Below are 57,671 nucleotides of genomic sequence, written 5' to 3' on the forward strand. Positions count from 1 at the left end.
CGTTTTATTTTTGTATTCACTGATGATCATCCTGGACAGCAAAGCCCCCGCAAAAACGATATACACTGCCCTCGAAAACGTATCAATTAGGATGAAGGAAACAGCATGCGTTGAAAACGCGTAGTCTTCTGCTCCCCAATCCACAATTCCAATCATGATTAAAAAAGCGAGAATGATCGAATTCGCAATGGCTGCGTACATAAAGTTCCGGGAGAACCGATGTTTGCGCCATTCCAGTGAAATCAATTTAAGCAACGTCATCATCCCCCTTTACCAAGTTGATGAAGTGCTCCTCCAAAGAGTGTGCCCGTTTGAAGACCGATTCAATCGCCACGTCATGCCGGACTAACCCGGTTGTCAGGTCTGCCGGGGACAGGCCCGGATCGTACACGCGCAAAGTGCGCTCATTCAACAGCTTGTAATTGTTCAGCTTCAACTCGTGTTCCATCACGTAAGCCGCCCTGCTGGCATCGACGACCTGCAATTCAATGTACTCCCCATGCGTGGTGCGAATTTCCTCCATCGACACTTCCTCGATCAGCCGCCCGCGTCGAATGACGCCGACCGTGTCTGCCATCTGTTCGATCTCGCCGAGGATGTGGCTGGAGATGATCAGCGTAATCCGGTATTCCGAACGAAGCATCTTGAACAACTCGCGCAGTTCCTTGATGCCGATCGGATCAAGACCGTTGATCGGTTCGTCCAGAATAAGGAGTTCAGGTGTGGTGATCAGCGCTCTCGCTATGCCTAGCCGTTGTTTCATGCCCAGCGAGAAATCCCGGACCGGCTTATTACCCGTATCTTTCAGGCCCACCGTCTCCATCATGCTGCCAATAACCTGTTTGTTGTGAAATCCCATGTATTCGCAATGCAGCTCCAGGTTTTCCCTTGCGGAAAGCTTGTCGTAGAAAACAGGATATTCGATGATGCTGCCCATACGTTTGAGAACTTCATACGAAGATGGGGTCAACTTTTCCCCGAACAGTTCGATTTCGCCGCCCGTCGGTTTCACGAGATTGGTCAACATTTTCATCAGTGTTGTTTTGCCTGCCCCGTTCGGACCCAGCAGCCCGTAAATTTCGCCCTGTTTGATATTTAGGCTGACATTGGATACGGCCTCTGATCCTTCATAAGCTTTGGTCACGCTAATCGTGCGCGCAATATATGTCATCGTTCTCGCATTCTCCTTTGGTACAGTCCCCGGCGGGTCGTTATATCTGTATTATAAAGAGAGAAACCGTCATTTCTATTACTCGAAACTTACAAAAATCTTAAGCTCGGCATCATATCTCCCTAACAAAAACCCCGCGGGGCATCTAACCGCCCTGCAAGCAAACGGAAAATACGGTTTCCTCATACGGAACGCTGTGCAAACCGATGCTTCCGCCCATGCGCTCCACAAGCCGTTTGGTGATGGTCAAGCCGAGACCGCTTCCCTGATAGAGCCGGTTTCGGGAATCTTCCAGCGTGTACATTCGCTCAAATACGTGATCGTGCTCCCGTTCGGGAATGCCCCTTCCCTGATCGCGGACGCTGATAACGACCGTTCCGTTTTCCTGCTTATCGACCGACAGACCAAGCACTTTGCCGTCTGCCCCGTATTTCATGGCATTGGTCACGAGATTATCGAGCACACGTTCAAGGGCCTCTTCGTTGGCTCTGACGAACACGTCCTCATCGGGAATGGACAGCTCGACCTGTATTTCCAAGTTTGTCAACAACTCGTAAAACGAAAGCACCTTCAATCGGCACAGCTCGCTGGCATTGACCCGGTCCATAATCAACTCCACATCCCCCGACTCCAGCTTGGCCAGGTTAAAAAAGGAAAGAATCAGGCGCAGCACCTCTTGCGTTTTGTCATGCAGCTTGGCGGTCATCGCCGCCCGTTCGGCTTCGGTAAGCTCCGTACGGTGAAGCAGCGTTTCGCTGTAACCGAGCACAACGGTAAGAGGCGTTTTCAAATCATGCGAAATGTTGGAGAGCATATGGCGTATTTCCTTTTCCTGATTGGCATAACGCGCGCCTGTCCGGTGTGCGTGGTCCAGAAGCAAGTTGACGTCGGTCAGAATTTGCCTGATCTGAGGGTCGCTGCTGAACAGCAGCACCCTCTCGTAACTGCCTTCGTTAAGAATGGATGCCACTTTGTCGTGGATGTAGGTTAACTGCCGAGATCGTTGATGAAGTTTGGTCGCCAAGATCGCAACGACCAGAACCAGAACGGCGCTGAAGCCGCATACCACCCAGATCACCCCTGCCCCACCTCCAGTTTGTATCCGATGCCCCACAGCGTTTTAATATATTGGGGCTCAGACGGGTCGGCCTCTACCTTCTCCCGCAAACGGCGCATGTGCACATTGATGATATTTTCATCGCCATAGTACATGTCCTCCCACACCGAAGCGTAGATTTGCGCCTTTGTATACACTTTGCCCGGATGGGCAGCGAGCAGTTTCAAAATGCCGAATTCCTTGGATGTCAGCTTTACAGGTATGCCGTCGCGTTCTACTTCATACGTTTCCAGATCAATGACAAGCCCGCCGATGGAAATGCGTTCCGATTTTGATTTTTCGGTTGCGGCCGGCGCCTGTGCTCCGGCATAGTTGGCCCGGCGAATCGCCGCTTTGATCCGGGCAGTCAATTCGATAAGCGAAAACGGCTTCGCCACATAATCGTCAGCGCCGAATCCCAAACCAAGCGCCTTGTCCACGTCTCCATCCTTGGCAGATAAAATCAACACGGGTACCAAACTAACGGCGCGGATGGCCTGAAGAACATCCATCCCGTTTTGATGCGGCAGCATGAGGTCAAGAATGACCAGATCGAAATCCTTCTGCCGATCCATAAACAACTTCTCCGCCTCCAGTCCGTCATATGCATAGTGCACCTCATAGCCCTCATTTTCCAAATAAGGTCCCACCATCTCGCTAATCGAGCGATCATCCTCTACTAGCAGCAATCGATAAGCCGGCACAAAATCCCCCCAACAAACGTTTTCTCTAATTACCGCACAGTTTGCGAAAATTGGCAATGAACGGCTGCATCACAACATCAGCATATCGATTCTGCTCTCCAGAATAAAGACGCAAAAACCCGGGGCACGCTTGTCGGGAAGCGATTCACCGGGTTTAAATCGGATACTTCATATCGTTAATCTTTATGCACTAAGCCTTTTCGCTGCGAATCCAGCACATGCCGATGGTTCCCGCACCTGCGTGGATGCCTACAACGGAGATGAACGGCATGATCTCGGTTTTCAGTTTGGGCAGAAGGGACGCGATCTGCTGTTTGATGGACAGTGCTTCCTCGTGATTATCGGCATGCATGATGCAAACATGCTTTATTTTCTCCATATCCAGTTTGAGCACGTCCAGAATGCGCTGCTTGGCGCGTTTGAATGTACGGATTTTATCGTTGACCACCACTTTGCCTTCCTCAAAGCGCAGCAGCAGATGAATCTTGAGCAGCTGGCTGAGGAGCAATTGCGTTCCGGATACCCTTCCGCTTCGATGAAGCTGTTGCAGGCTGGCCGGAATGATATAAAAAGACATTTGTTCGATCATGCCTTCGATGTGCGATTTGATCTCGGAGGCGGTGCAGCCTTTTTTCTGCAATTCCAGTCCGGCCAAAATCATTTCCCGAAGAGGGTACGCCCCTGCCATGGAGTCAATTGCAGTCACCTCCACTTCCGCAATTTCCGCCGCTTGCATCGATGTGTTCAGCGTTCCGCTAAGGCCGGTTGAGCAATGTATGGCGATGATTTCGTCATACTCCCCCTTTAACGATTCATATAAGGCAACGAATTCGCCTATGGGCGGCTGTGACGTGCTAGCCCGGGAAGCTCCGGCGAGCTTTTCGTAAAACTGCTCCGGCGATAGTTCCTCCGTCTCGCGGAAACATTCTTCTCCAAATACGATGCGCAGCGGCACAATATACACGTGGTTTTGCCGTGCGAAAGCGGGTTCGAGCGTGCTTGTGCTGTCGGTGACCCATGCAATTTTCTTCATGACATCCTTCTCTCTTGCCGGATTGGTGATCCTGCATTTTTTCTCCAATGACATGCCCGGCTTGTTATTTTTTGGGGTTAATCATTCATGGTGTAAACGATTACGACCATACCCTTCCAGTATATAAGAACAGACCTGCCGCTGTCTTGCCGGCCATCGCGGAAGCGCTTCATAAATACCGTATTTTTCTAAAAAAATGTCTTGCTCGTGAAGGAATAAATTGGTATGATATTGTCCTTCTCTCTTTTTCGCCTTGACTGAAGTGAACGGAAACGCCGTTCAATACACTTATCGGAGGTGTCACATGCTTTATCTTACGTTGGCTTCCAAAGCCTACGCCCGAAATTTGCAATACCGCGGGGCCCACATGGTTCACAACCTGGCAAGCGCCATGTTTGGGTACATGTATGCCTGCCTCTGGATCGGGATCGGGGCCGATCATTCACTCGGGGAATACGGGACACAGGGGATGGTCAGTTACATTGCGTTTACGCAAGCTTCCCTCTGGATTTCGGGTTTCATGACTCAAGGCCTCGGCATACCGGCTGCGGTCAGGACAGGGCAGATTGCGCTCGACCTGATGCGACCGGTTCACCTGTTCACCCAATTGGTGGCTCGGGAATGGGGCCAAATCGCCTACCAGTTTTTGTACAAAAGCATCCCCATCTACTTGCTCTTCACCATTGTTTTTTCCCTGTCATGGCCTTCACAGGCCGAAACCCTGTTTACTGCAGCAATGGCTCTCGCCGGTGCGTCCTACCTGTCGATCTGCATGAATTACCTGATCGGGGCCACCGCGTTGTGGACGACCGAATCATCGTGGCTGCAATGGGGCAACCATGCCATGATCAATCTGCTGGCCGGATTTTTCATCCCGCTGGAATGGCTGCCGGACTGGCTGGAACGTGTTGCATGGCTGTCGCCTTATCCTTATTTGTTATATGTACCCACCCGAATCTATCTGGGCTATGAAACCGGCTCCCTGCTCTGGGGAACCTTGTTTTGGTGCGTACTTATGACCGGGTCCTGTCTGCTTGCCACCCATTTGCTGCGGCGCAAGGTGGAGGTGCAAGGCGGATGAAAAAAACATCCTGGTTTTCGTTATATACCATGCTCATTCGGGCAAGCATCCGCAGCCGGATGCAGTACAAATTCAACTTCATCCTCGCTTCTGTCCTGGCCGCGCTGATTCAAATCTGCGAATTTCTCATGGTCGCCCTTGTCCTGCACAAATTCGGTGCCATTCGCGGCTGGTCGCTGCATGAAATCGGATATCTGTTCGCCATGATGACGCTGTCCAAAACGCTCTACCGCTCCTTCGCAAACGAAGTGCATCACCTGGAAAAATACCTGGTCGGCGGCGAATTGGACCAGCTGTTAACCCGGCCCATGCCCGTTCTCCTGGCGCTGCTTCCGCAAAACTTTCGCATTATGGCCGGCGAGGTGCTGCAGGGCGGTTTCATTCTGTGCTGGTCGCTCGCCGGCATGATGCAAAACGGACAGATTGGATGGACGGCCATCCCGCTATCTTTGCTTATGATCGTTACCGGGGCCGTGATCCTGTTTTCCATCGGTCTGGCGACCGCCACCCTTGGATTCTGGACGACACGCATCGAGGAATTGCAAACGATTACCGAGGATGCCGCACGTACGGCGGCGCAATACCCGCTGACGTTGTATCCCAAGTGGATGTCAGGCTTCCTGCTGACGGTCATTCCCGTCGGTTTCGTCAATTACATTCCTTCGCTCTATCTGTTGCGGGGACAAGGAGGAGCGTGGGTATTGGCCGCTGTCGCTGCCGTTGCCGCAATCTGTCTGGCTGCCAGCCTCCGCTTCTGGAAATTCGGCATGACCAAATACCAAAGCACGGGAAGTTAAAGGAGGACATCTGCCATGAACATGATTACGGCAAACCAGTTGCAAAAGGAGTTTCGAACGCCAGTCGTGAGCGAAGGCCGCTTCTCCGGCTTGCGCACCCTGTTTTCAAGACAGTATCGCACCAAAGAGGCTGTCCGGGATATCAGCTTTGAGATCGCCCAAGGCGAATTTGTAGGGTATATCGGGCCCAACGGTGCAGGCAAATCCACCACAATCAAAATGCTGACAGGCATTCTTCACCCCACATCGGGGGAAGTTTTGCTGGCAGGCATGAACCCTCATCGCGAGCGCCGCAAAAGCGTGCGTCGCCTCGGCGTTGTATTCGGTCAGCGCAGCCAGCTCTGGTGGGACCTGCCGGTGAAGGATTCATACGACATTTTGGCTGAAATGTACGGGGTTCGTGCTTCCGACAAAAAACGGCGGCTGGACCAGTTCGCGGATCTGCTGGATCTGGAATCTTTCTGGGCTACGCCGGTCCGCAAGCTATCACTCGGACAACGCATGCGGGCCGATCTGGCCGCCTCCATGCTGCATGATCCGGAGCTGCTGTTTCTCGATGAACCCACCATTGGGCTCGACGTCAACGCCAAACGAAATATCCGTCAGTTTCTGAAAACATTGAATGAAGAATTCGGCAAAACAATACTGCTCACCACCCACGATATGGATGATATTGAGCAGCTGTGCAGCCGTGTCATGGTCATCAACCACGGCCAGCTTACGTATGACGGCAGCATTCCGGCACTGCGTGACGCGATTGGCCTGCCTACGCTGATTCAAGTCACCTATCGCAATGGGTTCCGCAGGCCGCATACGTTACCTGCTTCGATTCACATCGCCAATGTGGAGGAACGGGTTGTCACGGTGGAAGTCAATCGGAAGGAATGGCGCACGATGGATATTCTGAAACAGCTGGAGCAATGGGGAGAGATTGAGGATGTCGAGATGAAGGAACCCGACTTCGAAGACATTATCCACCGCGTGTACTGAGCTATATCACAAGCGTTGTTCGGCGGAAGCCCGATCTGGTCAAATTAGGCTCCTGCCTGTTCATTTGCCGTTTCGAACATGGGGGACATGACGTACTGTAGTAGTGGAGGTGAAGCGTCATGTTGGTCACAAAACATAGACTTGCGGCATCTACCCCCTATGCCACTCCCTACTATATGGTTAGAGCAGCCAGGCCGGGGCCGGTCATGATGATTACTGCAGGCATTCATGGAAATGAAACGGCGAGCATGACGGCCGCGCAGAAACTGGTAAACGATTGTGATACGGAAAGCGATTACATTCGGCGCGGGTTGTTGATTGTCGTTCCACGGGTGAACCAACAGGCATACAGTCGCAAAATCCGCGGCAAACCGGACCTGAATCGCACCTTTCCGCGAAAAAAATCAGGCAAAGCGACTCATCCACTCGCTTCAGCGCTATTCAAGCTTGCTTTGAAACATCACCCGGACTGGTGGCTTGACCTGCATGAAGCGAATGGATTATCCCAATTAAGCCGAAACGTGCTTGGACAGACACTCATCACCAATCCAGGAAGCAGCGCAATTCCTGCCTGCAGAAGGGCGATTCAGCGAATAAACCGGACCATTCCCAGACGTGATCTGCATTTCAACTTAAAGCAGCACGAATTGCCGGGGTCTGCCCGTACCGCAGCAAACCTGGTCCTTCAGGCACGTTCCGTGACCGTTGAAACGTGCTGGAGTCTGAAACGTTCGGATCGTATCCAATATCAGTCGGAAATGCTGCATCACTTCCTTAAGGAAGCTCGCATGATTTAAATCTAAGCATGGCGAAACCGCTGCGCTTTAGCGTAAGTTTGTTCAACGATAAAACCACCGTCTCCATAACTATGGAAAGCGGTGGTTTTTTGAATACATGCGATACCTATTTAGATATTGAACTCCAGATTCCATTTGCAAAGCTCTATTTGCATGCAGGGTCCGACCGAGAAAGCCGAGATGCCTGTGGCATCCGGACCAGGATAGATGCGCGCCGTCATCACCTGCTCTCCCCCCTGAATAAATACTTCAACCGAAGAGACGTCCACAAAAATTCGCAATTCCAATCGCCCCTGCTGCAACTCAACCTGCGTTGCCCGTTCTCCACCTGGGCCGCTTCCAGCTCGATCCCGATTAAGGGAAAGCCTCTGCCGTTCCACATCATACGAAATAACCGTTTCCTGTCCGTGGCCTGTGCGCAGCTTTAATCCAAACTGCTCGGCTTGCCCGGCTTCAAACACAGCATGCAGTTCGTAACAATTCCCATGCATGCCTGGATCACATGTCCCATCCAGCGAGGCACGGTACTGCTCCATGCCTTCTGAACGATAACGCGTAAGCTCCGCGACGGGCAAAAAATGCAATCGATCGCCCTTCAAGACAAGCTCGCGCGGCAAGGTCATTGCTCCAGCCCATCCGTGCCCTTGCTGCGTGGGTATATCCGTCTCCCAAGTCTCCATCCAAGCCATCATAATCCGGCGTCCTTGCTCATCCACCATCGTTTGGGGGGCGTAGAAATCAAACCCGCAATCCAGCGGATGGTATTGTTCATAGTCCAGCACGCCTCGTTCCACATCGAGGGAACCAACCATATATACTGTGGAATGCAAATTCCGATAGTTGTCCATCTGGGCCGGCATCCGCTGAGGAGACATGATTAGGACGTCCTTGCCACCAAGGGAAAACAGGTCGGGACATTCCCAATTGTCCCCAAGCGTTCCATCACTTTGCGCCAAAACGTTCACATAGCTCCATGTCTCGAGATCGTCAGAACGGTACAGCAGAATGACTCCCTGCCCTGCCCCATCATTCGAGCCCAATACGCAATAATAGCTGGCATCGCGCATAAACACCTTCGGGTCCCGGAAATCCTTGGAGCTGGTATGCTGCGGAATTTGATCCACACGGATGACCGGGTTCAGCGGGCTTTTGACGAAATCAATGCCATTGTCCGATACAGCCAGATTTTGCGTTTGAATATAATCGTTCTCTTTGTCGGGTCCAGTTACGACATGTCCGGTATACAGGAGCACCAAATTCCCATCCTTCACAATGGCGCTTCCAGAGAAGCACCCTCCGCTGTCGTATGTCTGATCCGGAGCGAGCGCAATCGGCAGATAGGACCACTTCACCAGATCCTTACTTACAGCATGTCCCCAATGCATCGGCCCCCATACTGGCGAATATGGATAATGCTGATAGAAAACATGATAGAACCCGTTGTAAAAGATCATCCCGTTAGGATCGTTCATCCACCCTGCTTCGGGCATCAAATGATAGTTGAGCCGGTATGTTGGGTCGATATGGCTGCGCTGGTCCGCAATATATCCATCGGCTTTCTCCCGCGTGTAACTCGGTTGTTCGTTCGCCTGCAATGGGCCAGCCCACGCTTTCTTTTCAGATGATTCCTGATTCATTAGCCTTCCACTCCTGTCTCTCTATGTGTATCAACAGATCACCGTTATTTGATGGAGCCTTGCATTACTCCTTGAATGATATACTTTTGGGCAAACATATACACGAGCAGCACGGGCAGCAGCGTCAGCACCAAACCAGCCATCAGTGGCCCGTAATCGACCGTGTAGGTGCCATAGAAGTAAAACGTAGACAACGGCAGCGTCCGCTGCTCGGATGAAGTCAGCACCAGGGACGGAAGCAAAAAGTCATTCCATATCCATAACACATTCAGCACCGTAATCGTCACGCTCGTTGGTAAAAGCACCGGCAGTACGATTTTGAAAAACGTTTGAATCCTGCCGCAGCCATCCATTAACGCCGCCTCTTCCAATTCGAGAGGGATGCTTTTGATGAAACCGTGATAGATGAAAACCGCCAGCGGGCTGCCAAAACCGATATACATGTAAATGAGGGACCATTTGTTATCCAGCAGGTTAAGCGAACCGTAAATTTTCACCAAGGGGATCATGATCGCCTGGAAAGGGATAATCATCGCAGAAACCATCAGAAAAAAAAGGTACTGGTTAAGCCGGCTTTTATGCCGAACGAAGAAATGCGCCGTCATTGCCGCGAGCAGGGCAATCAGCACAACTGCAGTTATCGTGATCAGCAGCGAGTTCCCGAATGCGGATACATAACCCATTTTAGTGAAAGCACTTACATAGTTATCCCATCGAAAGGCGGACGGCAATCCCAGCGGATTGGACGTAATGACCTGGTTTTCCTTGAACGAATTGATGATCAGCAGCAAAAAAGGAAACACAAACAGAACAACGGCGATCACTAGTAAAAAGGATTTGCTCCAGGAGATGATGCGTGATTGTCCTGCCATTATGCCTCAACCTCCAGTTTTTTGCTAAAGTAGACCTGAAGCAGCGTAACGGTGGCAACAAGTATAAACAGTACAAATGCCTCCGCCTGGCCCAACCCGTAATCACGCGCCAGAAAAGCCTGTTCATAAACGTGCATCGAAACCATTTCCGTGCTTTTGAAGGGGCCTCCGCTCGTCAGTGAAACGTTAAGGTCGTACACCATGAAACCTCGTTGAAGGGAAAGAAACACACATACGATAAAAGAGGGAACCATCAACGGCAATACGATGCGCATTAACATTCTGCGGCTGCCAGCGCCGTCAATGCTCGCTGCTTCCATCACGTCCTTGGGCACATTCATGAGTCCCGCAATATAGATCACCATCATGTACCCTGCATACTGCCACACCGTAACAATCACGAGTGCCCAAAAGGCTGTGTCAGGGTCCGCGAGCCAGGAAGCGCCAAACAGCGCGATGTTCAGCTTTTGTCCGGCGAACACCAGCACCTGATTGAAGATAAATTGCCATATGAATCCCAACACAATGCCGCCGACCAGATTTGGAAGGAAAAATCCCGCCCGGAACCAGCCTTGTCCCCGCATTCCCCGAGTAACGGCATAGGCCAGCAAAAACGCGACGGCGTTGGTCAGCAATACGGTGATGAACACATATTCCAGCGTCATGGCAAACGAAGTCCAGAACACCTTATCCTTGAATACGCCAACGTAATTCGCCCAGCCGACAAAACTTTGCTCCACGGCGATGCCGTCCCAGTTGGTAAACGTCAAATAAATACCGTATAAAAAAGGAACAATCATCACAGTAGCAAAGGCCAGCAGCGTGGGTCCCGTAAAAACAAGTCGTGTGCGCAAGCGCGCCCACATTCCTTTTTCGGTCAGCATGGTCATCCTCCATCCACTTCCGGTTTTGAATGCCGTTTTTCAGCCGGAGGCCAACCAGGTTTGGATCATCATTCTCTGCCTGGGGCACTCCGGCTTAACGGCTGTATGTTTAGGCATGCGTCAGAGTCAGTGCAGTTCAAGAGCCTCGTCTCACCACAACTCTTCCCTGTTACGATTATTTCACGTTTGTCCAGTAGGACTGGATTTCCTTCGCAAGTTCGCCCCGATCAATGACATCCGCCAAATACTTCTGCATGGATGCCCCTAATTTGGACCAATGATCTGCCGGCAGCGTACTGACGGATTCCTCGATCTTGCCTGCTTTGATGTATTCGCTAATCGACTTGCCCAGCGGATCATTGGGTTCAAGGGTGATGTTTTTGAACGCCGGAATTACGCTCGCTTGATTGACCAGAAAATCCTGTCCTTTGTCCTGATAAACGATCCAATCAAGGAACTTCTTGGCGGCGTCCTGCTGCGCCGGTGTGCTCTTCTCTTTATCAATCAAAATGCGCTTGGACACGGCTGCGGAAATTTGTGTGTTGCCGAAATCCTCTGGATTGTTGCTTACAGGAACAGGAAGGAAACCGTATTTTCCATCCGCGGTATCAAAGCTGTGGATTTGCGGCCAAGCCCAGTTTCCTTGGAACCAGAGGCCCACTTCGCCTTTCCCTAAAACTTCGGGTCCGCGTTCATATGTGCCCGAAAGCGGAGACGCTTTGTCGATATTGTAGGTTTTCATCAAATCAAACGTATCCATAAGTCCGTTAAAAACTGCATTCGAAGCAAGATCGACTTGTCCTGCCTTGAGATTGGCGATGAATTGCTGTACCAGAGCCTGATCCGGCGATTGGCCTCCGTAGGCCAGTCCGAGATAATGCGCTCCAAGCGACCAGTCCATTGGCGAAATGATCAGCGGCGATTTCCCGGAAGCCGCGATCTTTTGAAACAGATCATCAAGCTGTGCCGTTGTCTGGATCGTTTGCGGATCGAATGTTCCGCCTACCGCCTGATCAAGCACGTTCTGGTTGTAAATAAAACCGTATCCTTCGATGGAGAACGGAAAAGCATAATTTTTTCCATCGAATGTCGTCGTTCCCGTGCTATTTTCCACAGCATCCTTCATCCACGTTTCATTCGTTAAGTCAAGGACGCGATCCTTGAATTTCTCGACATCCCCGGTGTCCAGCATCATCATCGTAGTCGGGTTGCCTGAAGCATACAGTGCCGAAGCCTTCTCAAAAGGGGATTGGCCGTTTCCTACAGGCACGATTTCCAACGTAATCTCCGGATGATCTGCATGAAAATCCTTTGCAGCCTGCTCCAATTGGCTGTTGATTTCAGCTTTGGAATTCAACAGGGTAATTTTGACGGAGCTATCGGAGGAAGCACCATCGTTGCTTTCAGTTCCTGTCTGCCCACCGCCGCAAGCTGATAGCAAAATCACCATAATTAATGATAAAACCGATAACTTCATCCATGTCCGCTGTGTTTTCATCTGTCTTTTGCCCCCGTTCGTTGAATTAAAAAGGAACCGCTTACAAAACCGATTATAGTGTCAAAGGTTTGACATGTCAATCGTTTGACATAAATAAAAAAAGAAAAACAACCTCGTCTCAGGTTGTCTCTCGTTCTACCATAGTCACAGGCAGGATATGTTCCATTTCTATCTCTTCCTCGGCCAATTGCTGCTGGATCAATTGAACCGCAAGCTCCGCCATGCTCTCGATCGGCTGCATTACTGTCGTAATCGCCGGGACGACATACTCCGCTGCCCGAATATTATCGTAACCCACGATGGCAATGTCCTCAGGAACTTTTCGCCCATGATGCATGATCTGTTTCAATGCATGAATAGCCATCAGGTCACTGGTAAAAAACAGCCCATCGACCTCCGGATGGCCGACAAGAAGCTCTTCGACAAGCTTTGTGTATTGCTGCTGGCTAAACACGTTGAGATCGGTTTGATGAATCATGGTTGGGTTGATCCCATGGGCCTTCAAGGTATCCAGAAATCCCGTCGTTCGTCGATTGGATAGCATCTGCAGCTCCAGATTGCCGCAAATGTGGGCCAAATGCCGTCTGCCTTTAGAGATCAGCAGTTCGGCAGCCATCACACCTCCCTGGTAGTTATCCGAGGAAATGAAGGGGATATGCGCTCCGATTTGCCGGTCAAAGGTAACGATGGGCGAATGAAGATTCATATACTCGTCCACCTCAAGCGTATGGCTTCCCATAATAATGCCGTCAACGCGGTTTCCTTTGAGCATTTCCACATACTCACGCTCTTTGGCAGGGTCCATGTGGGAGTTGCACAACATAATCTTGAAGCCGTTCTGGTAGGCATGGTACTCAATAAAGCTTGCGAGTTCGCCAAAAAACGGATGCGAGACGTCTGGAATGATCAAACCTATGACGTTGGACTGCTTGCGCAGCAGCGAGCGGGCAATCTCGTTCGGACGGTAATTCAACTCGTCCATGCACTGATACACCTTGTCTCGTGTCTTCTGACTGATATAGCCCCGATTGTTCAATACACGGGAAACCGTCGTTACGGAAACCCCTGCCTTGAGCGCAACGTCATGAATTGTTGCCATAAAAACCTCTTTTCCACTGCAATTTCATAATGTAATTATACAACCATCCTCGCACACAAACCCAATCTTCGTCCTATTCGCTGTACATCGTCATTCGACGATAATCTTTTTCTTCGGCATGCTGTGCATGGCGCCATGCGTGACATGAACCTGTACGATATACGTACCCGGCTCTTCGAATGTATGCTGGATTTCATATAAGCCCTTGTCCACTTCCATAGCATCCAGAGCCCCCAGTTCTTTCAAGTCCTCCGCAGTCATCAAGGCTTGCTCGGGAGCACCGTCAAGCTCGTTCCATACCTGGAACTGGACGTGATCCGCCGCCTCAACAGGCTGCCCGCCCTGCGTCAGTTTAATTTGCAGCGCCACGGGCTCTTGCACGGTTGCTTTCTCAGGCACCACAAACTGGACCTTGATCATTTCCGGCATCTCGTTCGTCGCCGCATTTTCCGAACCGGTACACCCCGTAACCAATACGATTAGTATCGTGAGAACAGGTACTACCCATTTGACTTGTCCGAACATCCATGATCCGTCCTTTCCCGAATTAAGCGGATTTCGATGTTTTGCCGATGCCCCACAGCATCACGGTGATGATCATAAACGCAATGAGTGCCAGCAGCGGAATCGTGATAAATCCGAACCAGTTCAAATAGTCGGTATAACAAGGAATTTGTCCGCAAGCAACGGCGCTGCCTGTAGCCGAGTACACTCGCTGAATCACGACATGGTACAAGGAGATGCATCCTCCTATAATGCTTAGTGGCAGCACGTATCTGCCGATTTTGAAATCGTCCTTGAAGTAGGCAATGCCCAGCACAATCGTTAGCGGGTACATAAAAATACGCTGGAACCAGCATAGATCACATGGAATAAATCCTTTGATTTCACTGAAATACAGGCTGCCTCCTGTCGCAATGACCGAAACGGCCCAAGCCAAAAACAAACGTTTGTCCGCATGTTTCGCAGAGTGCCCGGTTGCGGATGGTGTACTCATTCCATCTGTCCTCCCCCAAAAATGTGCTCTTATCGGATAATCATACAATAATCACGGCGTTCATGGCTATTCTTGGCATGTCCATCCCGGCACACGCATGATTAGTATACCAAATATTTGAATATTTTGGATATGAATCTTACATCCCATGCCATCCTGGGGTACAATCATATCAAGGCCTCACGCCTTGGCAGAATACGTTCTTCAATGGAGGTTGTGCCATGACGATGCTTCCCTATATTTTGATCGTAACCATCGCCCTGTTCGGTGGAATTGCCACGCTGATGATCGGAAATTCCAAAGCCAATCAGAAGAGCAATCCCGAATATGGTCGCAGAACCAGGCAAAACTTAAGTCGACTGACGTATGTATATATAGGTGCCGTGGTCTTTGGCATAGGCGGGCTGGTGCTGTATCTCGTTAACGGATGATTCCGCGTTGGTAATCTCATCAAGGTATTTTCACACCAATAGCGATTTATACTCCTCCAATATGTTCAACTGCCGTTCAATGTAGGAAACGTTAGGGGCACTCATCCCCTGCTCCATTACAAGCGCAAGCATTCCGCGCAGCAGCCATAGGTGCAACTGCTCAAATAAACGTCGGTTGTCCCACACCCCGTGCTCCTGCGCGTATCCTCGTTCGAAAAGAGAGAGTGACTTCTCCATCTCTGTTCTTGAAGCGGTTAAAGGGATGCTCGAAGTAATCACCGCTGCCAAATCAAAATGGCGATCCCCCATCCTTGCTTCCGCCATATCAATAATGAAAACATGCCGCTCAGTAAATAATAAATTCCATATTCCCAAATCACCGTGGATCACTGTCTCTCTATTAACGGAAAGCTTCTAAATTGCTTCAATACATCCGGTTGGGCAACCACATTATTCCCTCATTTCCTCATTCACGTATCCTTGATGATTTGTTGAGATGTACAAAATGATGCCGCGTCGCCGGCATCAGAAACAATCCGGCTACGGTCAGATTGCCCCAATAATCCAATAACCAGTTGTTTTCCGGCAGTACGTCCCCCATTTCCGTCAATTGGCTCAAATGTGCAGAAGACACTTTTCGTCTAAAGTCTGCTGCCGACAATTCCATCACAATCTCGCGCGTCCGTTGGCCGACAGCAGCTCGGTACGCGCGCAAAGAGGGTATATCCACTACGGAACTCAGGTGCACAAGCTGTTCAAGCGACATTCCATTTCCGGTATCGCGGACGTTCAAATGCATGGATTGCATCCACAAGTCACTATCGATAACCTGCTTCATTTGGGCCACCAGCACATTCATGGTCATGTCTTCGATCCGGGTTGAATGATAAATATGCCATGCGACCGAGTTGGCTCCAGAAGCCGGAACATGTCGAAACCGGTTTTCAGTCATATGATCCAGTACTTCATCTTCAAAAGACCACGCAGCCCCATCTCTGCTTCGAGCCGAATGGACAGCCCCGTGCTGCAAAAGCAACCATTCCCGCGCATTCTCGTACTGTGCGGGCTTCGCCAACATGGACTTAAGCTCTTTTTGCCGCTGATTCCATAACTTCCGATCTTCAAGCACATGGATTCCCCCATCTTTATGACATTCCTTTCCAGGGATCATTATACACCTTGGCATTCTGCGGATGGATGATGAAGTTTACAAGTTGGATATAATTCAGAATTATTCTGGATATCTTCCGTGAGTAATATATAGCCATAAGGGACAGCGAGCCCGGACATCATAATCCACTACATCCATAAAGGAGCGTTATATCATGAACAAAAACATAAAAAAATCCGCAGCAGCCGTCATGGTGCTTGGCATGACATTAACCGGGGCGGCAGGCGTATTCGCAGGCACGCAATTGGAAAAAATCTCGGCATACCTCAACCACGGCATCAGCTTCAACGTAAACGGCTCGGCCTACACGCCAACGGACGGCAGCGGCAACAAACTGGCACCGATCACCTACAACAATTCCACCTACCTGCCTGTTCGAGCGCTTGCCGATGCACTGCATGTACCTGTATCTTACGATGGCAAAAAAGGTCAGGTCATCATCGGCGAAGCTGCGAATGCGGAATTGACCTCCGTTTCTTACAGCGCAGCACAAAAACAAGCCATTCAAAAAGCATTTGCACAATTCGCCGGATTCGAAACGGCCTATGCTCCGGAGCAAATGATTGCCGGCGATACATTCAAAAGCGTTGGCGCAGGCGGAGACGGCGTGAACTTTGTGTTCGCACACATGAATGTTTCCATCTCTCCCAAAGATTACTCTTTCGATTACGAGGGCAGAACGGTTACATTGGCAAACGGCGTATCCGCCAAATGGTACACGCCTTCGGATACAGGCATGCTGACATTCAAACTGGATGATCGGTATGTGACGCTCAGCTCGCCGGATCACAAATTGACCCAAGCCCAACTGGAGCAGGTTGCCGTGAACGTCAACAAATTGGGCAGTAACAGCAATAACTGTTCCGACCAGGGTATCGCCGCTTACGCTGATGTAAACTACAACAAGTCCCAAGTCTCCGCGATTCAAAAAGCATTTGCGAAATTCCAAGGTTTCGAGACGGCTTATGCTCCGAAGCATATGGTTGCAGGTGACCAATTCAAAAGCGTCGCCGCTGGCGGGGACGGTGTAAGCTTTGTGTTTAACCACATGAAAGTGGATGTTTCGCCGAGAGATTACGCTTTCGACTATGACAGCAAAACCGTCAAACTGCCCAACGGCGTATCCGCCAAATGGTACACTCCCGACAAAACGGACATGCTGACGTTCCAATTGGATGACCGGTATGTAACATTTAGCTCGCCGGACCATTCCCTGACCCACGCCCAATTGGAGCAAATGGCCGCAGCCGTTCAAAAACTGAAATAATTGGCACGAAAACTCTGAAAATGAGCATGGGTAATATACCTGTTTTCGATAGAACAGGTATATTACCCATATTATTTTGCCTCTAGTTACATAAGATAGAGCATCAAATATAAAGGATGATGTGTCCATGCCTACGTTCGATAACGTAAACGTGACGGGAAATGCCACAATTCAGCAGGATTTTCAAGTCAATGGCAATGCGACGTTTGGTCAAAATATACAGGTTAATTCTAACCAGACCGTGCAAGGCTCCTTGCAGGTGAATTCCAACGAAACGATCGCGGGAAGTTTACAAGTCAACGGAAGTGCGACAGTGAACTCCAATTTTGGTGTCAATGGCCAAGCAAGCGTCGGTGGTAGCTTGACGGCTGGGCAAAGACTGAACGTAACCGCTCTTCCTACCGCTCCAGGCGTTGCCTCAACCGCAGCCAATGTTCTCTTGTACCCTTCCGGCAACCCCAACCAACCGGGATTATTGCTCAAAGGGACCGACGGATCCAACTACGTGCTCTTCATTGATGCTTCTTCCGGCACGTTGGCCATTGGAATTCAAAAAGTCTGATTACGTCATCCTGCCGTTTCCAACGAAAAGTGCGCGTCATATTTAAAGAGAGGACCCCGTTCCTCTCTTATTCGTTCTCCGAGGATTCCAACGCCTTCTTCACAGCCTTCAAATAAGCATATTCCCCGTCCTTATCCGGCTCCAAATACGCTCCTTCTCCCCACTCGTTCCATGCGTTAATAAACACAAATTCACTGCGATACAGCTGTCTGGCTCGTTTGAGCTGCCTCCTCAAATATTCTTCGAATTTATGAGGCGACGCGCCAAATCCGCTCTGCCCCTTCACACCGAGACGCGGTGTATTGTCCCAGCCAACAAAAGCCCCTGGAAAAATCATTTCCCCTTCCCGACGCGGCGAACGATTCAACATCAACCGCCACACTTCGTCGTAATCAAACACAAGATGTTCCCCGCCCATCGTGCGCATGGTGCTCCAGATTCGCTCCGAACCGCTGTGTCCGAAGGTGTAGTGGGGCTCGAACTCTACGCTGGCATCGAATCCTTCCTGTTTAGGCAACCCAAAGCCACCCAGCGTCCGTACCACGAAAAGGCCGTCCATCCCTCTGCGTAACGCGAGTCGCTTCCAGAAGGCCAACATCTCTTCGCAACAAGGAATGTTTCCGGGACGATAAATCAGGAATACCGGTTTGTTGTCGATACGAATATATCTTGGATCGCTAAATGCCTGCAGCAGATAGTCGAAATGCCGCTCCCAATCTTCCTCTTGACCATAATCCTGCCGAAGGATCAGTTCATTGTCGCTGCCATCCCATTTGCGGGTCCACGATTCATTCGCCCATGACAAACAAAAAGGAAAGTCCGGCTTCCCGGAGCTCAGCATCTGTTCCAAAGGCTGTTCCAACAGCTTTTTTCCTTTAAACCAGTAATGATAATAACAGAAGCCGTGAAGCCCGAATTTCTTCGCCAACCCGGCCTGCCATTGCCTTGCAGCCGGATCGGTCAGATCATAATAATAATCGTTATAAGGCTCCCTTGGTTGCCGATGCCCTTGGTATAACGGTACCGATTTCTTCGTATTAGTCCACTCGGTGAATCCTTCTCCCCAAGCGGCGTCATTTTCAGGAATCCGGTGAAATTGTGGCAGCAAATAGGCAATCAGTTTCAAAAGGCCTTCCTCCCGTTCATTCCCCGGCGGTGATTCTTTTAAGGAGCCGTAATATATTTTGAAAATAAGAGTAATCGTACTTGCTGCCCTCCAATGCCTTACTGGCGATTTTGCGCTTCAAGTCCGGATGATGCCTATAATATTCAAGGAGGTTGTGGAGCTCTGTCGTGGATTGAAAAGTGACGATGTTTTCGCCTGGACTCAAGTGCTCATAGAGATGCGGCTGATCCTGAACCATCTGAAAAGCGCCGCAAGCGGCTATGTCGAACAATTTTTGCGGGCAACGGCACGAATCGAAATGAATAATAACGTTCGCGCCGTTGTAACACGAATTTGCATCGTCCTCTGTATGAATGGAAGTGATGATCGGTTCGTTCTCCCACCCTTGCCCCATCGCATGCACCCGTCCTCCAGCAAAATGTCTTGCCACCTCGGATACATATGCGGATCGTTCCGGTACCGCATCCCCGATGATTAACACATCGGATTGGAACTCCCTTGAGACAGCCTGCGGATAAAATACGTTGCGGTCGGCAGCAAAAGGGTGATAGTACACACAGGGAACGCCCCCAGCCTGATAAACCGCCACATGTTCCAGATTTTGCGATAGAACTACATCACCCAAATGGGCCAGTTGCCAAGTCGCATCGTTCGTGCCATCCGCATCGTCAAGCCACATTACCTTGCGAGCCGGGCATGAGGCCAAGGCTTTCCGTTCCTCTTCCGAAAGCTTGCGCGAATTGCCGAGAAGCAGTACAAGATCCGGATTCAAATCCTGCAAACGCGTCGCCATGGAGGGTAGCAGCCCGACAGTCGTCACTTCACCCACAACCATTTTTAAATGCTCGACGATCACTTCTGCAGTTTGCCATCTGCAATCAGGAAGCACGGAAATCAGGCAAATCCGCAAGTTTTTGAGATCGGCCGGTTGAAATAAGGGATCGCTTATTTCTTCCACCTTTGGTTGTATCGTCGATTGTGTTCGCGAAGACTGTCCTTCGTTCGCGATCCACTGTGAAAACTGCGAGCTTAGCCATGGCTGGAGTTGTTCAAGCATTTCGCCGATCACCGCATCGACGATCTTGCGCTGCTTGGGAGGCAGTGCCGATTTACGCCGGGACATCCCGGATTTCGGCCGCCTCTCCCGCCCACTGACCTTTTTTTTCACCATGTCTTGTTCTCCTATGCCACGTGTCGTTCTTTTATCTTATGACGTGACCGCGATATTGTCTGAGACAGATGACCATTCTTCCCCATTCCGTTTTAATAAGGTGGTATCCCTAGGCTCGCAAAAGCAGTTAAAAAACAGCAAAAAAGCACAGCAACGTGGCTGTGCTCTTAGTACTTGCATGTATTCCTTAAAAACCGGAAGAATGGGGTGTCCACAAACACCTGCACAGCCTCTTTATCGGTCATTTTTGAGAAGGAGCACAGGACGAAGAAATTTGAATGACTCGCCGATAATACATGCCATCGATGAGTTCCTCCCATTCCAGTTCGCCGATGTTGGCATCCCGATAATATACGACCGTAGCGGGCAAAAAACCGGCCACAGGACCAAGCCCCCCGCAGATCAAAGAGCCGCCGTCCCCACCTTTGGGCATAAGCTCTCCAGTCTGACTAAGCGTAAGCTCGCAACGATAGGGATCGCCTTCGAACCGGATGCCGAAGAAATTGGGCAGCTCCAGATCGTAAGCACGGCCGTCGTCCTCAACCATAGAAGGGTCCGGCTCCGCATTTTCATCCACGATGCCTGGAACGCCCTGTAAACTTCCGAAATGCTTCAGCTTCATCGTGTAGTCAAAGCTATCTCCCCACGGAAACAGCGTACGGCAGCCCCCGCCGTAAAGGTACTCCCACTCCTCTTCCGTCAGCAAGGAAAACCCTGTTTTCTCGGTTTCTTCCTTCAACCGCTCCAGCGTCAGGTCTTCGTTGAACCAAAAGATTCGTATACCTCCTTCATGGCGCACCAAACGAAAATGCTGGTAACGTTCGTACTCGCTGATGTCAGATTGTTTGAATTTCTCCCATTCTTTCGCGAATTCCCCATCGTCCCAAGCCATAGCTTCTTCTTCGCTCACTTCAAACCAACCCAGGGAACGGGCCTGACATTCGACCAGCATCGGAGAAATGTGGACTTCTCTCACCGGAGACGAAAATTCGCGAAGATAAGCATCGATATCGTGTACGTCGTACTCATTGAAGGTTTCCCGAATATCGATGGCCGTCTCCTCGTTCATGCCTTCGTGCCAACCGTCCCACCCCAACGTCACGAGATCACCCGGAACAAATACGAAGTCCCGTTGTTCATAGGAGAACACACCTGTCTCCGTGCACCGACCGTACCGTTCAAATTTCCGCAAGCCTGCGTACGCCATGCCTTCCGGAAGTTCTGTCAGCTTCTGCAAAAATTGTTCCTTTTCAACTGATGAAAGAGCAGCCCACGCTGTACGGTTCAAATGTTGTAATTCCATATCCCCCGCCCTCTCCCTGAATGGTACTCTCGTCACTTGCCCGCTGCATGCAGCAATGCCTGCAGAAGCTCCTTGCGCCGGCCTTCGGCCTTTCGTGCCAAACCAGCCAGTTTCTCTACCTTTCCCCATATCGGATACAACACGCGCTGGACCTCATAAGCCTCTAATCCTTGCACCTGTTCTACCCATAAAGCCAGCTTGCCCTCATCTTCCAGCACAGGCTGAAGAGCTTTCAGCTTCAAACCATCGGTGGAACGTTTCAAACATGCGATGAGTGGCGGGAGCGATTGCTGCGTCAGTCCGTGTTGTTCGACAAAGGCTGCCGTGAACTTGTCCTGCACCATCTGATGCTCGTCATCCACCAGACCCATGTATGTCTCCACCAGAGGGAAATAACGCTCGTCCGCAAGGCCAAGTCCGAAGGTGGCGTAGGAACCAGGCATGCAATTTTTCTCTCCCTCCGTATCCTCATACCATTCGAACTCCTCCATCACTTCGCGTGCGTATTCCTCCAACAGCGGATGCAATTCGGGATAAACCAGTGCATTCGCAAAAAAACGGTGGGTATCCGATTTCGCCAGTCCTTTGACCGGCAAGTAGTGCTTGGCTTTCGATTTCAGCTTGATTTTGTAGCTTTTGGGAAAACCCTGCTTCAGCAGACGGATGATGTATCCAAGCGCCTGTTCGTAAGCTTTCGCCGCTTCCTCGCGAACTACGATGGTGATGGTCGAAAAGACGTCATTGGCCGTGCATTCCACCTGTTCATTCCGCATTTGAATGTCTTCCTTGGCGAAGGTGCCGCTGCCCTCTTCCATCATGCGCGCGGCCTGACTGCTTCCAAGCTGCTCGGCAAGCTCAAGGAAGGTTACCCCCGTCGATTTGCTGTAATTGGGCTCATACCTTAGAATCATTACGGCTCCATATAACAGCAGCCTGACGGGATGATGATCAGCATCGTGTTCACCCAGAGACGCTCCTGGTTTAAGCGTATACTCATTGGATCTGTAAGCCGAGCGCTGGACGTCAAAATACAAGGGCAAAAACTGATTCTCCGCCCAGTTCCTCAAGCTTTGAGTAATATTTCTCCGATGCTCCGAGAGCGCTTCCTGGCGCCCCTTGTTCAACGCCTGAATGCGATCGTATTGCGCGATGATCCATGGCACGTCCAACTCCGGGAACAACACGGGATCGAGCAAATGCCGGACTAAAAAGAACGTTTCCAGCGGTTTCGTTGGATAAGACCCATTGGTCAGCTTCCGATCGACATAAGCATGTATCTGTTCAAGCAGCAACCGCTTTTTTTCCTCATTGACTGATTCAAACAGCGTGATCCGCAGAGAACCTTCGTCCGTCGGGAACTTGCCCCGAAAAGTAAATCGATAGTCAATCAGCGGCGTATCTGCCAAACGTTCCAGTCTCTCCTGAATCACCTCTGCCAAACGAGGACGGATTTCAGTCTGAACCTGCTCCACCGTAAAAACATCGTTCTTTCCGGGCCTCAATCCTTCTTCATCCATACCGAGATCCAGGCTGTCCACGGTTGTTCTTCCCGGCCGATAATCCAGCAGCACATCATCATAGATGCCTGATTGCAGCTTCGTTCGTTTCACTGTTGACTCGGCATCGTCCCGTTTCTCCGTTTGGTCGAACCATTGATGGATCTCCGCGATCATCTCCTCCACGGCCTCTTCTACAATGATGCTCATTGATCCGTCTCCTCCTTATATGGACATGTTCCCCTTAAAATGCACCACTACTTCTATCACAAATATGCGCATCTACGTTCGTATCCTGCCTATTATTGTACTATCGCTTGCCAGGCCTAAACAATAAGTCTCACGTATGGTTGTCCGCCGTCCTGACCGCTTCGACGATCAACTCCAGATCGCTCATTAAACTCCCCCGGCAGAATAAAAAACACCGAAATCAAGGCCTGTTCCAGCCCGATTCCGGTGCAATTGCGAAAATGATTATTGATTGTAATCCTTTAGTACGACTTCTTTCAAACCACTTAATTTACGGTTTTGAACCATTCGTTCACTTCGACCGTAATGTCATCGCCGCCCATCGATTTCCATTTTTCCACGAATGCGTCGAACTCATCGATGCCGACTTGGCCGTAGATGATTTTGCTGAACGTGTCCTTCTCCAGCTTGTCGAGAGCATCCTTTTTCATTTTCATCGTATCGGTCGGCGCACCGGTGAACTTGTTCTTGATCGCATCGTCTTTGTGTGCCACGACCACCTCTGCAGCGGCGAACACTTCCGGTTTGTTGGCCATGCTCGTGTTTTTCTCGAACGGCGTTTCGGGCTCCTTGCCGGTGGCCAGTTCCGCGAGCGTATCCATCATCAGGTTCGGAATGCGCGCGCCGTCATACGTAATGGTGTACTTGAGCGGCGATACGCCATCCTTGAGATCGGCTTCGCCGACGACTTTGCCGTCCACGATATCGAAGTCGTACCCCTGGGCAAAGCCGTGCTCGAATTCGCCGCCCACTTCCGGGTTCGCAAAATGATCGAACAAGTAATTTTGATACGTGAAGAAAATTTCGGGATTCGCCATGTCCTTGTTGATCAATACTACGCCATTGCTTGCGCCGGAACCATGGTGGTGGCTTTCGCCAGTCGGGCCTGTCGGCAGCGCAATGGCTTTGTAGGCAGCGCCCTCCACGTTTTTCTTCACATCGTCGATCGGCCAGTTCGGCATCCAGTGCGGCCCGACGATGATGCCGGCTTTGCCTGCGGTAAACAGCTCGGCAGCTTTGATTTCATCGTAAACGCCGGCTTCCTTCGGCAGGTAGCCTTTGTCCAGCCACTCTTTCATCGTAGCGAGCCCTTGCTTCACGCCAGGCTGGATCGAGCCGTATTCAAGCGTGCCGTCCGCGGCTTCGTTCCATTGTCCGGGCATCGTGCCGTACATGCCGAAGATCCAGCCGGATTCCGTCATCCACGTATTCAGCGCGTTCTTCATGCCGACGGTCAAGCCGTACGTATCCTTTTTGCCATTGCCGTCCGGGTCCTGGTTCGTGAATGCGTCCATGACGGCCACCAGTTCGTCGATCGTTTTCGGCTCTTCCAGCCCAAGCTTTTTCAGCCAATCCTCGCGAATGAACATGACCGGATCGCCGTTATAGGCATAATCGAAAATCGGAATGCCGTACCTTTTACCTTCGTACATGTACGGGTACCACTCTTCCGGCGCGGAGGCGGCCGCCTCTTTCCACGTATCCGAAGCGTATTTGTCGAACAGCTCGCCAGCATCGGCGAACTTGCCGGACTCGATCAACTCCCGGACCAGATTATAATCGCCCCGGATCGAAACGATGTCCGGCAGCTCCTCGTTGGCCGACAACGACAGACGCAGCTTGGTATAGAACGCATCGTTGGTCACCGATACCGCCCATGGCGTGCTCAGCTCGATGCCTAACCGTTCCTTGGCCCACTTGGTGTGCACGTTGCTCTGGGCGGTTTCACCGTTTTTGAACCGGGTATCGTCGTTCCAGGCACGCAAGTAGCTCATCTGCACCGCCGGCTCATATTTCCCGTCCTTCAGGGCAAGCGGTGCCGCCGCTTCCGGCGCGGCTTCTTCCTTGGCTCCCGAGCTGCATGCAGTCACGACGACCATCGTCAGCGCGAGCAGCGCCGTCATCATTTTTCTATACATGAAAACCCCTCCTCAGTGACTGTGTATCCCCTTACATGAAAAGGATAGTTCAGCCGGGAAAGCAAACAAATATCACAATTTCAATGTTCATATCGATTTGTTAACCGTTCCGGAAATCCTGCGGCGTCAGCCCATAGTGCTTGCGGAACACTTGAATGAAATAAGGGGTGTTGTTGTAACCCACCTCCTGGCCGACCTCATAGATCTTCATCGAGGTATGCTTCAACAGGTGTACCGCCCGGTCCATCCGGGAACGCATAATGTAATCGCTGATGCCTTCGCCGGTGGATTGTTTGTACAGTTTGGACAAATACACCGGGTGCAGATGCACCTCACCGGCAATGACCTGCAGGGACAAGTCCTCGGACAGATGGCGGTCGATCCATTGCTGCACCTGGCGAATCAATGGCGGAACGTTGTCCTGGCGATCTTCCTGCGCGCTTGTCTCCCACTGAAGCATCACTTTCTTCGTCCATGCATCGAGGCTGCGCAGCGATACGCCGTATCCGTCCTTCAGCAGCTGCTGATACTCTTCGCCAAGCACCTCGGACAACTGCCTCCCTTCCCGATGCGCCATATAGGAGAACGCGGCCGCCAAATAGTGAAAAGCGACATACACATGCTCCGGAAATACGCTGCCTGACAGCTCCGCAAAGATGCCGTCGATTTTACGCTGTGCCTCATCTACTCTTCCCGCCTCCAACAGCGTGGTGAGTGCAGGCGGTTCATAGAGCGACGACAACGATTTCAGCGCCGTTCCCCGAGGTTCGGCGGTCGCTTGAAGATGCAGGCCCTTTCCGGCATCCGCTTGTTTGCGAAGGGCGCTGACGGCCTGCAGGTACAGCTGGGGGACATGTTCGGGAAAACGCCCCATTCGGCTCGAAGACACCGAAATGCTTGCATTCAGGTACTGCCTCACGCTGTGGATCAGCCGATCCCCCAGCCTGCCGAGCAGCAGCTCGGCATCGTCCCCCTCCTGCTTCGGGCTGACCATGAATACAAGGTCATCGTAAGCATCTTCGGTATGGCACAGATGATAGCTGCCGCCGAAGATTTCCTCGACCACGTTGGAGATGGCGTATTTCATCAGGCGGAACGCTTGGTGTGCCTCTTGCGCGTCATCGTAGCGAACGATAAGCACCTGCATTTTATCCTGCGGGCGAAAGCCGATCTCGAGCTGTTCCAGCTTCGCCGTCAATTCCCCATCGGCAAATCGCCGTCCCAACAATACGTCTTTCATCAGTTCCGCCCGCTTCGCCGGCAGATGCTCCCTCACCGAATACATGGCGCGCTGATGCATCATGCGTTTCTCCCCTTCAAGCCTGATCTGTACGGAAGCCTGCTGCACCGCTTCAATAAGTTCTTCGTCCCTTACGGGTTTGAGCAAATAGCTGACCGTGCCGTGCTTGAGCGCCTGTTTGGCATAGTCGAAAGAGGCGTGGCCGGACAAAATAATGCACTTGACCTGCTCCCACCGCTGCCTGACATGGCCGACCAGATCAAGGCCCGACAAGCCCGGCATGCGAATATCCGTGATGATGATATGAACGCTGTGCTCGGCCATCGTCTGCAAAGCCTCCTTTACGGAATAGGCTTTGAATACCCGGCCAATGCCATGCTCCCTCCACGGAATGGACGCAGCAATCGATTCCACCGCCGAATGTTCGTCATCCACGACCATCAAATTCATCATGGGAAAGTTCCTCCTTAAACCATCGTATTTCAACGCTAAGCCCTCCCTGCGGAATCTCCGCAAAATGAAGCCCTGATGACAACCCGTATCGCGTAACCAAGCGCTGATGAACGTTCCACGTCCCCGTGCCGATCTCTTCGCCCATCGGTTCGTGCAATTCCCGTTCGAGCCGCTCGATCGCCTGCGGCGTCAGCGCGACGCCATCGTTGTCCACGAACAAGCTATAACGCGCATAGGTTTTGCCGTCGATCTGCTCGCGGGCAACCATGCCTGTCACCACGATATGGCCGCTGCCTTCCATCGGCTCAATGCCGTGGATGACCGCATTCTCCACGATCGGCTGAATGAGCAAGCGGGGAATGCGCTGCTGCATCAGTTCTCCGGGAACATCGATTTCATAGGAGAGCCGATTCGTGCGCATCTGCTGGATGGACAAATAATTGTTCAGCAGCTCCACTTCCCGTTCGACGGTAGTCATGTCGTTCTGGTCCTTCGTGATGTAACGGTAATAATCGCCAAGACTGAGCGCCATGGCTACGACCGCTTCGCGATTGCCGAGCTGGGTCATGTTTTTGATGTAAGACAGGCAATTGTACAGAAAATGAGGGTTGATCTGGGACTGCAGATGCTTCAGCGTCGCTTCCCGCGAACGAATGCGTTCCTCGTACACCTTCTCGATCAGCTCCTGAATTTGCTCCGCCATATGGTTGAAGCTTTGGGTCAAATAACTGAATTCGTCCCGTGAATGGTCGACCGCAATCCGGGTGGAAAGCTGTCCCTTGCGAATCTGCTGCAACCCTCTCATCAGGCGGTAGATCGGGATCTGTACCTTGCGGTAGAGCAGCAGGGCCGCCCCGATGCTAAGTACAAGCAGCAGCAGGATGGACGTCACGAACATGTTCCGGCTCTTGTCCATCGGATTCAGCAGGTCGTCCAGCACGACCGGGTTGACATATATCGCATCCAGCTGTTTGGAGCGGACGTAGCTGACGAGATATTGCTTGCCGCCCGCTTCGAGCTGCCAATTCCCGGCGTCCTGCCCCAGTGCATCCAGCGGCATACCGCGCCGAATGGCTTCCACCAGTTCCGGCTCCGCGCTGCGATTGACGAACGGGTCGCTATTCGGGACGAGCAGGAACGGATCGCCGCCCTGCGTCTCCTTGAAATCGTCGAGCATGGCCACAATGTTCATCGGGTCGAAGCTGATTTCCATGACCGTCCGCACGCCCGTTTCAGCCGGTTTGTCGCTCCATTCATAATGGTCGGTGAAAAAATACGTAAAGCTCCCTTCGTTCAGCTTCCACGCACCCGGCTCCGGATACTTGAGCATGCTTTCTTTAAACACCGTAAGATTCGCCTTTGTGGATAGAACAAGCTCCGCCTGCGGCAGCACAATCGTGATGTCGTTTTTCCACTGGCTGGTGGACTGGTACAACGACAATTTGTCGAGAATGTCGAGATAAATGCTGTTTTTTTCGTATTGGCTCGTTGCATCGTTCATGTAGCGATAATGCAGTATGCTCGGATCGCGCAGCAAGGTCAAAGCGTATAACGAGAGCTGCTCTATGTTTTTGTCCACCTGTGAACTGAAATAACTGAACTGGTTCAGGCTGGACTGCTGCTTCTCCTCCACGACCATATCCACGTTCGCCTGATTCGCATAACTGTAGAGCAGCAAAATCGGTACCAGCAGGCACACCAGCAGCACGACCGTTTTGGCGAACACCGTCAATCTCATGACTCCACCCTGCTTCCGGTTAAGAATAGGAAAACACCGAAGTCCTATTTTATATTGAAACCCCTTACATATCCATATTGAATTTTGGTTAACAAATCAACATCCGTCTTGAAAAGTTGCTCTATAGCCGGCCTGTTTCCATTGCTATAATTCAGTTGCTCCACCCGTGCAGAGGCGATTCCGCCTTGATTTCTGGCACGGCTGGACGATCAAAGGAGGGACCTGATGGCTATGGAACAACCGATAACAAGCCCTGCTCCGGCAAGCCGGATAAACGGGCATCCGCGCAAGCGCACCCGCTGGAATTGGAAACGGACCTGGCCGCTGCACCTGATGCTGCTGCCTGCCGTATTGCTTACTTTGCTGTTCGCCTATGTCCCCATGGGCGGCATCGTGATCGCTTTCCAGGATTTCAAACCTTGGCTCGGCTTGACCGGGTCCAAGTGGGTCGGCTGGGAAAACTTCCGTTTCATGTTCGAATATCCCGACAGCGTGCAGGTCATCTGGAACACCGTGCTGATCGCTTCGATGAAAATCGTGGCCGGACTGGTCGCTCCGGTCGTCTTCGCGATTTTGCTGAACGAAGTCCGCCATTCCGCGTTTAAACGTTTCTCGCAAACGCTCGTATACCTGCCGCACTTCCTGTCTTGGGTCGTGTTGGGCGGTATCTTGCTCGACATGCTGTCCCCCGAAGGCGGACTTGTGAACCGGGTGCTGGCGGCGGCCGGCATCGAACCGATCTTTTTTCTGGGCGACGGCGACTGGTTCCGCGTAACGGTGGTGATCAGTGATGTGTGGAAAGAGTTCGGATTCGGGACGATTGTATTCCTCGCTGCACTGGCGGGCATCAATCCCGCGCTTTACGAGGCTTCCGAGGTGGATGGGGCTTCGAGGCTCAAGCAGACGCTGCACATTACGCTGCCTGCGCTGGTTCCAATGATTATCGTAGTAGGTACACTGTCTCTGGGCAACATCCTGAATGCAGGCTTCGACCAGATTTTCAATCTGTACAACCCGCTGGTCTATGAAAAAGGGGACATTATCGATACGTTCGTGTACCGTATGGGGATTTTGAGCGGGAAGATGAGCTTTGCGACCGCCGTCGGATTATTTAAATCCTTCGTGGCGATGTTCCTGATCATTACGGCCTACCGGATGGCTTACAAAATCGCCAATTACCGCATTTTCTAAGGAGGAATCAAGGTGTACCACAAAACGACCGGCTACCGTATCTTCAACGGATTCAACTTGTTCTTCATCGCGGTGCTCTCGCTCCTGTGCGTGCTGCCGCTCATCCATATTCTGGCGGTGTCCTTCAGCGGCAAAGCGGCGGCATCCGCCAACCTGGTCACGTTCTGGCCCATCGACTTCACGGTCGATGCCTATGCCAAAACGTTCGGCAACAGCAACTTCCTGAATGCGCTCTGGATTTCGGTTCAGCGGACTGTGCTCGGCACACTGCTCAGCATGGTGCTGGTCATCCTGACCGCCTACCCGTTGTCCAAAGAAAGCCTGCATTTCAAGGGCCGCTCGCTGTACGCATGGTTTTTCATCTTCACGATGCTGTTCAGCGGCGGACTCATTCCTTCCTACATTCTGATTCAGAAGCTGGGGCTGACGAACACGCTATGGGCACTTATTCTGCCCGGAGCGGTCGCGGTATGGAATCTGATTCTCATGATGAACTTTTTTCGCAACGTGCCGAAGGAACTGGAGGAAGCTGCGTTTATCGACGGAGCCAACCATATTACTACCCTGTTTCGCGTTTACTTGCCGGTATCCATGCCGGCCATCGCCACGATCTCGCTGTTCACGATGGTGGGACAGTGGAATTCCTGGTTCGACGGACTGATCTATATGAACGATGCGTCCAAATATCCGCTCGCCACGTTGATGCAAACCATTATCGTGCAGCAGGACTTTTCCAATATGAATGTGGACGCCACCCAGCTTCAGAACATGTCACAACGGACGGTCAATGCTGCCCAGATCTTCATTGGTGCGCTGCCGATCCTGCTCGTTTATCCGTTCCTGCAGCGTTTCTTCGTGAAAGGGATCGTTCTCGGAGCGGTCAAAGAGTAAGACCTTATTCGCCTAAATCAGCCTCATGGCAAAACCAAGGCACCCCCGGAAAGTGCAGGCAGTTGCCCGGTTCACTTGCTGCGGGATGCCTTTTTTCGGTACATCATCTCGTTGTATTCATTGATCAACTCATCCAGAAGCATCGACTGGCGAATGACATCCGGATGCCATAATTCGGCATGGGCGCTGGCGATCTGATGCAGCTTCCGTCTCGCTTTTTCAATGCATTCCTGAATGGTTTCCGGATTCTTCACCATACTCCCGCCCCCTGTTGACATTCCGATATTTCATCCAAAAAAGACCATCTAATATAATATTCGGAACAAAGAGGGCCAATAATTACCCCAAAATTAAATTTATCATTGAAAGCGAGAAGACTCCCTCCACAAAAGCGTCAGCTTTAGGTGGGGGATGAATCGCCATTTTTTTCTATTCGAAACCGAACGTATGTGCTATAATAACTGCAAGGAACGGAGGTGTATGGCATGCTCTTCCATAAAGCATACAAGTATCGGATCTACCCCAATCGTACACAGCAGCAGCTAATCCATCAGATGTTTGGATGTTGTCGTTTTGTGTTCAACTATTTTCTGGGACAATGGAAGGATACGTTTGCCGCCACGGGTAAGGGCTTGTCGTACCATGCTTGTGCCACGCAGCTTCCAGATCTAAAGCAAGAACATCCTTGGTTGAAAAAAACGGATAGTATCGCTCTACAATCGGCTGTTCGGCATGTAGCCGATAGCTTTGATCGTTTTTTCAAGAAGCAGACGCAGGCTCCGCGTTTCAAAAATCGTAAACATCCGGTGCAAAGCTACACCACCCGATATACGAATGGAAATATCGCTGTGAATGGGAGTAAGCTGAAGCTACCCAAGCTGGGGTGGCTGCGGTTTGCAAACTCTCGTCCCTGTGAAGGACGCATTCTTTCGGCGACGGTACGGCGAAATGCCGCAGGTAAGTATTTTGTTTCGCTCGTCTGTGAAGTCGAGATGGAGCCCTTACCGCATAACGATAAGTCGGTAGGGATCGATCTGGGACTTAAAACGTTTGCGGTATCCTCCGAGGGGATGCGGGATACTCATCCGAAAGCCTGGAGCCGGTATGAAAAGAAGTTGGCAAGCTGGCAGCGGAGGCTGGCCCGGCGTACGAAAGACGGATTCAATTGGCAAAAAGCCAAACGGAAGATCGCCCTGATCCACGAGAGAATGGTGAATATCCGCCATGACTTTTTGCACAAGCTGTCCACCAAGCTGATTCGTGAAAACCAAACGATCAGTACCCTAGGACTTAAAGGTGTCTAACATGCTCAAGAATCACAAGCTGGCCAAATCGATTGCCGATGCGTCCTGGAGTGAGTTTAGAAGGCAGCTCACGTATAAAGCGGAATGGTATGGGCGCACCCTCAAGATTGCGAATACGTTTGCTCCGACAAGTCAAACCTGCCATGTATGCGGAGCGCTGCACCGAGAAGTGAAAGATCTTTCGGTACGGCAATGGGTGTGTCCCTCCTGCGAGACCCTCCATGATCGGGATGTCAATGCAGCCCGAAACATTAAGGATGTTGCCATATCGATCGTCATAGCGGCCGAGAACTGTGGGGACCACAGGGATCGCTTGGTCCACTTCGAACCAAGAGGTTCGATTACCCAAGAATCCCCCACTTCAAGCAAAGGCTAAGTGGTGGGAGTGTTCAAATGGAAAATGCAAAAAAATACCGTTCAAAGCTTTGCGCCTTTAACGGTATTTCCCAACCTGTTTGCAGCAGGACATGCTGCCATCGCTTTCGCTTACCTGAGTCCGATATCGCCGAAACGGTTGCCGATCGTCTCTGCAAACGCCTCCCGGATTGCATCAACCGCTTTTTGTTCGGTCTCCGCTGCTCTTCGGAGTAATACGCTGACCTTTCGAACGAGAGATTTATTCTTATCCTGCCAAGCCGCCGTCGAGTCTTTCATGGCCTCCTCGATTTCCGAATGAATATTGGCCAGCCGTTCATATTCCTGAATGACATAAGGCATCCGTTCCGACAGATGCTCCAGTTCGGCGGCATATCTGGCCATATCCTGCCGCGACCCGGCATAATAACGCAACGTCAGAGCAGCCTCTTCCGGTGCGTAATTCCCCGTTTCCAGCGCCTCCACTATGGCGGCATAAGCCGCGGAACCGCAGAAGTAGTCTTCCGGGGGCAGCATCGGATCATGCACCTCCCATTTGAACACGGCCTGAATGAGCGATTCCTTGCACACCTCCCACATATCCACCGTTTCTCGGGATTCGAGCACCTGATAGTACCAGTACGGCGTGCCGTTCTCCCCGAATGCGTCATAAGGCAAACCGCGGTGTTCATCCCCGTCGCTGTCGCAGATCCACAATGTTTGCTCCTCATCGTCGTATCCGGTTACGATCACGAAAGGATTGTGCCATAGAATCGCCCCCGTGCCGCGATCAATCGATGCCTTGATATCGAGCAGAGCCTGTGCGCGATAAAGCGGGAACGTAGGCTCGAACGTAAATCCGGCCGACTGGCTTGCCGTAATTCCGATCAAGTCTGCCGCGACGAATTGTTCTGCCATCCAGTTGTACGCCGTGGTCGATTCCACGCTCATACGCCGATCCGTGACAAGCCGAAAGGCGCTCGCCGTCATGCCGGCGATCATATGTCGTGGAAACGATGTCCACCCTCGATGGACTAAGAGTCGATGCAATGCAGCCGAGTACGTTCCCCTCGTTTGCGATTCCGGGCCATCCCGTATGACGGGAGGCAGGTCAAGCTTTCTTTTGCCCATGGTCCTTCCTCCTATCTTGCCGAATGCGTGCCCCAACGCGGTACGGTAGAACGTTTGCGGTCCGGGTGGCGCGCAGAGATCTGACGGAAAATGCATACGGCCCGTTCTTCAAGCTCTTGCGCCTGCGGAAGCAAATGCGCGAGATGGTGGGCCTTCTCCCGTGGTATGCTCTTGGTCTGTTGTTCGCGAGAGAGGCAGCTCTTCATTTCGGACATCTGCTCCTCAAGCTGCTCGTAACACGCAAGCGCTTCGTCCAACCCGTTGCAAACAGGCCGTGCGTCACGCAAATAATGCTGAATTTCCATCCGGGAATGGCAGTAAGAATCTAGAATATAGGCCGCGCCCGCCTCATCGTATTCTCCGCCAAGCAATGCTTTTCTCCAGACTTCGTGCGCCTTCCTGCCAGAAGCAATCGTCTTATCCGGCAGCAGACGATAAGGCGTATCCCAGTCCTCAATCGCCAGCCTCAACGATTCAAGTATCTGTTGATCTTCGGCAATCTGAACCCGATCACCGAAGATTTGGCAGTACCAGAACCCCGTAGGATTCAGTCCAAAGTTATCGTACAGCACGACCTGGGACTCTTCGCTCCACCCATCCTGCACGTAGAATACGCGATCCGTATCGTCATACCCGTAAATCACTCCGAATTCGGGAATCCAATAAATGATGCCTTTCCCCTCGTCCAAGCTCTTTCTAACCCAATTCACCGCATCTTGCTGATAATGTTCAAAAGTGGAATGCCTTGTTCGCCCGGCGTCCCACACCGTAAATATGCCCAAATTATCCATGCCTGGCTTATGGGAATCGCCCCACTGGCCATATGCCGTCACAGACATCGGCAGCAGTCGTTCATGGATGGATAACTTGAATGCCATGCCTGTATAACCAGATAATGCATACTTTGGCCCACGGAACAATTCCGCATGGGTCAATACGGCATGCAAACTGTCCGTGTAGGATTTGGATTCCCGCTTCATGCTCAGGCCTTGTAATATAACATCTGCCAATGCGAGCTCCCCTCACTTTCACTACGGATTCAACTTCCGTTCGTCCTGTCCAATCTGGCCGCCATACGTGCAATATGGTTCTGAAGCCGCTGCCTGAGCCATTTTGGGGCAAGCAGTTCTTCCCATTCGCTTGTGAACAGATGCTCTTCGAATGTATCGGCATCATAAAATTCAATGGTATGAACCCGATCCTTTCGTTCCCGAATACGGTATCCCATCCACATATCCGCGTCGCAGATTTCGGGCAGAAGGATTTCAGCCAGGAACGGCTTGCGGACGGGCAGCGGCCTTTCCCAGATGGACTGATTCGCTGCTGCATCGCAGACAAATCGTTCATCAGATAATCGGATGCGGCGCACCCCTTCCAGTCGCAGCAGCATGTTTTGAAGTGGATCCGTTTCGTAACCCGCCACATAGTCCGCATTAAACCTTGAAACAAATCCAAGCGGGCAAAACGGAAATTGGCGCTCTCCCTCATGATCCTGGTAGTGCATGTGCACTACGCGGGATTCTTTGATCGCATGTGATAACAGCTCCCTATATTGCAACTGCCTTGGAGCGGCCGAAAATGAAGGGAACGCCTCCTGGATGCCCTCACTTTCCGAATCCTCTTCGGTAAAACGCTCCAACAAATGGGCTACGCGCTTCACCGCATCAGAGCGATCATAATCGTAGTGGCGGTATCGATGCGCCAAATATTTCAGGACACGCTGTTCTTCTTCCGTCATATATAACTGGGGTAACCGATAAGTTTGATCCTCGTAACAGTACCCCCGGTATTTCGCCATGTAGACCAAGGGGGCACGGAGGGTGGCTGCCATATATTCAATGTCGCGTTGAGCCTGACGCCTGGAAATTTCGAATTCCCGGGCAAGCAGGCTGCTGTTTGGATAACGGCCGCTCCGAATCTGCTCGTCGAACCAGTGAATTCGGTGCATGTTGCTCATGGTTCTTCCCTCCCTGGTCATTGATGTGTTCTATTATAGTCTTCAGACGGTAAGGAAAACAGCGTGCTTTGCTGCCTTTCCCAGCGCTGCAGAAACCATGCAATGACCTTGGTTGTACGCATAGATGGTTTCTTTCCCCCTACTCCCTGCATCCGGTCATCGTTAAGCCTGATCGACTCTGGACTGGGCGGCTTTTGAGCATTTTTTGCAGACTTTCAGGCTCGTGCCATCCGTCTTCGTCTGCGTGTACAACAGTTTGATGCGCGTGCTTCCGCACACGGGACATGTTCCCCTTCCCCTGGAAGGCAGGTTCCACAATACGCGTCCTCTTTTCGTTTTTGCCAATGCTGGTGCCCCTTTTCTAAATTGGTTTGTCGTTCACCGTTATTATAAAGGGCATGGTACGACATAGAATGTCGCAGCAGTCGGCGTGAAAACACTGGCTGACACATAAAAAATGCCCCTTCTTCGGCTGAAGAAAGGACATCGTTCAAGATTGCTTATCCACCGACTCGGCCGCCGCCCGCAGCAAAGGCTGCAGCAGCCCGGGAAAACGCGCCTCCAAATCCTCGGATCGCAGTGTGATGAAATGCTGCGTCCCTTGAACGCGCACCCGAATGACTCCGGCTTCACGCAGTGTCCGCATATGGTGCGACAGCGTCGATTTCACAACAGGCGCCTGGAAATAGCTGCATGGCTGTTCCCCGATGCGTGACGCTTCAACGACGATGCCAAGCCTCACGTGATCGCTCAGTGCGTGCAGGACCGTGGACAATTCAATATCTTCGGCCTGCGGATGATGTAAAATTTTCATGCAAAGGCCTCCTTTTTTACATGAGATCCATTGTATTTTAGCACAATTCCATGATATATTTCTAATGTTCGATATCAATCGAACTTAAATCGATGAAACTTCCCCTGATTGCCAGAATCGGTTTCATTGCGATTGCACGTTTTTGCAAACATTACATCCCGTTTCTGAAACGTTCATTATTTTGCATTATTTAATATTCAACTATTTATGGATCAGGAGGTTACTTATGAGCAATACCGCAAATGCAACATCGGCAGGAAGGCCCGTCGGGATTCAGGAAGGGTTAATCGTAGGGCTGCTGGGCTTCACGGTTGTGCTCGTCGTGATGAACACGATGATGTTCAATCTGGCCTTGCCCCGGATTTCGGTTGATTTCCGTCTGTCGTCCGTCGCCTCATCCTGGATCGTTACCGGGTATTCCATCGTGTTTGCCATTTCGTCCATTACGTTTTCGCGCCTGTCCGACTTCGTGCCAATCCGCACGCTCTTTACGATCGGCCTGACCCTGCTTGGCGGTGCATCGATCCTTGGCTTTTTCAGCGATCATTTCGTTGTCCTGCTCTGCGCACGGCTGATTCAGGCTGCGGGCGCCGCATCCGTTCCCGGGCTGGCCATCGTATTGATTACGCGTTACATCCCCAGCGACCGCCGCGGCAAATCGATGGCCGTCATCATGTCAGCCAGTTCGCTTGGCCTCGGGCTTGGCCCCGTCATCGGAGGCAGCATCACCGAGTTCCTCGGTTGGCATGACCTGTTCATCGTTACTGGCTTGACCCTTGTTTTGATTCCGGTATTTTTCCGGCTGTTGCCGGGCGAAATGCCGCAAAAAGGTTCTTTTGACGTATGGGGCGCCTTGCTGCTGGCAATCGGAACGACAGGCATTCTGTTGTTCCTCACCACCCGCAGCTGGATCACGATCGTGATCGGTGCTGCTTCGCTGGTCCTGTTCTGGATCCGCATTCGCCGGGCAGCAGACCCGTTCGTGCAGCCAACGCTGTTCAAAAACAAAAAATACATGATGCTCAGCTCGCTCGGCATCGTGTCCTACATCAACAACTTTGCGACGTTATTCCTGCTGCCGCAGGTTCTGGCACATCTGTATGAATTGACGCCTGCCCAATCGGGCCTGGTTATTTTCCCGGGTGCCCTGGTGTCCATGCTGATGTCCAACCGGATCGGACGTATGATCGATCGCCACGGCAACACGCTGCTGCTCAAATTCGCGCCATGGCTGCTGCTGGCCGCCGCCGGACTTTTTGCCCTTTTCGCCGGCAGCAGTCTCTACGCGATCATGGCCGTTTACGTGCTGCTTAGTGTCGGCTTCTCCGCCTTGACCACGAGCGTGTCCAACGAGCTGTCGAACAGCCTCACGCAAGATGAGGTCGGAGCAGGCATGGGTCTGTTCCAATTGAGCCAGTTCTTCAGCGGAGCCTTCAGCGTCGCTGTGACCGGCGTGGCACTGACGGCCATGCAGCAGCTTTCGTTGTCCTCCGCGTACGCCTGGATTTTCTGGGGCATGACAATCATTGCTTTGGGCGCCGTTGTCTTCTCATGGGCTTATCTGCAGATGCAGAACCGCAAAACAGCAGCATCCAAAGCTTAAACTCAATGAACTGTACATTGCCGTCGCACAGTCCCGGCATTGCTCGGATGCAAAGTTGGGAAACGCGGCGCCTTTTCCCTAACCCGAATACCCCAAGCGTGTTGCCCGCTTGGGGTGTTTTTTTGCTTTGTCTTATTCAATCCTATTCGACCAGATCGAAACGAAGGCGTTTCAAGCTGGTGTACTTGATGACCCATTGTCCGTCGATGTTCACGTATGTTTCATGATAATGTCCGTATCCGTGAAACGATTTGTTCTCGTTTCCTTCAGGGAACGTCACCAGATCCTCCATAGGCGAGATGACTTTTGCCTCCGTGTCGGAGATGAATTCCACTTCCGCGCCGTGCACGTGATGCACGGTAACAGCCGGATCAACCAGATCCTTAAATACCTGCACGATCGTTTCGCGACCCGTCAACAACGGGATCGGATTGCCTTCCGTGCTGAAATCGGCCACGGCGTCCGGAGCGAACACTTCACCCAGTGCATCCCACTGCTTGGTATCAATCAGTCGGCAATAACGCGCCTTGGTGTTGCGTATATTTTCCAGTGCAAGCAGTTGTTCCAGTCCCGTGATGGTTGATTGGCTCATGTGTTGTCCCTCCAGCGATGTAAGATATTTGTTGGAATATGTATTTAAAATTGCCCTTCCTTATTGTACCACCCTGCTTGTCATGGGTACAATGTCGTATTCTCTTTTCTCCCTGTCAATCTGAGAAGCGTTGTCCACATTTCGTAAAGCACAAAAAATCCTTTCCTACAGAGGACGAAAAGGATTTTTCATTATGACATATGCCGATTGTATTGGATTCAATGCATTGTCCCTTGGGAGCCCGCTTTCCAGTCTTTCATCTGAGAGGCGATTTCGGACATTTTGCGATTGCCCAAATAACTTTCCATCTGCTCTTCGGCGCGAACCATCACCTGCTGAATCAGACAGTTCTCGTTATGGTCCTGAGAGCATTCGAACAGGGATGCCTGTCCTTCGATCGCTTGGATAATGTCGAGAAAGGACGGGTCCGGGTTCCTCCGGCTGAGGCGATACCCCCCGTTGGCCCCCGAGGTCGACTCGATCATGCCTGCTTTGACCAGCTTGGTCAAAATTTTGGACAAGTAGGTTGGCGATACCTTTTGCAGCTCTGCAAGCTGATGGACGCTGATCAATTCCTCCGGCTCCGTCGCCACGAGATGGAGGATCGTATGCAGGGCATAGTTCGTTGCTTTGGAATATTTCATGAGACCACCTCATTGTTACGGACTTTATGCATCCATAATAGTCCTGATCAAACATGCTGTCAAACGCCTCTGTTCCCTATCCTGGCTGCATAACCCGAAATAAAGACTAATTATGGTACAATCCCCGGTACTCCGTCGGTGTCATGCCTTCATGTGCCATGAATTGGCGATTGAAATAACTCGCATTCGGATAACCGGCCTCCTCGGCAATCTGTCCGATATTGGCGGTAGGTCGTTCCAACAACCACTGTTTCGCCATTTGCAGGCGGGACCGCGTGATGAATTCCATCGGCGTCATTTCAACGGCGCTTTTGAACAGCTTGCAGAAATAATACGTGCTCACGCCCGCCAGATCGGCCCAATCCTGCAGAAGGAACGGCTGGCAAGCCTCCTGCTGCATTCTTGGCAGCAGTGCAAGAATACGGCCTTCCGGATTGCCCGTACGCATGCTTTTAAGCGGTACCGCATGCTGGATGAATTCAGCCAGCACGGCATACGTCAACGTGGACAGCTGCGCCGGGCGCAGCATCCGGTTCTCCTCCGCCTCCGCGAGCAATGCCAAGTGTGCTTCCTCCCATGAATCCCGCTGCCGCAAGGTCCACAATCGGTTGCGATGCAAGCCCCTCTCGATCATGTAATCATGAAGCCGGTCGCCATAGAAATGCAGCCAGCGCACATCCCAAGGATCGTCCTCGCTGCTGTAGTAATGCTGGCGCTGCTGCGGAAAATAGAGCACTGCCTGGCCTGCCCTGAGCTCATGGACGACGCCGTCTTCCTCCACGTATCCTTTGCCGCTGGCCACATAGTGAATATTGAAGTTGCCCAGCGCTCCCGTCTCGCGCAGAACGCTGTGCTGAGGATGTTCCGTGTAATGTCCCACCGACTCGGGATAACAGAAATACGGAATATCCTGCAGCGTCAGCAACACGGTTTGTCTCATCATGACGTTATCCCCCTAACCAACAATATCGTGTTAACAAATCTCAATATATTATCATTTTCATTCAATCATCTATTTCATATAATCACAATATACATTTATCCAAAGGAGGATACCCACGATGAATTCCAATCGCAAATTACGCTGGGGCATTCTTGGCGCCGCCAATATCGCCGTAGGCTCCGTCATTCCCGGCCTGCAGCAATCCGAATTGAATGAAGTCGCCGCCATTGCCAGCCGGGACGAAGAGAAAGCCAAGGAAACTGCCGATCGCCTCGGAATTCCGCAAGCCTATGGCAGCTACGAAGCGCTGCTGGCGGATGATTCCATCGATGCCGTATATATCCCGCTCCCCAACCATCTGCACCGGGAGTGGACGATTCGCGCCGCAGAAGCGGGCAAACATATTTTGTGCGAGAAACCATTGGCACTAAACGAACAGGAAGCAAGCGAAATGGTTCAAGCTTGCGAACAAGCCGGCGTACATTTGGCCGAAGCCTTCATGTATCGCCACCATCCGCGATACGATCAGATTCGCAGCATCATCGAAAGCGGCGAGATCGGTACGATCCGCGGCATTCACAGCACCTTTTCGTTCAACAATTCCGGTTCGTCCGGCAACGTTCGTTTCCGCAAAGAATGGGGTGGCGGCGCGTTGTATGACATCGGCTGTTATTCCATCAGCGCGGCACGGCTATTGCTGGGAAAAGAACCCACCGCGGTAACGGTCGTCGGCCTGTTCTCCCCGGAACATGATCACGTCGATATGATGGCTTCCGGTCTGATGGAATTTGGCGACAATGTCGGCGTAACGTTCGACAGCAGCATGTGGGCCGCCTTCCGCAATACGCTTGAAGTGCTCGGTTCGGACGGGATCATTGAAGTACCATCCGCTTATATCAGCCGTCTGGACAACACCTCCAATTTTTACGTCACGAAAGACGGTGAACGCACGGAAATCGAGGTGCCGAAGGTCAACCATTATTCCCTGCAAGGGGACGACATGGCAAGGGCCGTGCTGCAAGGCAAGCGGCTGCGTTTTGCGCCGTCGGATGCCGTAGCCAACATGAGAGTGCTCGATGCCTGTCTTCGCTCGGCAGAACAGCGTCAACGAATCACACTTTAAGGAGGACTGAACGCTCATGGAATACATTAACATTGCAGGTACGGATAAACACATCTCCAGGTTGATCAAAGGTTCCGATTATTTTGTTCACGATGCCTACGAAAAGGCTTCTGCCAACATGGATGCCTTTCTCGCGATCGGCGGAAATACTGTGGATACGGCTCATATCTACTGCGGCGGACAGAGCGAGGAAGTACTGGGCCGCTACATGCAGGATAAGGGAAACCGCGACCAAATTGTTATCCTCACCAAAGGAGCCCATCACGACAGCCAAGGCCCTCGCGTAAATGCCGAGGCGATCCGCAGCGATCTGCTGACAAGCCTGGAGAGGCTCCAGACGGATCACGTCGAGTTGTATGCCCTGCACAGAGACGACCCAAACATGCCGGTCGGCGCCATTCTGGAAGCGCTTAACGAGCATGTGGAAAGCGGAAAAATCGGTGCCATCGGCGCTTCCAACTGGACGTGGCAGCGGCTTGAGGAAGCGAATGAATATGCCGCCTCCCATGGATTGAAGGGCTTCACCTTCAGCAGTCCCAACCTGAGCCTCGCCAAAGCCAATGAACCATTCTGGGCCGGCTGCGTATCGGCAGACGCCGAAACGCTGGCGTGGCATGAACGGACGCAGCTTCCGCTGCTCTCCTGGTCTTCGCAAGCACGGGGATTCTTTACTGGCCGCTTCACGCCCGAAGTCCGCGACAATGCCGACCTCGTGCGCGTATTCTACAGCGACGGGAACTGGGAAAGGCTGCGCCGTGCCGGAGAATTGGCCGAGACAAAGCATACGACGGCGATTCAGATTGCGCTGGCTTATGTATTGAACCAGTCCTTCCCGACCTGTGCGTTGATTGGTGCGCAGAATCGCGAAGAGCTGCTGTCCTGTGATGAAGGCTCCCGCTTGACTCTTACAGCGGATGAAATCGCCTGGCTTGACCTTGCGAGCGATGTCAAACCTGGCGTTTAATCCGGTTCTGGAAGGGCGAAGCAATCCATATCAACCGTATCAACCGCCATATTACCACGGTCTACCATGCTTTCAAGCAGGTGGGCCGTCTTCCTTTTCAGCCGTTTACCCACATCCCTGTATAAGCGTCTTTAGTGAGAAAGAACATAAAGAGGGCACCAGCCAGAGAAACGCTGGAGGTACCCTCAAGAGAACATATATAAGCGATCTGGATAATTCCGTCTTACAGCTTAACGATTTGGCCTGTTTTCTCGGATTCGAATGCGGCCAGAATGACCTTCAGCGAAGCCAGTCCTTCTTCTCCGGAGATCGAAGGCGGTGTTTGCGTAACGATCGATTCCACGAAAGCATCGATGACGCCGCTCGGTACTTGCTTCTCGTTCGTCGCCATGGCACCGACTTTGTACGTTTCTACCGTACCGTTCGTCAATTCAACGATAACTTCGTCGCCGTCCACCGTACCGATCTTCATCACGCCGTTCTCGCACCACAGCACGGTGCTGTTGTCGCCGGCTCTGTATTGCGTCCAGCTGGCTACCAGCGTGCCGATGGCACCGCTCTTCATACGTACGATGCATGTAGCGTTGTCGTCGACTTTGGTATCCTTTTTGTCCAACGTGCTGATGAATCCAGCCACTTCAGCGACTTCATCACCCAGCAAATAACGGATGAAATCCGATTTGTGCACGCCCAGGTCGCCCATGGCGCCCATAATGGCTTCTTCTTGACGGAAGAACCAGCTGCCTGCACCGTCCACGCTCCATGCTTCCGGTCCGGGGTGACCAAACGACGTACGGAAGTTCAGCACTCTGCCCAGCTTGCCGGAATCCAAAATTTCTTTGGCTTTCACGTGAGGAGGCATGAGGCGCTGGTTGTGTCCAACCATCAGGTACACGTTGTTTTTCTTTGCTGCCGCGATCATTTGCTCCGCTTCTTCGGCTGTGCTGGCCATCGGCTTTTCAACCAATACGTGTTTGCCGGCGTTCGCGGCGGCAATCGTCATCGGGGCGTGCAGGTAGTTCGGCGTGCATACGCTCACTGCATCCACGTTTTCGTTGGCAAGCAATTCTTCGTAACTGGAATAGGCCGTTCCGCCATACGTTTTGGCCATTTCTTCCGCACGCTCCACGATCGGATCGGCAAAAGCGACAAGCTCCACGTTTTCGTTGGCAGCATACTCCGGAATGTGTCTGCGTTGGGCGATCGCGCCGCAACCAAATACGGCAACCTTGATTTTGCTCATATGTTTGAAGTCTCCTTTTGGCAATGGATTAGAATTGGTTCAAATAGTTTTGCTTCAGCCAGTTGTAGCTGTTGGTCACGCTTTCAAGAGGTGGATTCTGACATACGTCCTGTTCCACGATCAGCCACTCCACGCCTGCATTCGTAGACGCTTCGATAACTCCCTTCAGGTCGACAACGCCTTGTCCAAGCTCGAGCGTTTTCATCTGGCCTTGTTCGTCTTTGCTGAAATCCTTCAGGTGAAGCAGCGGCAGACGGCCCGCATATTTCTGAATATACTCGATCGGATTTTGTCCCGCAAACTGTACCCAGCATACGTCCATTTCCACTTGTACGGCCTCTGGCGCAGTCTCGGCGAACATCGCGTCGAATGCGTTTTCGCTGCCGACCTGGCCGTGGAATTCGAAGTCATGGTTATGATATCCGAAGATCAGTCCCTGTTTGGCTGCTTCCGCACCATATTGCTGCAGTTCGGCAAACAGTTTGCTCCAGCCTTCCGCCGTCTCCGGGCGATCTTCAGGCATCAAGTAAGGGCAGATCATATATTTTGCGCCAATCGTTTTGAGGTAGTCGATTTCTTTTTGCAAATTTTCGCGCATGGCATGCAGCGATACGTGGCTGCTGAACCCTTTCAAGCCAAGCTCATCGAGAAGCGCTTTCATTTCCTCTGCCGGAATGTCTCCGTAACCGGCGAATTCAACGCCTTCATAGCCCAATTCGGCTACTTTGCGCAGGGTTCCAGGGAAATCTGCCGCCGTCTCGTTGCGGAGCGTAAACAATTGCAAACCGATGTTAAGTTTTTTCATGAACTGTACACCTCTGCTATTCAATTTGTTGGGATTGCTCTATCTGGTACCATCCTACCTCAAAACAGGCTAGAATGAACATATACAATATCGTCAAACCATGAACTATCTGGTCATTTTTTAAAGCGAAAGGTTGGATTATTTTGGAGACGGCCGTATTGATCTGCGATTACTCCTATCATTATAAAGCGTTTAACCATAATATGAGGGGCGGCTTGCAGTCCTACCTGTTCCGTTTGCAAACGGAAGGTTCTTGCAAGGTATACGCCCGGAATGAGGAGTTCGTATTGTCGGGAGGGGATCTCCTGCTGCTCAAACCCGGGGACGACTATCATTTGGTCGTGGAAGATCCTCACAAAGAAGGGCGGTTGTCGAGCGGCGATTATTATCTGTTCTGCGAAGGCGCTTGGATCGACGAATGGTGGAAAAGGCTCAAACGCCCGCCGGTCAACCGAATCGGGTTGGATGACAAACTGATTGGCCTGTGGCGCAACATGCTGCTGGAGAAACGCCGCGGCCCGTTGGAGGAGGATGCAGAGTTGAAAGATGCCCTGCTCCGGGGATTGTGCCTGTACATTGACCGGGCGATCAAGGAGAACCTGCAAACCGATCGTAAAATTTCCGCCACGCTCAAGCTGAAGCGGTACATCGAAGAGCATGCCACCATTACGTTCAAGCTCGAAGAGGCCGCCCGTTACGCGGGGCTAAGCTTGTCGCGCGCCGTGCGGCTGTTCAAGGAGCAGTACGGCAAAACGATGATCCAGTATGCGATCGAAATCCGGCTGAACGCCGCGCTGGAACGCATCAAATACAGCGAAATGACGCTGGAGCACATCGCCGAAACATGCGGCTTCGCGAGTTACTCCTATTTTCACCGGGTATTTCGTGCACACTTCGGCATCTCCCCGGCGGAATACAGAGAAACGGAACAGGCCTCCCTTCCTTAACAACAAACGGGCAAACAATTTTCTCTATGACTCTCTTCGCATTCCCATGTATAGTAATATTAGATTTTCCATGAATTGGAGCGAAAACCATGCATGATGCACGAAAAGTGTTAATGATCGAAGACGAGCAGGATATCGCCCGCATTGTAAGGGACTATCTGAACAAAAACCGATATGAGACCGCCATCGCAGGCACGGCGGAAGAAGGGCTGCAGATGATGGAGCTGCTTCAGCCGGATTATATCATTTTGGATATCATGCTTCCCGACCGGGATGGCATCGAGGTATGCCGTGAAATCCGGCGCAGGAACAATATCCCCATTTTGATGCTCAGCGCGCGTGGTAGCGATACGGACAAAGTGCTCGGCCTTGGATTTGGCGCGGATGATTATATGACCAAACCGTTCTCGCTAAGCGAGCTGCTGGCCCGGATCAATGCCCATTTCCGCCGCTATGACCGCCTAATAGCCGAACGAACTGAAGGGCATGTGCTTCGGTTCGGCGACTTAACGATCGACAAAAAAGCGTACCGGGTCACGCGGAACGGCTTGGAGATTCCTCTTTCCGCGAAGGAATTCGAAGTGCTTCATGTTTTGGCAAGCCATAAAAACCAGGTCTTTTCCAAAGCCCAAATTCTCGATGCCGTTTGGGGATATGCCTCCTATGGCGACGAGAATACAGTTACGGTGTACATCCGAAGATTAAGGGAAAAAATCGAAACAGACCCCTCTCACCCCCAACTGCTGAAAACCGTCTGGGGTGTAGGCTATAAATTCAACGTGGATTAAACCCCGGATTGGAGTCAAAGCACATGTCTCTGAACGCCTGGTCCAAACGATGGCTCATCGGCGCATTGCTTACTTTATTGCTGCTCGCCGCATGCAGCCTGCCGTTTGCGCTAAAAACGAATTCGCTCAACGAAGCAGGCGGGACGGAACCGTACGTCAAGCAGCTTCGATTGATTGCCAATCCACTGCTGCTTGAATTGGAAAACCGACAGCACCAGCTTAAAAATCCGGCCTTCCGGGAGAAGCTTCGTTCCTTGGCCCACGAAATCGGGATAACGTTGACCTATGCTGCACTGGATGGCGAAATCCTGCTGGATTCGAATCCCTCTGCGGAAGGCAAACATCTCAATCTGCGAACGCTGCTGTACGGAGAAGGTGATGATTTTCCCCTCCTGCCAACGAACGAAGGAAATTCGTTTACCGTTGCGTTTCCCGTAATGGACGATCCCTCCGGGATCCGTCAGGTCGGCCATGCCTTAATTTCCGTCCCTGTATCGTTGCTTTCTTCCGCCCATTCCGCACCGATTCCTTATACGTTCATGCTCAGCGGCGTATTCATCCTCTTGCTGGCCATGATGCTGATCATCATGAGAATAAAGGTAAAGAAACGCTTGATTTCCCCGATCAGGGAACTGCGGCAGCACGCGGAGTCGATCCTGAAAGGGAACTATGCCGAGCAAGTCCGGTATTCTCGCCCGGATGAAATCGGTGATTTATATGCCATGTTTGACCTGATGCGCACGGAAATTGAACACCTGCACCACCGGCGCAACCGGCAAGAACAAGCGCAAAAAGAACTGATCACGAATATATCCCACGACCTTCGCACGCCCATTACAACCTTGAAAACATATATCGAGGCCATTATGGACGGCATAAGCCCCGATCACGACACGCTTATGGAATACATGCAAGTCATGCGTACAAATGCGGATAAAACGGCAAGTCTCGTCGAAGATTTGCTTCTGCATGCCCTTCAGGAGCTCGGCCACATTTCCGTGGAAAAACGCGAGACTTACAGCCGTCCGGTCTTTGAAGCCATGCTCGCCCCCATCGGGCATATGGTGCATTTGAAAGGCCTTCACTACGAGGGGCCTGCCCGCATTCCCAACGTGCTGATCCGCATGGACCCGACAAGGATGGAGCAGGTCATCTCCAATCTCGTTGCAAACGCGCTTAAACACACGGAAGCCGGAGACACTCTGCGGATCAGTACAGAGCTCGAATCGTGGCGTTTCATAATAGCGATCGAAGATACCGGCAAAGGCATTCGTCCCCAAGACATGCCGTTTGTGTTTGAACGTTACTTCAAGGGGCAAGCATCGCCGGCAGCCGGTCACGTTCATGAAGGTACGGGACTGGGATTGTCTATATGCAAAAACATTATCGAGGCGCATGACGGGCACATCTCTTTCTCCAGCCAAGCGGGCAAAGGCACCCGCTTTCGGATCGACCTGCCCATCGTGTAATACTTTATTCATATTTCGATAAGTCTTTCTCAATATCCCCTGCCTACAATGAAGGCATAACTTACGAACCGGGAGTGATCGGCTTGTCCAAAGAAATGAAAGTTCCCCTCATCCGGGCACGCAATCTGTGCAGAACCTACGGCACCGGGACGGAACAATTCCATGCGATCCGAAACATCGATCTCGATATTTATGAAGGGGATTTTACCGTCATCATGGGCAACTCCGGCTCCGGCAAATCCACGCTGCTGTATCTGCTCAGCGGCCTTGACCGCGTGACGGCGGGAAAAGTCCATTTCCGCGAGGAACAGATCGACAGGTATTCCGAGCGCAAAATGTCCGAGTTTCGTGCCCGCAGGATCGGCTACATTTATCAAAGCAGCAATCTCGTCCCGGACCTGCCTATTCGGGAAAACATTTCGCTGCCCGGTTATATCGCGGGCCGAAAAAAAAGCGAAGTCCGCGCCAAGGCCGATCAACTTATGGATCGCATGGATATCGCCGGCCAGCGCAACCGTCTCCCTTCCGAAACGTCGGGTGGGCAGCAGCAAAGGGCAGCCATCGCCCGGGCGCTGATCAATTCGCCGGACGTCGTTTTTGCCGACGAACCGACGGGCAGCCTGAATTTCGAGCATGGTCAGGCCGTACTGGACATTCTGACGGAAATAAACCAGGCAGGGCAATCCGTCGTGATGGTTACGCATGACATGAAGGCGGCATGCAGGGCGGACCGGCTCATTTTCATCCAGGACGGCAAGGTCGGCGGCATCCTCGAATTCGACAAATATGACGGAACGCGCCTTCCGGAGCGCGAATCCACCATTTTTGCTTTTGTGTCGGGGAGGGAATAGACATGCTGGCCGTGCTGAAACTGAGTTTCTCCCGTCTGCGCAAAAGCAAGCTTCAAAATGTTTTCATTGCCCTGCTCATCCTGCTCTCAACCCTGCTTGTATCCACGGCTTTCATCGTATTGGCCAACACGGGCAACCAGTTCGAAGAAATGCATGCCCGCACCAACGGCTCGCATCAGGTGCTGACCTTTGAAAAAGGCTTGAACGATCCCCAGGCCGACCACGACTGGTGGACCTCCCAAAAAGGCGTCGACGTCTCTCCACTGCTCAGATATCGGACGTTGTCGGGAATCACCTTCAATGGTGAGCAATTCCCCAACATATACCTATATATGATCGATACGCCGGAGCAGCCTTGGGCCGTTGATAAACCCGTTTTTGCGGATGGTACGCCTTCTGATGCCCCCACGCGGGGCACGATCTGGATCCCAACCTCCATGTCGAACGCATACGACATATCCTTAGGCGATACTGTCAGCTTTAACGCAGACGCAGCAACCATCGAATTGGTCGTCAGCGGCATTCGGATTGACGTGCCTTATGGCGCCCCGTTCACCAATACTGCCCGGATCTGGATGAACGAAGCGGATTACCGCAACGTATTCTCCGGAAGCGGCAAAGATTATTCCATGATAGGCCTCCATTTCGATGACTACGAGACGAGTCCAAGGTACTGGGATCGCTATGCCGACGAAAACGGAATCCCCTTCCTCGAAACGAAGATGGAATTCGAGAGCATCGCTTCCTTTTATCTGATCATCCATCAAATCGTCGGTTTTATCATGATTTTTCTAGGCATTGTCATGTTGATTATTGCACTGATGACCATCGGGTTCACGATTTCGGATTCGATTCTGGCGAACTATAGAACGATCGGAATTTTGAAGTCCCTCGGCTTCACATCCCTTTCGACCATCGGCACTTATGCGATTCAATACGCCCTGCTCGCTTTCGCTGCCATCCTTCCCGGAACTGCGCTGAGCCTCATCATGTCCAGGTTCATCATCGGCATTTCCACGTCATCCCTTCGTGCAGGCAATGAAGATTTGGCGATTCGGGGAACAGGCTTGGTACTGATGTTGGCCGTGCTGCTTTTCCTGCTTGTCATCCTGTTCGTCATCGTATATGCCTCAAAAGCAGGCCGCATCCAGCCTGTACAGGCCATCCGGTACGGCATGTCGGAAACGGACCATGCCCGCGCAGCGCGAAGAATGAATTTATCGCTGACGCGCTGGATGAGTTTTGCCACGATACCTGTTGGCGCTGCGGTCGGCATGCGAAACATCATGAAATACGGAAAAAGTTCACTTCTATTGCTGCTGCTTACCACCATGGCCTCCTCCGTGCTGGTCTTCGGGTATGCGTTAATGACAAGCATCACGGAGATTCATCAAACTGCCGCCAAGTGGGGTTATGATCAGGCGGATATTGCGGCAGTCATCGTGGACAAAGGCGCCTTTCCGCGCGCCGAAATGGAACGGGCCTTGGAAGAGGAAGCACAGATCGAGAACGTGGCGTGGCAAGGGAATGTCACTGGAATTACGGTACCCGAAACGAATCATGCCAATCAGCACGATTCGGTTAGCCTGGCGCTCAGCGTGCTGGACGGAAACTATCGGGAGCTTGGATTCGAAACGCTGCACGGCAATGACCCTGTGCGGAAAAATGAGATTTCGATCGGCGTAGGGGTTAGCCGCATGTTAAACAAAGATGTAGGGGACCTCATCGAGCTGTATATCGAAGGCCAAAAACGTACGTTCATCATCACCGGCACGTATCAGGCCATTGCCAACATGTCCATATCCGGGCGCATCACGGCCGAGGCCATGCGAACCGTCGATCCGGATTACAGCGATGCCGACGTCGCGTTCATTCAAGTCCGAGACAAAACGGATGCCGCTGCGGTCGCCAAACGGTTGAACGAGCCATTCCAGGGATCGGTTTCGGTCGTCACCCAGAAAGTACTGCTTGATTCCGTCTATACCGAGGCCGCCAACGTGCTGATCTATCCGATGTGCCTGATCGGAATGCTGTTCCTTGCCGTTACGTTCATCATCATTTTCAGCACTTGCCGAATCAACATTCGCAAAGAATCGCGGACGTATGGCATCTACAAATCCTTGGGCATGACGTCACGTCAGCTCCGCCTGTCGATTGCTGCCGCAACTGCGGGCGTTGCGTTGGTCGGTTCCCTTTTCGGAATAGCGGTAGGCGTATATTTGCTGCCGTTTCTGCTTGAAACGGTCCTCTCAGGATACGGCATCGTCGATCTGCCCCTTATTTTGAACGGGTCCGGCATCCTGATGTTTTCCGGCTTAAGCATACCGGCTGCCGCGCTTGGATCATGGGCATCTTCACGAGTGATCAGGGAAGCCTCTCCACGGGACCTGGTCGTTGAATGAACAGATATGCACAATTGAAAGCAGGCTGTCCTTCTTATCTGGAAGATCAGCCTGCTTTCATGCGTTCATTCGTTATTGCGTCGATGATCCCGGGTTGGTGATGTTCACTTTCACGTCATACGTAATGGGCACTGTGCTGAAAACTTCGTCCCAATCCTTTTTTACCTTTTTCCAAACCTTTGGATAATGAATGCGCAGGCTCTCCCCGAAATCGCCTACATCCACTTTATGGGTATGCTGCATCTTGTACAGGACCTGTTTGATCTGCTGTTCGGCCAATTCGGCAAAGTCCTTTTCCAGTTCCTTCAGGTAAGCGCCCTTTTCTTCCTTCTCGGGCGCGGTCCAGTCTTCCATCATCCATCCTTCCGATTTCACGTCCACATGAAACGAAATTTCGTTGCCGCGGACATGCGGAATGACCTTCGTTTTTTTCTTTTTCATCTCGTAAACGATGGTAAAGCCGTTCTTTCTATAGCTTTTCAACACCCCCCCGCCGGATCTGTCCGTGATCCATGCTAACCCTTCCAGGTCGGTTTGGCTAAGCTCTCCGATGAATTTGGTCGTTTTGCCATCGATAATGCTCGCCCCCGAAAACTTGTCCTCTCCATCGTAGGAAAGCACGTTCTGCAGCAGAAAGCTGGAACCGGCCTGCATTTTGGCATCCACCATGGCGAGCGTCACCGGTTCCATAATTTTCGTCGTCATATAGGCATTGCGGGTTGTGTTGGTCAGGTAGAATGCAGGGATGCGGGTAGGATCTTGGGAAGTCAACACTTCCCTGGCGCTGCGATGGCTGATGATGACCAGCGTGTTAGGCCGAATGTCATTATCCCGCAGCACGAAATCAAGCAGTTGGTCCATCCTGTATTTTTTCAAAACGTCTTTGGATATGACGATCACCTTCAAATGATGCCCGATTAACGGACGATCCCGCCGAAGGGCAAATTGGCGAAAGATTTGCAGCAGCGAATCCCCGCTGAGCTGTTCGTTGGAATACGATGTTTTTCCGGACGAAGGAGAGCCCGATCCTCCGCCCTGTTGTTGTTTGGAAAATCCCGGCGCAATTTGGACCGTCGCTGTCACGTTATTTTCCTTCGAGTAGTTGCCCCCTTGGGAAGCGATGTTTTTTTCGAATGCCGTCTCCTCGCCGACGTCGAGGCCGAGGCCCACGTAAACGCTCAATTCCTCGATCTCCCTGCTGCTCCAGCAACCCGATATAATCAGCAGTGCAGCAAGTGCAGCCATGATGCGCAACAAGGAACGCACTTGATTCATGCCTGTTTTCCTCCTTTCTTGCGAATCATGCTGAGAAGCAAAAGAAGCAGCGGCAGAACGGCAAACAGGGCTATCGAGATCGTTCCCAGCATGTCGCCTAAAGCAAAGGTTTCATCCAAATTTTTCGGCATCAGCGCAGCGATATAAATGACGGGAAGCAGCAGGTACATGATGAAATGGGTCTTCTTGGACCGAAACAACTCGCGAATGCCGATCGAAGCACAATAATGCGTAATGGTACACGTGGAGAACATTTGCATAATCCAGAGAACCAAAAGCAGGGATTCAAAACGTTCGAAAACAAGTCCCTTGATTTCGAAGCTTCGGACCAAATCCAGAGTCGGCCACGTTCGGGTCTGGATGCCATCCAGCGAAAGACTGCCTACAACCATAACCACCGTAATCAAATAAATGATGGTGGAAATGCTGACTCCCCAAGCAACCGCCCTATTGCTCGTTTTTGGATTTTTCATGTACGCGGTCAGAATAAACATCGCTTCATACCCTGTAAATGACAGGAGCGAGGGCTGTAATCCCTTGAAGACCGGCATGATTCCTTCGCCAAGCACAGGTCGCAGATTGCTGATTTCAAACAACTGCATCCCCAGCAAAATTTGCACGACGAAAATCACCAACGTCAGGGGCAAAATGATCTCGAGCACCCGAATGATGACCTGGAGTCCTCCCGTGATCAGATAAATACCGATCCACATAAATACCATGACCATGGCCCAGGTAGGGGTCCTTTCCAACAAATACATGCCCGTCACATCCGCCATGATGCGAATTTCGAACGCGGAGATCACGATAAAGTAAACAATCATCGCGAATCCCAAGATGAAGGCAATCCATGTGCCGGTTATTTCTCCCATGAATTCGAAGACCGTCTTTCCCGGAAATCTCTTGCACAAGGTGACCAGAATTAGACCGACGCCCGTGATGACCAGGCCGGACAACAGGATCGAAATCCATACGTCGGGTGTCCCGACTGCTTTGCTCGTCGTGCGGGGCAGTGTCAATATGCCCGCACCAAGCATGTAGTTTACGATGACCACGACAGCCTGAGCCGTACTAATCTTTTGCTGGGAGCCTTCCATTCTGTCTCACCTCCATGCCTCATTGTTTATTTGTGCGATCTTCGTCCTCCGGATTGGCCAATTTCGGCCGCAATCTCATCATTCGGATAGGAGCGCGAATGATGAAGTCTTTCCAGTCCCGCAGACTGTAAGGAACGGCCGGAGCCACGTAAGGCGCACCGAAGCTCGACAAACGGGCCAAATGCGTGCAAATCAACAGGAAAAACATGACCACGCCGAACAGCCCAAGCACCGCCGCGCTGAACATGGCTGCAAAACGCAATATCCGCAAGGTCAATCCCGCGCTGTATACCGGGATGGTAAACGAAGAAATGGCCGTCACGGCAACGACAATAACCAGGAACTGACTGATGATCCCTGCCTGCACGGCAGCCTGTCCGATAATCAAACCGCCAACGATGCCCATCGCAGGCCCGATCGGTTTGGGCAGCCGGATTCCGGCTTCGCGAAGGATCTCGATCGAAAGCTCCATGATGAGCACTTCGATAATCGACGGAAACGGCACCCCCGTCCTGGTTTCGATAATCGTTAGAACAAGCTTGGTCGGAATCAGTCCGGGGTGGAACGAGATAAACGAAATGTACAAGGCGGGGGCAAGCAGTGCCAACATCGCCGCCAGAAATCTCAGCATTCTCAAGAAAGTCCCCGGAATCCAGCGTTCGTAATAATCCTCGGGGGACTGAAGCAGCATGCTGAAGGTCACCGGAACGACGAGTACAAAAGGCGTGCCGTCCAGCAATATGGCCACCCTTCCTTCCAGAAGCGCACCCATAACCCGGTCAGGCCTTTCGGTGTTGAGCACTTGCTGAAAAGGACTAAACGTGTTGTCCTCGATCAGCTGCTCCACATATCCGGACTCCAGCATAATATCCATTTCCATCGCATTGATCCGTTCTCTGACTTCCTCGACCAATTTGGGGTCCGCAATATCCTGCATGTACGCAATCGCCAGATCTTTTTTGACCCGGGTGCCTACCTGATACTTCTCAATAAATAAGCTTTGATCGCTTCCATATCGACGCAATATGCCCGTGTTGTCGCTCAACTGCTCCGTGAATCCGATTCGCGGTCCACGGAGAAGCGCCTCTGATAAGGGTTCATCGATGCTGCGGGTCTTTCCCTGCGGTCCCCCGATAATGAAAGCTTTTGGCAAGCCTTCCACAATCAATCCCGTTTTACCCCCGAGGACGCCCAGAGCGAACTTCTGCAGCGATTGCGTCTCTTCGTATACACTCACCATAAGCAAGCGATTCAACAGAAACGATTCGAGGAGGCTGGATCCCTCGGCTTGGGAAAAGCGCTCGAGCTCTTCCTCAGGGATACCCTCCGTCATAAGCGGTGCCATCAGGGACTGGTCGAAGAGACTGGGATCGATCAATCCTTCGGTAAATACGGCCGCAATTCGGATGTCGGTCCCCTTGATCGTCAGCTCCCGAATGTAAACGTCCGCATTCCGGGCCACCGTTTCCCTGATGCTAACGATGTCCGTGGAATATTTCCCGCTTATTTTGATGTTGGCATATCTCCCCGTTTCCGGATGCTGGTCTTGCTCCGATGCGCTCCCTGGAGAAGCTCCCCCCGCTCGCTCCAGATTTGAAGGTTTTGCCTTTTTGAAGCTGCCTCTCTTAATGGCATCATTCAACCAACGGGAAACGTACAATATGACGACGGGAACGATGACCAATACGATGGCTTGAAACCATACGGAACCTTCCGGTATATAACTGAGCAGCTTGGACCACATCTTCCTCCCCCCAATACCATGGCTTCTCATAGCTACTGGCTTCCTTGCCTCTGAAAGAAAATCCCGCAGTTGTTACAAAAGGCATGATTTAAATGCAAGGCATCGCCATAAGCTTTTGAGTTTTCCAAAGTATTGTGTCCCCGTCGGCTCACAATAATTCCCGTTTTTGCAAGCTTTTCGCACGTTGCCTTGCATCGGCAACGGCAAAAGGGCAGATTCCGTATTCGGGAATCTGCCTGTATTTTTAAATCAGGAATTGACCATCGCCTGGTTCATACCATCTTGGATACGTGCCCTGCCTTGATGTCGAGCAGCTGCGCGGATTCCGCCGTGTTCGTAAAGTCCCGTAGCGTAACCTCGATCTGTTTTTCGCTTTGTTCTACATACTGTCTTACCTGCTCGGTGCCTTTGGAAATGTTGTGAATTTCCTGGGTGATCCCTTGCACGCTGTCGCGGATTTCGTTGATGGAGTTTTCAACCATGGCGGACAGCTTTTTCACTTCCTTCGCCACGATATCGAAGCCTCTTCCATACTCCCCGGCATGCGCCGCCTCAATGGCAGCATTCAGCGCCAATAGTTGCGTTTGCGAAGCAATGTCCCGGACCGTTTTGACTACGCCCTGAATGTCAGCCGCCTGCTGCTGCAGATGGGCAAGCGTGGATTGGTTGTTAGCAGCCACCTGGGAGATCCGTGCTATGCTGGAGAGCAGTTCTTTGCTTCGCGCCGTTCCCTCTTCCGCCTGCTCGTTCAATCCGTGGGATAACGTTTTCAATTCATTAACAACGGTGGCGATGCTGTTCTGTCGCTTCGTAATATTCGTGGCTATTTTGGAAACCCCTAGAATGCGTTCGTTCTTTTTATCATAAATCGGCATGTAGGTCGCTTCCAGCCAGACAGAACTCCCCTGTGCATGTTTGCGTTCAATCTTGTCCTGGAAGCTGTTCCCGTTTAAAATGCTCTTCCAGAACGCTTCGTACTCGGGTCGGTTTACAAATTCGTCAAAACATAGCTGCCTATGGCTCATGCCAATCATCTCTTCCTTGGTATAACCCATAGTGGATGCAAATACATCATTGACATACACTACCTGACGATTCAAATCAAAACGAATGATGGCCAAACTTCTCTCGATGGCCTTAACAACCAAATCATCAGTGACCGCATCTTCCTTCAGCGCCTCTAACACAGTAATGGATCCCTCCGCTAAATACTGTAATGCAGCGATCATACAACATTCGGATCATTTATTCTATGACCTTATGTGACAATATTTGCAACTAAACGACAAAAAAGCCGCGCAACGCACGCGGCTTATGTCGATGCAAACATAGACATCTTAAATAGAGGCCCCGTTATCCTCTGGGCAACCTGTCCGCATAACGGCTGCGCAGTTCGCCAAGCCGCTCCAACTGGGCTAACGCCTGTTCTTTCTGTTTCAATCCGACAGCGAGCACCATCTGTTCCATCAACAATAGCGGGGTGACCATGGAATGGAATTCCCCAAGTTCTCCCCGGCTGACATAGAACGAAATCGATGCCCCCATCCCGTATAACAAATCTTCCCTGTCTGTAACCAAAACGGCCTGGCTGCCCGTATTGCTGGCGTAATCGAGAATCACCTCGGCTTCCGGAAGCAAGCGGGTAAAGCAGAGCAGCAGCACCACATCCTCCTTCTGCATATGCATCAGCGTTTCCAGCAATTCATGTCCGCCTCCTGCCAATCGGACAACGGTCATCCCGAATCTGGACAAACGGAAGGACAGCAGCTCAGCCAATCCTGCCGAAGGTCCTGGGGCATAGACATATACCCTTCTCGCTTCCGAGAAAAGAACGGCGGCCTGCTCCAGATCTCCGCTCTTCATGTGAGAGAGCGTTTCCTGCAAATGCGCGACGGATGCCTCCAACAATTGAACGGGCAGGCTGTCGGTGTCCATGCGGGATATCGTTTTATTCAGTTTGAGGGCGGGAGTGGTATCCTCCGAAGTCCGTAGACGGATCTTGAACGCTTTGGCATTGTCGTAGCCGACGGCACGCCAAAAACGGGATACCGTGGCGATGCTGGTTCCAAGCCTGTCCGCGATTTCCTGCTCGGTCATGAATAACATGTCCTCCGGGTGGCGCTCAATGAAATCGGCGATTTTTTGATGTCCTGGCGATAGCTGATCTTTATGGGCAAACAAGTTCATATCCCTTGCACTCCTTTGAGGTCTCTGCAACCAGTATACCAGCAGCACGAAACGAAAGTGGTTTGTTTCTGTAATATTTTTTTCATTAATTATGTAATGTTGTAATAAAAATTACGTTTGATTTACAAATCTCTTCTCCCCCGTTAATATTCCGGCTCTAGACTGTGGCTATGATCCACTGATCGATAAACTTTTCGGGAGGTATGACCAATGAAGAAGATGACTGAGCGTTATACGCTGACGTCTTCGCAGAAAATGATGGTGTTTGTGCTGTCCATGTCGCTGTACGGTTTGTCCAACATGTTCACCGAGTTGATTCCGAAATTGCAGCTGGGCCCCATCGAATTATCCGTAGAATATTTTGCGTTCATTCCGCTTACGCTGTGCATTTTGTTCCATCCGATGATTGCGGCCGTTGGCGCAGCCATGGGTGAGGTCATCTTTGGAGAATTAATGCTGGGGCAATTCGGGGGACTGGGCGAGCTGGAGAAGTTTATCACGTTCTCGTTTGCCATGTACGTCGCAGGCCGCATGGTGAGTGATCCCCGTAACCGCAGACAGGTTGGCGTC

The 57,671-nt window shown here is 51.7% G+C and carries 55 protein-coding genes and 1 pseudogene (2 of these 56 cut by a window edge); 19 read left to right on the top strand and 37 right to left on the bottom strand.

Features of this window, described 5'->3' with window-relative positions; translation table 11 throughout:
• The 5 genes from RSX24_RS24415 to RSX24_RS24435 form a co-directional block, all read right to left on the bottom strand.
• Positions 1-255: the 5' portion of an ABC transporter permease gene (locus RSX24_RS24415; protein ID WP_236420483.1), read on the bottom strand. 444 nt of this gene lie to the left of the window's left edge; 255 of the gene's 699 nt are visible here — the first part of the coding sequence; it begins with the start codon at positions 253-255; the stop codon falls past the left edge of the window.
• On the bottom strand, positions 248-1,171 hold the full coding sequence (locus RSX24_RS24420) for an ABC transporter ATP-binding protein (protein ID WP_343262014.1): 924 nt from the start codon (positions 1,169-1,171) through the stop codon (positions 248-250). Before RSX24_RS24420 ends, RSX24_RS24415 begins: the two co-directional genes overlap by 8 nt.
• A 145-nt stretch (positions 1,172-1,316) precedes the next feature.
• The gene (locus RSX24_RS24425) at positions 1,317-2,249 is read right to left on the bottom strand and encodes a sensor histidine kinase (RefSeq protein WP_343262015.1); all 933 of its coding nucleotides are present in this window, start codon (positions 2,247-2,249) and stop codon (positions 1,317-1,319) included.
• Positions 2,246-2,920: a winged helix-turn-helix domain-containing protein gene (locus tag RSX24_RS24430; RefSeq protein WP_438286884.1), complete on the bottom strand. Its 675-nt coding sequence runs from the start codon at positions 2,918-2,920 to the stop codon at positions 2,246-2,248. Before RSX24_RS24430 ends, RSX24_RS24425 begins: the two co-directional genes overlap by 4 nt.
• Before the next feature lie 241 nt (positions 2,921-3,161).
• Positions 3,162-4,004, bottom strand: a complete 843-nt coding sequence (locus RSX24_RS24435) for a DegV family protein (protein ID WP_236420480.1) — start codon at positions 4,002-4,004, stop codon at positions 3,162-3,164.
• 304 nt (positions 4,005-4,308) lie between these two features.
• Between RSX24_RS24435 and RSX24_RS24440 the strand changes: the two genes are divergently transcribed.
• The 4 genes from RSX24_RS24440 (at position 4,309) to RSX24_RS24455 (ending at position 7,669) form a co-directional block, all read left to right on the top strand.
• The gene (locus RSX24_RS24440; RefSeq protein ID WP_339274715.1) at positions 4,309-5,085 is read left to right on the top strand and encodes an ABC transporter permease; all 777 of its coding nucleotides are present in this window, start codon (positions 4,309-4,311) and stop codon (positions 5,083-5,085) included.
• Positions 5,082-5,882 carry an ABC transporter permease gene (locus tag RSX24_RS24445; protein ID WP_236420478.1) on the top strand — a complete coding sequence of 267 codons (801 nt, stop codon included), beginning with the start codon at positions 5,082-5,084 and terminating at the stop codon, positions 5,880-5,882. The genes RSX24_RS24440 and RSX24_RS24445 overlap by 4 nt, the downstream gene beginning before the upstream one ends.
• A 21-nt stretch (positions 5,883-5,903) precedes the next feature.
• A complete protein-coding gene (locus tag RSX24_RS24450; RefSeq protein WP_343262052.1) occupies positions 5,904-6,872 on the top strand; it encodes an ABC transporter ATP-binding protein in 969 nt (322 codons plus the stop codon).
• A gap of 119 nt (positions 6,873-6,991) precedes the next feature.
• Positions 6,992-7,669 carry a succinylglutamate desuccinylase/aspartoacylase family protein gene (locus tag RSX24_RS24455; protein ID WP_236420477.1) on the top strand — a complete coding sequence of 226 codons (678 nt, stop codon included), beginning with the start codon at positions 6,992-6,994 and terminating at the stop codon, positions 7,667-7,669.
• 110 nt (positions 7,670-7,779) lie between these two features.
• Here RSX24_RS24455 and RSX24_RS24460 read toward each other — a convergent pair whose 3' ends face one another.
• The 7 genes from RSX24_RS24460 to RSX24_RS24490 all read right to left on the bottom strand — a co-directional run bounded on the left by RSX24_RS24460 (position 7,780) and on the right by RSX24_RS24490 (position 14,656).
• On the bottom strand, positions 7,780-9,306 hold the full coding sequence (locus RSX24_RS24460; RefSeq protein ID WP_343262016.1) for a glycoside hydrolase family 32 protein: 1,527 nt from the start codon (positions 9,304-9,306) through the stop codon (positions 7,780-7,782).
• Positions 9,307-9,350: 44 nt separating this feature from the next.
• Positions 9,351-10,178: a carbohydrate ABC transporter permease gene (locus RSX24_RS24465; RefSeq protein WP_343262017.1), complete on the bottom strand. Its 828-nt coding sequence runs from the start codon at positions 10,176-10,178 to the stop codon at positions 9,351-9,353.
• A complete protein-coding gene (locus RSX24_RS24470; protein ID WP_343262018.1) occupies positions 10,178-11,062 on the bottom strand; it encodes a carbohydrate ABC transporter permease in 885 nt (294 codons plus the stop codon). The genes RSX24_RS24465 and RSX24_RS24470 overlap by 1 nt, the downstream gene beginning before the upstream one ends.
• 175 nt (positions 11,063-11,237) lie before the next feature.
• Positions 11,238-12,560 (bottom strand): ABC transporter substrate-binding protein, encoded by a 1,323-nt coding sequence (locus RSX24_RS24475; protein ID WP_343262019.1) that lies wholly within the window; start codon positions 12,558-12,560, stop codon positions 11,238-11,240.
• Between the two features lie 118 nt (positions 12,561-12,678).
• Positions 12,679-13,659 carry a LacI family DNA-binding transcriptional regulator gene (locus tag RSX24_RS24480; protein ID WP_343262020.1) on the bottom strand — a complete coding sequence of 327 codons (981 nt, stop codon included), beginning with the start codon at positions 13,657-13,659 and terminating at the stop codon, positions 12,679-12,681.
• A 90-nt stretch (positions 13,660-13,749) separates the two neighbouring features.
• On the bottom strand, positions 13,750-14,184 hold the full coding sequence (locus RSX24_RS24485) for a FixH family protein (protein WP_236420471.1): 435 nt from the start codon (positions 14,182-14,184) through the stop codon (positions 13,750-13,752).
• Positions 14,185-14,206: 22 nt separating this feature from the next.
• The gene (locus tag RSX24_RS24490; protein WP_343262021.1) at positions 14,207-14,656 is read right to left on the bottom strand and encodes a disulfide oxidoreductase; all 450 of its coding nucleotides are present in this window, start codon (positions 14,654-14,656) and stop codon (positions 14,207-14,209) included.
• A 221-nt stretch (positions 14,657-14,877) separates the two neighbouring features.
• Between RSX24_RS24490 and RSX24_RS24495 the strand changes: the two genes are divergently transcribed.
• Positions 14,878-15,087 carry a hypothetical protein gene (locus RSX24_RS24495; protein ID WP_339274729.1) on the top strand — a complete coding sequence of 70 codons (210 nt, stop codon included), beginning with the start codon at positions 14,878-14,880 and terminating at the stop codon, positions 15,085-15,087.
• Positions 15,088-15,117: 30 nt separating this feature from the next.
• Here the strand turns inward: RSX24_RS24495 and RSX24_RS24500 are convergent, their stop codons facing one another.
• Both RSX24_RS24500 and RSX24_RS24505 read right to left on the bottom strand, forming a co-directional pair.
• Positions 15,118-15,477, bottom strand: a complete 360-nt coding sequence (locus tag RSX24_RS24500; protein WP_339274730.1) for a phosphotransferase — start codon at positions 15,475-15,477, stop codon at positions 15,118-15,120.
• A 76-nt stretch (positions 15,478-15,553) separates the two neighbouring features.
• Entirely contained in the window at positions 15,554-16,216 is a 663-nt protein-coding gene (locus RSX24_RS24505) for a DinB family protein (protein ID WP_343262022.1), read from the bottom strand.
• A gap of 196 nt (positions 16,217-16,412) precedes the next feature.
• Between RSX24_RS24505 and RSX24_RS24510 the strand changes: the two genes are divergently transcribed.
• Both RSX24_RS24510 and RSX24_RS24515 read left to right on the top strand, forming a co-directional pair.
• Entirely contained in the window at positions 16,413-17,525 is a 1,113-nt protein-coding gene (locus RSX24_RS24510; RefSeq protein WP_343262023.1) for a stalk domain-containing protein, read from the top strand.
• 127 nt (positions 17,526-17,652) lie between these two features.
• Positions 17,653-18,087 carry a hypothetical protein gene (locus RSX24_RS24515; RefSeq protein ID WP_236420465.1) on the top strand — a complete coding sequence of 145 codons (435 nt, stop codon included), beginning with the start codon at positions 17,653-17,655 and terminating at the stop codon, positions 18,085-18,087.
• A 67-nt stretch (positions 18,088-18,154) separates the two neighbouring features.
• On the opposite strand, the gene RSX24_RS24520 is transcribed toward RSX24_RS24515, so the two are convergent.
• The 7 genes from RSX24_RS24520 to RSX24_RS24550 form a co-directional block, all read right to left on the bottom strand.
• Positions 18,155-19,213 (bottom strand): glycosyltransferase WbsX family protein, encoded by a 1,059-nt coding sequence (locus tag RSX24_RS24520; protein WP_343262024.1) that lies wholly within the window; start codon positions 19,211-19,213, stop codon positions 18,155-18,157.
• 16 nt (positions 19,214-19,229) lie between these two features.
• Positions 19,230-20,384, bottom strand: a complete 1,155-nt coding sequence (locus tag RSX24_RS24525) for a CgeB family protein (protein ID WP_343262025.1) — start codon at positions 20,382-20,384, stop codon at positions 19,230-19,232.
• Between the two features lie 241 nt (positions 20,385-20,625).
• Complete coding sequence (locus RSX24_RS24530; RefSeq protein WP_343262026.1) at positions 20,626-21,687, bottom strand: hypothetical protein; 1,062 nt, start codon at positions 21,685-21,687, stop codon at positions 20,626-20,628.
• 32 nt (positions 21,688-21,719) lie between these two features.
• Entirely contained in the window at positions 21,720-23,393 is a 1,674-nt protein-coding gene (locus tag RSX24_RS24535; protein ID WP_343262027.1) for a DUF6138 family protein, read from the bottom strand.
• A 305-nt stretch (positions 23,394-23,698) separates the two neighbouring features.
• Complete coding sequence (locus RSX24_RS24540) at positions 23,699-25,351, bottom strand: extracellular solute-binding protein (protein ID WP_236420460.1); 1,653 nt, start codon at positions 25,349-25,351, stop codon at positions 23,699-23,701.
• A gap of 100 nt (positions 25,352-25,451) precedes the next feature.
• The gene (locus RSX24_RS24545; RefSeq protein WP_236420459.1) at positions 25,452-27,044 is read right to left on the bottom strand and encodes a response regulator transcription factor; all 1,593 of its coding nucleotides are present in this window, start codon (positions 27,042-27,044) and stop codon (positions 25,452-25,454) included.
• Complete coding sequence (locus tag RSX24_RS24550) at positions 27,019-28,782, bottom strand: sensor histidine kinase (RefSeq protein ID WP_343262028.1); 1,764 nt, start codon at positions 28,780-28,782, stop codon at positions 27,019-27,021. The genes RSX24_RS24545 and RSX24_RS24550 overlap by 26 nt, the downstream gene beginning before the upstream one ends.
• A gap of 225 nt (positions 28,783-29,007) precedes the next feature.
• Between RSX24_RS24550 and RSX24_RS24555 the strand changes: the two genes are divergently transcribed.
• A complete protein-coding gene (locus RSX24_RS24555; RefSeq protein WP_339274740.1) occupies positions 29,008-29,973 on the top strand; it encodes an ABC transporter permease in 966 nt (321 codons plus the stop codon).
• Between the two features lie 12 nt (positions 29,974-29,985).
• The gene (locus RSX24_RS24560; RefSeq protein ID WP_236420456.1) at positions 29,986-30,864 is read left to right on the top strand and encodes a carbohydrate ABC transporter permease; all 879 of its coding nucleotides are present in this window, start codon (positions 29,986-29,988) and stop codon (positions 30,862-30,864) included.
• Positions 30,865-30,935: 71 nt separating this feature from the next.
• On the opposite strand, the gene RSX24_RS24565 is transcribed toward RSX24_RS24560, so the two are convergent.
• Positions 30,936-31,121, bottom strand: a complete 186-nt coding sequence (locus tag RSX24_RS24565; protein WP_236420455.1) for an aspartyl-phosphate phosphatase Spo0E family protein — start codon at positions 31,119-31,121, stop codon at positions 30,936-30,938.
• Between the two features lie 228 nt (positions 31,122-31,349).
• Between RSX24_RS24565 and tnpB the strand changes: the two are divergent.
• A pseudogene (gene tnpB, locus RSX24_RS24570) lies at positions 31,350-32,544 on the top strand (IS200/IS605 family element RNA-guided endonuclease TnpB).
• Positions 32,545-32,654: 110 nt separating this feature from the next.
• Here tnpB and RSX24_RS24575 read toward each other — a convergent pair.
• From RSX24_RS24575 to RSX24_RS24595, 5 genes are all read right to left on the bottom strand, one after another.
• Complete coding sequence (locus RSX24_RS24575) at positions 32,655-33,653, bottom strand: hypothetical protein (protein ID WP_343262029.1); 999 nt, start codon at positions 33,651-33,653, stop codon at positions 32,655-32,657.
• 11 nt (positions 33,654-33,664) lie between these two features.
• A complete protein-coding gene (locus RSX24_RS24580; protein WP_343262030.1) occupies positions 33,665-34,663 on the bottom strand; it encodes a cysteine peptidase family C39 domain-containing protein in 999 nt (332 codons plus the stop codon).
• Between the two features lie 29 nt (positions 34,664-34,692).
• Positions 34,693-35,610, bottom strand: coding sequence for a helix-turn-helix transcriptional regulator (locus RSX24_RS24585; protein WP_343262031.1), 918 nt, complete (start codon positions 35,608-35,610; stop codon positions 34,693-34,695).
• Positions 35,611-35,772: 162 nt separating this feature from the next.
• A complete protein-coding gene (locus RSX24_RS24590; protein ID WP_236420451.1) occupies positions 35,773-35,955 on the bottom strand; it encodes a hypothetical protein in 183 nt (60 codons plus the stop codon).
• 145 nt (positions 35,956-36,100) lie between these two features.
• Entirely contained in the window at positions 36,101-36,424 is a 324-nt protein-coding gene (locus RSX24_RS24595; protein ID WP_343262032.1) for an ArsR/SmtB family transcription factor, read from the bottom strand.
• A gap of 226 nt (positions 36,425-36,650) precedes the next feature.
• On the opposite strand from RSX24_RS24595, the gene RSX24_RS24600 reads away from it, so the two are divergent.
• Positions 36,651-38,027 carry an MFS transporter gene (locus RSX24_RS24600; RefSeq protein WP_339274747.1) on the top strand — a complete coding sequence of 459 codons (1,377 nt, stop codon included), beginning with the start codon at positions 36,651-36,653 and terminating at the stop codon, positions 38,025-38,027.
• 142 nt (positions 38,028-38,169) lie between these two features.
• Here the strand turns inward: RSX24_RS24600 and RSX24_RS24605 are convergent, their stop codons facing one another.
• From RSX24_RS24605 to RSX24_RS24615, 3 genes are all read right to left on the bottom strand, one after another.
• Positions 38,170-38,619 carry a nuclear transport factor 2 family protein gene (locus tag RSX24_RS24605; RefSeq protein ID WP_236420448.1) on the bottom strand — a complete coding sequence of 150 codons (450 nt, stop codon included), beginning with the start codon at positions 38,617-38,619 and terminating at the stop codon, positions 38,170-38,172.
• A gap of 218 nt (positions 38,620-38,837) precedes the next feature.
• Complete coding sequence (locus tag RSX24_RS24610; protein WP_236420447.1) at positions 38,838-39,263, bottom strand: Rrf2 family transcriptional regulator; 426 nt, start codon at positions 39,261-39,263, stop codon at positions 38,838-38,840.
• 106 nt (positions 39,264-39,369) lie between these two features.
• Entirely contained in the window at positions 39,370-40,206 is an 837-nt protein-coding gene (locus RSX24_RS24615) for a helix-turn-helix transcriptional regulator (protein ID WP_343262033.1), read from the bottom strand.
• Positions 40,207-40,324: 118 nt separating this feature from the next.
• On the opposite strand from RSX24_RS24615, the gene RSX24_RS24620 reads away from it, so the two are divergent.
• Together RSX24_RS24620 and RSX24_RS24625 are read left to right on the top strand one after the other, a co-directional pair.
• Positions 40,325-41,329, top strand: coding sequence for a Gfo/Idh/MocA family protein (locus RSX24_RS24620; protein WP_236420445.1), 1,005 nt, complete (start codon positions 40,325-40,327; stop codon positions 41,327-41,329).
• Between the two features lie 16 nt (positions 41,330-41,345).
• Entirely contained in the window at positions 41,346-42,293 is a 948-nt protein-coding gene (locus tag RSX24_RS24625) for an aldo/keto reductase (RefSeq protein WP_343262034.1), read from the top strand.
• 223 nt (positions 42,294-42,516) lie between these two features.
• On the opposite strand, the gene RSX24_RS24630 is transcribed toward RSX24_RS24625, so the two are convergent.
• Positions 42,517-43,536, bottom strand: coding sequence for a Gfo/Idh/MocA family protein (locus tag RSX24_RS24630; RefSeq protein ID WP_343262035.1), 1,020 nt, complete (start codon positions 43,534-43,536; stop codon positions 42,517-42,519).
• 28 nt (positions 43,537-43,564) lie between these two features.
• Positions 43,565-44,341: a sugar phosphate isomerase/epimerase family protein gene (locus tag RSX24_RS24635; RefSeq protein WP_236420442.1), complete on the bottom strand. Its 777-nt coding sequence runs from the start codon at positions 44,339-44,341 to the stop codon at positions 43,565-43,567.
• A gap of 143 nt (positions 44,342-44,484) precedes the next feature.
• Between RSX24_RS24635 and RSX24_RS24640 the strand changes: the two genes are divergently transcribed.
• The 5 genes from RSX24_RS24640 (at position 44,485) to RSX24_RS24660 (ending at position 50,798) form a co-directional block, all read left to right on the top strand.
• Positions 44,485-45,288, top strand: coding sequence for a helix-turn-helix transcriptional regulator (locus RSX24_RS24640; protein ID WP_236420441.1), 804 nt, complete (start codon positions 44,485-44,487; stop codon positions 45,286-45,288).
• An 89-nt stretch (positions 45,289-45,377) separates the two neighbouring features.
• The gene (locus RSX24_RS24645) at positions 45,378-46,076 is read left to right on the top strand and encodes a response regulator transcription factor (protein ID WP_343262036.1); all 699 of its coding nucleotides are present in this window, start codon (positions 45,378-45,380) and stop codon (positions 46,074-46,076) included.
• A gap of 23 nt (positions 46,077-46,099) precedes the next feature.
• On the top strand, positions 46,100-47,545 hold the full coding sequence (locus tag RSX24_RS24650) for a sensor histidine kinase (RefSeq protein WP_343262037.1): 1,446 nt from the start codon (positions 46,100-46,102) through the stop codon (positions 47,543-47,545).
• 95 nt (positions 47,546-47,640) lie between these two features.
• On the top strand, positions 47,641-48,396 hold the full coding sequence (locus RSX24_RS24655) for an ABC transporter ATP-binding protein (protein ID WP_343262053.1): 756 nt from the start codon (positions 47,641-47,643) through the stop codon (positions 48,394-48,396).
• A 2-nt stretch (positions 48,397-48,398) separates the two neighbouring features.
• Positions 48,399-50,798, top strand: coding sequence for an ABC transporter permease (locus RSX24_RS24660; RefSeq protein ID WP_343262038.1), 2,400 nt, complete (start codon positions 48,399-48,401; stop codon positions 50,796-50,798).
• 72 nt (positions 50,799-50,870) lie between these two features.
• On the opposite strand, the gene RSX24_RS24665 is transcribed toward RSX24_RS24660, so the two are convergent.
• The 5 genes from RSX24_RS24665 to RSX24_RS24685 form a co-directional block, all read right to left on the bottom strand.
• Entirely contained in the window at positions 50,871-52,073 is a 1,203-nt protein-coding gene (locus RSX24_RS24665) for a Ger(x)C family spore germination protein (RefSeq protein WP_236420437.1), read from the bottom strand.
• Positions 52,070-53,170: a GerAB/ArcD/ProY family transporter gene (locus RSX24_RS24670; protein ID WP_236420436.1), complete on the bottom strand. Its 1,101-nt coding sequence runs from the start codon at positions 53,168-53,170 to the stop codon at positions 52,070-52,072. Before RSX24_RS24670 ends, RSX24_RS24665 begins: the two co-directional genes overlap by 4 nt.
• 19 nt (positions 53,171-53,189) lie before the next feature.
• Positions 53,190-54,914 carry a spore germination protein gene (locus RSX24_RS24675; protein ID WP_343262039.1) on the bottom strand — a complete coding sequence of 575 codons (1,725 nt, stop codon included), beginning with the start codon at positions 54,912-54,914 and terminating at the stop codon, positions 53,190-53,192.
• Between the two features lie 272 nt (positions 54,915-55,186).
• Positions 55,187-56,101, bottom strand: a complete 915-nt coding sequence (locus tag RSX24_RS24680; RefSeq protein ID WP_343262040.1) for a methyl-accepting chemotaxis protein — start codon at positions 56,099-56,101, stop codon at positions 55,187-55,189.
• A gap of 166 nt (positions 56,102-56,267) precedes the next feature.
• On the bottom strand, positions 56,268-57,101 hold the full coding sequence (locus RSX24_RS24685; RefSeq protein WP_343262041.1) for a MurR/RpiR family transcriptional regulator: 834 nt from the start codon (positions 57,099-57,101) through the stop codon (positions 56,268-56,270).
• 210 nt (positions 57,102-57,311) lie between these two features.
• On the opposite strand from RSX24_RS24685, the gene RSX24_RS24690 reads away from it, so the two are divergent.
• Positions 57,312-57,671, top strand: the 5' portion of a protein-coding gene (locus RSX24_RS24690) for a DUF8171 family membrane protein (protein ID WP_236420433.1). 528 nt of this gene lie beyond the right edge of the window; the window shows 360 of its 888 coding nt (coding positions 1-360); its start codon is at positions 57,312-57,314; its stop codon lies beyond the right edge, outside the window.

Origin of the sequence: Paenibacillus hubeiensis (assembly GCF_032334105.1) — a bacterium.
Lineage (GTDB): Bacteria > Bacillota > Bacilli > Paenibacillales > Paenibacillaceae > Paenibacillus > Paenibacillus hubeiensis.

Bases quoted from the DNA above. Each gene is read 5' to 3' on its own strand.
- RSX24_RS24420 (WP_343262014.1), bottom strand. From the start codon at position 1,171: ATGACATATATTGCGCGCACGATTAGCGTGACCAAAGCTTATGAAGGA.
- RSX24_RS24430 (WP_438286884.1), bottom strand. From the start codon at position 2,920: ATGGTGGGACCTTATTTGGAAAATGAGGGCTATGAGGTGCACTATGCA.
- RSX24_RS24435 (WP_236420480.1), bottom strand. From the start codon at position 4,004: ATGAAGAAAATTGCATGGGTCACCGACAGCACAAGCACGCTCGAACCC.
- RSX24_RS24440 (WP_339274715.1), top strand. From the start codon at position 4,309: ATGCTTTATCTTACGTTGGCTTCCAAAGCCTACGCCCGAAATTTGCAA.
- RSX24_RS24445 (WP_236420478.1), top strand. From the start codon at position 5,082: ATGAAAAAAACATCCTGGTTTTCGTTATATACCATGCTCATTCGGGCA.
- RSX24_RS24450 (WP_343262052.1), top strand. From the start codon at position 5,904: ATGATTACGGCAAACCAGTTGCAAAAGGAGTTTCGAACGCCAGTCGTG.
- RSX24_RS24455 (WP_236420477.1), top strand. From the start codon at position 6,992: ATGTTGGTCACAAAACATAGACTTGCGGCATCTACCCCCTATGCCACT.
- RSX24_RS24460 (WP_343262016.1), bottom strand. From the start codon at position 9,306: ATGAATCAGGAATCATCTGAAAAGAAAGCGTGGGCTGGCCCATTGCAG.
- RSX24_RS24465 (WP_343262017.1), bottom strand. From the start codon at position 10,178: ATGGCAGGACAATCACGCATCATCTCCTGGAGCAAATCCTTTTTACTA.
- RSX24_RS24470 (WP_343262018.1), bottom strand. From the start codon at position 11,062: ATGCTGACCGAAAAAGGAATGTGGGCGCGCTTGCGCACACGACTTGTT.
- RSX24_RS24475 (WP_343262019.1), bottom strand. From the start codon at position 12,560: ATGAAAACACAGCGGACATGGATGAAGTTATCGGTTTTATCATTAATT.
- RSX24_RS24480 (WP_343262020.1), bottom strand. From the start codon at position 13,659: ATGGCAACAATTCATGACGTTGCGCTCAAGGCAGGGGTTTCCGTAACG.
- RSX24_RS24485 (WP_236420471.1), bottom strand. From the start codon at position 14,184: ATGTTCGGACAAGTCAAATGGGTAGTACCTGTTCTCACGATACTAATC.
- RSX24_RS24490 (WP_343262021.1), bottom strand. From the start codon at position 14,656: ATGAGTACACCATCCGCAACCGGGCACTCTGCGAAACATGCGGACAAA.
- RSX24_RS24495 (WP_339274729.1), top strand. From the start codon at position 14,878: ATGACGATGCTTCCCTATATTTTGATCGTAACCATCGCCCTGTTCGGT.
- RSX24_RS24510 (WP_343262023.1), top strand. From the start codon at position 16,413: ATGAACAAAAACATAAAAAAATCCGCAGCAGCCGTCATGGTGCTTGGC.
- RSX24_RS24515 (WP_236420465.1), top strand. From the start codon at position 17,653: ATGCCTACGTTCGATAACGTAAACGTGACGGGAAATGCCACAATTCAG.
- RSX24_RS24525 (WP_343262025.1), bottom strand. From the start codon at position 20,384: ATGGTGAAAAAAAAGGTCAGTGGGCGGGAGAGGCGGCCGAAATCCGGG.
- RSX24_RS24530 (WP_343262026.1), bottom strand. From the start codon at position 21,687: ATGGAATTACAACATTTGAACCGTACAGCGTGGGCTGCTCTTTCATCA.
- RSX24_RS24535 (WP_343262027.1), bottom strand. From the start codon at position 23,393: ATGAGCATCATTGTAGAAGAGGCCGTGGAGGAGATGATCGCGGAGATC.
- RSX24_RS24540 (WP_236420460.1), bottom strand. From the start codon at position 25,351: ATGTATAGAAAAATGATGACGGCGCTGCTCGCGCTGACGATGGTCGTC.
- RSX24_RS24545 (WP_236420459.1), bottom strand. From the start codon at position 27,044: ATGATGAATTTGATGGTCGTGGATGACGAACATTCGGCGGTGGAATCG.
- RSX24_RS24550 (WP_343262028.1), bottom strand. From the start codon at position 28,782: ATGAGATTGACGGTGTTCGCCAAAACGGTCGTGCTGCTGGTGTGCCTG.
- RSX24_RS24555 (WP_339274740.1), top strand. From the start codon at position 29,008: ATGGCTATGGAACAACCGATAACAAGCCCTGCTCCGGCAAGCCGGATA.
- RSX24_RS24565 (WP_236420455.1), bottom strand. From the start codon at position 31,121: ATGGTGAAGAATCCGGAAACCATTCAGGAATGCATTGAAAAAGCGAGA.
- RSX24_RS24575 (WP_343262029.1), bottom strand. From the start codon at position 33,653: ATGGGCAAAAGAAAGCTTGACCTGCCTCCCGTCATACGGGATGGCCCG.
- RSX24_RS24585 (WP_343262031.1), bottom strand. From the start codon at position 35,610: ATGAGCAACATGCACCGAATTCACTGGTTCGACGAGCAGATTCGGAGC.
- RSX24_RS24595 (WP_343262032.1), bottom strand. From the start codon at position 36,424: ATGAAAATTTTACATCATCCGCAGGCCGAAGATATTGAATTGTCCACG.
- RSX24_RS24600 (WP_339274747.1), top strand. From the start codon at position 36,651: ATGAGCAATACCGCAAATGCAACATCGGCAGGAAGGCCCGTCGGGATT.
- RSX24_RS24605 (WP_236420448.1), bottom strand. From the start codon at position 38,619: ATGAGCCAATCAACCATCACGGGACTGGAACAACTGCTTGCACTGGAA.
- RSX24_RS24610 (WP_236420447.1), bottom strand. From the start codon at position 39,263: ATGAAATATTCCAAAGCAACGAACTATGCCCTGCATACGATCCTCCAT.
- RSX24_RS24615 (WP_343262033.1), bottom strand. From the start codon at position 40,206: ATGATGAGACAAACCGTGTTGCTGACGCTGCAGGATATTCCGTATTTC.
- RSX24_RS24620 (WP_236420445.1), top strand. From the start codon at position 40,325: ATGAATTCCAATCGCAAATTACGCTGGGGCATTCTTGGCGCCGCCAAT.
- RSX24_RS24625 (WP_343262034.1), top strand. From the start codon at position 41,346: ATGGAATACATTAACATTGCAGGTACGGATAAACACATCTCCAGGTTG.
- RSX24_RS24630 (WP_343262035.1), bottom strand. From the start codon at position 43,536: ATGAGCAAAATCAAGGTTGCCGTATTTGGTTGCGGCGCGATCGCCCAA.
- RSX24_RS24635 (WP_236420442.1), bottom strand. From the start codon at position 44,341: ATGAAAAAACTTAACATCGGTTTGCAATTGTTTACGCTCCGCAACGAG.
- RSX24_RS24645 (WP_343262036.1), top strand. From the start codon at position 45,378: ATGCATGATGCACGAAAAGTGTTAATGATCGAAGACGAGCAGGATATC.
- RSX24_RS24650 (WP_343262037.1), top strand. From the start codon at position 46,100: ATGTCTCTGAACGCCTGGTCCAAACGATGGCTCATCGGCGCATTGCTT.
- RSX24_RS24655 (WP_343262053.1), top strand. From the start codon at position 47,641: ATGAAAGTTCCCCTCATCCGGGCACGCAATCTGTGCAGAACCTACGGC.
- RSX24_RS24660 (WP_343262038.1), top strand. From the start codon at position 48,399: ATGCTGGCCGTGCTGAAACTGAGTTTCTCCCGTCTGCGCAAAAGCAAG.
- RSX24_RS24665 (WP_236420437.1), bottom strand. From the start codon at position 52,073: ATGAATCAAGTGCGTTCCTTGTTGCGCATCATGGCTGCACTTGCTGCA.
- RSX24_RS24670 (WP_236420436.1), bottom strand. From the start codon at position 53,170: ATGGAAGGCTCCCAGCAAAAGATTAGTACGGCTCAGGCTGTCGTGGTC.
- RSX24_RS24675 (WP_343262039.1), bottom strand. From the start codon at position 54,914: ATGTGGTCCAAGCTGCTCAGTTATATACCGGAAGGTTCCGTATGGTTT.
- RSX24_RS24685 (WP_343262041.1), bottom strand. From the start codon at position 57,101: ATGAACTTGTTTGCCCATAAAGATCAGCTATCGCCAGGACATCAAAAA.